General features: G+C 71.5%; 62 protein-coding genes and 1 riboswitch (1 of these 63 cut by a window edge). Of the genes, 23 read left to right on the top strand and 39 right to left on the bottom strand.

The genetic code is table 11. From position 1 onward, the window contains the following. On the top strand, positions 1-256 hold a 256-nt coding region (locus tag V6V47_RS22320; RefSeq protein WP_334630249.1), incomplete at its 5' end, for a C39 family peptidase. Between the two features lie 320 nt (positions 257-576). On the opposite strand, the gene dusB is transcribed toward V6V47_RS22320, so the two are convergent. The 4 genes from dusB to V6V47_RS22340 all read right to left on the bottom strand — a co-directional run bounded on the left by dusB (position 577) and on the right by V6V47_RS22340 (position 4,153). Beyond that, positions 577-1,749, bottom strand: a complete 1,173-nt coding sequence (gene dusB, locus V6V47_RS22325; RefSeq protein WP_334630250.1) for a tRNA dihydrouridine synthase DusB — start codon at positions 1,747-1,749, stop codon at positions 577-579. Positions 1,750-1,812: 63 nt separating this feature from the next. Beyond that, positions 1,813-3,192: a glycine--tRNA ligase gene (locus V6V47_RS22330; protein WP_334630251.1), complete on the bottom strand. Its 1,380-nt coding sequence runs from the start codon at positions 3,190-3,192 to the stop codon at positions 1,813-1,815. A gap of 115 nt (positions 3,193-3,307) precedes the next feature. Then, positions 3,308-3,787, bottom strand: a complete 480-nt coding sequence (locus V6V47_RS22335; protein WP_334630252.1) for a hypothetical protein — start codon at positions 3,785-3,787, stop codon at positions 3,308-3,310. Between the two features lie 24 nt (positions 3,788-3,811). After that, positions 3,812-4,153: an antibiotic biosynthesis monooxygenase family protein gene (locus tag V6V47_RS22340; RefSeq protein ID WP_334630253.1), complete on the bottom strand. Its 342-nt coding sequence runs from the start codon at positions 4,151-4,153 to the stop codon at positions 3,812-3,814. Positions 4,154-4,180: 27 nt separating this feature from the next. Between V6V47_RS22340 and V6V47_RS22345 the strand changes: the two genes are divergently transcribed. The 8 genes from V6V47_RS22345 (at position 4,181) to V6V47_RS22380 (ending at position 8,651) form a co-directional block, all read left to right on the top strand. Continuing rightward, positions 4,181-4,438: a hypothetical protein gene (locus V6V47_RS22345; protein ID WP_334630254.1), complete on the top strand. Its 258-nt coding sequence runs from the start codon at positions 4,181-4,183 to the stop codon at positions 4,436-4,438. A gap of 54 nt (positions 4,439-4,492) precedes the next feature. Continuing rightward, on the top strand, positions 4,493-5,431 hold the full coding sequence (locus tag V6V47_RS22350; protein ID WP_334630255.1) for a metal ABC transporter substrate-binding protein: 939 nt from the start codon (positions 4,493-4,495) through the stop codon (positions 5,429-5,431). Next, positions 5,428-6,189, top strand: a complete 762-nt coding sequence (locus V6V47_RS22355; RefSeq protein ID WP_334630256.1) for a metal ABC transporter ATP-binding protein — start codon at positions 5,428-5,430, stop codon at positions 6,187-6,189. Before V6V47_RS22350 ends, V6V47_RS22355 begins: the two co-directional genes overlap by 4 nt. Positions 6,190-6,191: 2 nt before the next feature. Continuing rightward, positions 6,192-7,058 (top strand): metal ABC transporter permease, encoded by an 867-nt coding sequence (locus V6V47_RS22360; protein ID WP_334630257.1) that lies wholly within the window; start codon positions 6,192-6,194, stop codon positions 7,056-7,058. A gap of 32 nt (positions 7,059-7,090) precedes the next feature. Continuing rightward, on the top strand, positions 7,091-7,390 hold the full coding sequence (locus tag V6V47_RS22365; RefSeq protein WP_334630258.1) for an ArsR/SmtB family transcription factor: 300 nt from the start codon (positions 7,091-7,093) through the stop codon (positions 7,388-7,390). Beyond that, complete coding sequence (locus tag V6V47_RS22370; RefSeq protein ID WP_334630259.1) at positions 7,387-7,785, top strand: Fur family transcriptional regulator; 399 nt, start codon at positions 7,387-7,389, stop codon at positions 7,783-7,785. The genes V6V47_RS22365 and V6V47_RS22370 overlap by 4 nt, the downstream gene beginning before the upstream one ends. Positions 7,786-7,865: 80 nt before the next feature. Beyond that, the gene (locus V6V47_RS22375) at positions 7,866-8,474 is read left to right on the top strand and encodes a hypothetical protein (RefSeq protein WP_334630260.1); all 609 of its coding nucleotides are present in this window, start codon (positions 7,866-7,868) and stop codon (positions 8,472-8,474) included. 9 nt (positions 8,475-8,483) lie between these two features. Continuing rightward, the gene (locus V6V47_RS22380) at positions 8,484-8,651 is read left to right on the top strand and encodes a hypothetical protein (RefSeq protein ID WP_199723545.1); all 168 of its coding nucleotides are present in this window, start codon (positions 8,484-8,486) and stop codon (positions 8,649-8,651) included. Positions 8,652-8,772: 121 nt separating this feature from the next. On the opposite strand, the gene V6V47_RS22385 is transcribed toward V6V47_RS22380, so the two are convergent. The 5 genes from V6V47_RS22385 to V6V47_RS22405 all read right to left on the bottom strand — a co-directional run bounded on the left by V6V47_RS22385 (position 8,773) and on the right by V6V47_RS22405 (position 14,160). Then, complete coding sequence (locus V6V47_RS22385) at positions 8,773-10,875, bottom strand: acyl-CoA dehydrogenase family protein (protein ID WP_334630261.1); 2,103 nt, start codon at positions 10,873-10,875, stop codon at positions 8,773-8,775. Positions 10,876-11,101: 226 nt separating this feature from the next. Then, positions 11,102-11,602, bottom strand: coding sequence for a DUF6328 family protein (locus tag V6V47_RS22390; RefSeq protein ID WP_334630262.1), 501 nt, complete (start codon positions 11,600-11,602; stop codon positions 11,102-11,104). Between the two features lie 147 nt (positions 11,603-11,749). Then, the gene (locus tag V6V47_RS22395) at positions 11,750-12,499 is read right to left on the bottom strand and encodes an SIS domain-containing protein (protein ID WP_334630263.1); all 750 of its coding nucleotides are present in this window, start codon (positions 12,497-12,499) and stop codon (positions 11,750-11,752) included. Continuing rightward, positions 12,496-13,299 carry an aminoglycoside N(3)-acetyltransferase gene (locus V6V47_RS22400; protein WP_334630264.1) on the bottom strand — a complete coding sequence of 268 codons (804 nt, stop codon included), beginning with the start codon at positions 13,297-13,299 and terminating at the stop codon, positions 12,496-12,498. Before V6V47_RS22400 ends, V6V47_RS22395 begins: the two co-directional genes overlap by 4 nt. Positions 13,300-13,329: 30 nt before the next feature. Beyond that, positions 13,330-14,160: an alpha/beta fold hydrolase gene (locus tag V6V47_RS22405; RefSeq protein WP_334630265.1), complete on the bottom strand. Its 831-nt coding sequence runs from the start codon at positions 14,158-14,160 to the stop codon at positions 13,330-13,332. Between the two features lie 108 nt (positions 14,161-14,268). Further along, positions 14,269-14,373: riboswitch (TPP riboswitch) on the top strand. Positions 14,374-14,447: 74 nt separating this feature from the next. Here V6V47_RS22405 and V6V47_RS22410 point away from each other — a divergent pair. The 3 genes from V6V47_RS22410 to V6V47_RS22420 all read left to right on the top strand — a co-directional run bounded on the left by V6V47_RS22410 (position 14,448) and on the right by V6V47_RS22420 (position 17,480). After that, positions 14,448-15,035: an ECF transporter S component gene (locus tag V6V47_RS22410; protein ID WP_334630266.1), complete on the top strand. Its 588-nt coding sequence runs from the start codon at positions 14,448-14,450 to the stop codon at positions 15,033-15,035. Positions 15,036-15,222: 187 nt separating this feature from the next. Further along, a complete protein-coding gene (locus V6V47_RS22415; RefSeq protein WP_334630267.1) occupies positions 15,223-16,680 on the top strand; it encodes an ABC transporter ATP-binding protein in 1,458 nt (485 codons plus the stop codon). Beyond that, positions 16,680-17,480 (top strand): energy-coupling factor transporter transmembrane component T family protein, encoded by an 801-nt coding sequence (locus V6V47_RS22420; RefSeq protein WP_334630268.1) that lies wholly within the window; start codon positions 16,680-16,682, stop codon positions 17,478-17,480. The genes V6V47_RS22415 and V6V47_RS22420 overlap by 1 nt, the downstream gene beginning before the upstream one ends. Positions 17,481-17,884: 404 nt before the next feature. Here V6V47_RS22420 and V6V47_RS22425 read toward each other — a convergent pair whose 3' ends face one another. Continuing rightward, entirely contained in the window at positions 17,885-18,325 is a 441-nt protein-coding gene (locus tag V6V47_RS22425) for a hypothetical protein (RefSeq protein ID WP_334630269.1), read from the bottom strand. Between the two features lie 295 nt (positions 18,326-18,620). Here V6V47_RS22425 and V6V47_RS22430 point away from each other — a divergent pair, with 295 nt between their 5' ends. Together V6V47_RS22430 and gndA are read left to right on the top strand one after the other, a co-directional pair. Further along, positions 18,621-18,917, top strand: coding sequence for an MTH1187 family thiamine-binding protein (locus tag V6V47_RS22430; RefSeq protein WP_334630270.1), 297 nt, complete (start codon positions 18,621-18,623; stop codon positions 18,915-18,917). 103 nt (positions 18,918-19,020) lie between these two features. Then, positions 19,021-20,463: an NADP-dependent phosphogluconate dehydrogenase gene (gene gndA / locus V6V47_RS22435; RefSeq protein ID WP_334630272.1), complete on the top strand. Its 1,443-nt coding sequence runs from the start codon at positions 19,021-19,023 to the stop codon at positions 20,461-20,463. Between the two features lie 217 nt (positions 20,464-20,680). Here gndA and V6V47_RS22440 read toward each other — a convergent pair whose 3' ends face one another. The 5 genes from V6V47_RS22440 to recO form a co-directional block, all read right to left on the bottom strand. Continuing rightward, complete coding sequence (locus V6V47_RS22440; protein WP_334630273.1) at positions 20,681-21,442, bottom strand: pirin family protein; 762 nt, start codon at positions 21,440-21,442, stop codon at positions 20,681-20,683. Further along, positions 21,439-21,663 (bottom strand): thioredoxin reductase, encoded by a 225-nt coding sequence (locus tag V6V47_RS22445; RefSeq protein WP_334630274.1) that lies wholly within the window; start codon positions 21,661-21,663, stop codon positions 21,439-21,441. Before V6V47_RS22445 ends, V6V47_RS22440 begins: the two co-directional genes overlap by 4 nt. A gap of 280 nt (positions 21,664-21,943) precedes the next feature. Next, entirely contained in the window at positions 21,944-22,129 is a 186-nt protein-coding gene (locus tag V6V47_RS22450) for a hypothetical protein (protein ID WP_334630275.1), read from the bottom strand. A gap of 67 nt (positions 22,130-22,196) precedes the next feature. Beyond that, on the bottom strand, positions 22,197-23,009 hold the full coding sequence (locus tag V6V47_RS22455; RefSeq protein ID WP_334630276.1) for an isoprenyl transferase: 813 nt from the start codon (positions 23,007-23,009) through the stop codon (positions 22,197-22,199). Continuing rightward, the gene (gene recO / locus V6V47_RS22460) at positions 23,006-23,914 is read right to left on the bottom strand and encodes a DNA repair protein RecO (protein ID WP_334630277.1); all 909 of its coding nucleotides are present in this window, start codon (positions 23,912-23,914) and stop codon (positions 23,006-23,008) included. Before recO ends, V6V47_RS22455 begins: the two co-directional genes overlap by 4 nt. Positions 23,915-24,016: 102 nt before the next feature. Between recO and V6V47_RS22465 the strand changes: the two genes are divergently transcribed. Next, positions 24,017-24,823, top strand: a complete 807-nt coding sequence (locus V6V47_RS22465; protein ID WP_334630278.1) for a DUF4097 family beta strand repeat-containing protein — start codon at positions 24,017-24,019, stop codon at positions 24,821-24,823. On the opposite strand, the gene V6V47_RS22470 is transcribed toward V6V47_RS22465, so the two are convergent. From V6V47_RS22470 to V6V47_RS22505, 8 genes are all read right to left on the bottom strand, one after another. Next, positions 24,810-25,937: an acyltransferase family protein gene (locus V6V47_RS22470; protein ID WP_334630279.1), complete on the bottom strand. Its 1,128-nt coding sequence runs from the start codon at positions 25,935-25,937 to the stop codon at positions 24,810-24,812. The two genes, V6V47_RS22465 and V6V47_RS22470, sit on opposite strands and share 14 nt — an antisense overlap. A gap of 139 nt (positions 25,938-26,076) precedes the next feature. After that, positions 26,077-26,985, bottom strand: a complete 909-nt coding sequence (era, locus tag V6V47_RS22475) for a GTPase Era (RefSeq protein ID WP_334630280.1) — start codon at positions 26,983-26,985, stop codon at positions 26,077-26,079. Next, entirely contained in the window at positions 26,982-27,368 is a 387-nt protein-coding gene (locus V6V47_RS22480; protein WP_334630281.1) for a cytidine deaminase, read from the bottom strand. Before V6V47_RS22480 ends, era begins: the two co-directional genes overlap by 4 nt. Then, on the bottom strand, positions 27,361-28,773 hold the full coding sequence (locus V6V47_RS22485) for a hemolysin family protein (protein WP_442934285.1): 1,413 nt from the start codon (positions 28,771-28,773) through the stop codon (positions 27,361-27,363). Before V6V47_RS22485 ends, V6V47_RS22480 begins: the two co-directional genes overlap by 8 nt. Then, positions 28,749-29,222: an rRNA maturation RNase YbeY gene (gene ybeY, locus V6V47_RS22490; RefSeq protein ID WP_334630284.1), complete on the bottom strand. Its 474-nt coding sequence runs from the start codon at positions 29,220-29,222 to the stop codon at positions 28,749-28,751. Before ybeY ends, V6V47_RS22485 begins: the two co-directional genes overlap by 25 nt. A gap of 15 nt (positions 29,223-29,237) precedes the next feature. Continuing rightward, positions 29,238-30,296: a PhoH family protein gene (locus V6V47_RS22495; protein ID WP_334630285.1), complete on the bottom strand. Its 1,059-nt coding sequence runs from the start codon at positions 30,294-30,296 to the stop codon at positions 29,238-29,240. Between the two features lie 132 nt (positions 30,297-30,428). Next, positions 30,429-31,826 (bottom strand): serine hydrolase domain-containing protein, encoded by a 1,398-nt coding sequence (locus V6V47_RS22500; protein ID WP_334630286.1) that lies wholly within the window; start codon positions 31,824-31,826, stop codon positions 30,429-30,431. After that, complete coding sequence (locus V6V47_RS22505) at positions 31,823-32,182, bottom strand: histidine triad nucleotide-binding protein (RefSeq protein WP_334630287.1); 360 nt, start codon at positions 32,180-32,182, stop codon at positions 31,823-31,825. The genes V6V47_RS22500 and V6V47_RS22505 overlap by 4 nt, the downstream gene beginning before the upstream one ends. A 95-nt stretch (positions 32,183-32,277) precedes the next feature. Between V6V47_RS22505 and V6V47_RS22510 the strand changes: the two genes are divergently transcribed. Then, positions 32,278-33,039: an SDR family NAD(P)-dependent oxidoreductase gene (locus V6V47_RS22510; RefSeq protein WP_334630288.1), complete on the top strand. Its 762-nt coding sequence runs from the start codon at positions 32,278-32,280 to the stop codon at positions 33,037-33,039. Positions 33,040-33,490: 451 nt separating this feature from the next. Here V6V47_RS22510 and V6V47_RS22515 read toward each other — a convergent pair whose 3' ends face one another. From V6V47_RS22515 to hrcA, 3 genes are all read right to left on the bottom strand, one after another. After that, positions 33,491-34,225, bottom strand: coding sequence for a 16S rRNA (uracil(1498)-N(3))-methyltransferase (locus V6V47_RS22515; protein ID WP_334630289.1), 735 nt, complete (start codon positions 34,223-34,225; stop codon positions 33,491-33,493). A 1-nt stretch (position 34,226) separates the two neighbouring features. Continuing rightward, positions 34,227-35,375 (bottom strand): molecular chaperone DnaJ, encoded by a 1,149-nt coding sequence (gene dnaJ, locus V6V47_RS22520; RefSeq protein ID WP_334630346.1) that lies wholly within the window; start codon positions 35,373-35,375, stop codon positions 34,227-34,229. Between the two features lie 75 nt (positions 35,376-35,450). Beyond that, complete coding sequence (gene hrcA, locus V6V47_RS22525) at positions 35,451-36,473, bottom strand: heat-inducible transcriptional repressor HrcA (protein WP_334630291.1); 1,023 nt, start codon at positions 36,471-36,473, stop codon at positions 35,451-35,453. Positions 36,474-36,671: 198 nt separating this feature from the next. Between hrcA and V6V47_RS22530 the strand changes: the two genes are divergently transcribed. Then, entirely contained in the window at positions 36,672-37,292 is a 621-nt protein-coding gene (locus V6V47_RS22530; RefSeq protein WP_334630292.1) for a DUF4870 domain-containing protein, read from the top strand. 72 nt (positions 37,293-37,364) lie between these two features. Here the strand turns inward: V6V47_RS22530 and hemW are convergent, their stop codons facing one another. Continuing rightward, positions 37,365-38,588 carry a radical SAM family heme chaperone HemW gene (hemW, locus tag V6V47_RS22535; protein WP_334630347.1) on the bottom strand — a complete coding sequence of 408 codons (1,224 nt, stop codon included), beginning with the start codon at positions 38,586-38,588 and terminating at the stop codon, positions 37,365-37,367. A 19-nt stretch (positions 38,589-38,607) separates the two neighbouring features. Here hemW and V6V47_RS22540 point away from each other — a divergent pair, with 19 nt between their 5' ends. Beyond that, a complete protein-coding gene (locus V6V47_RS22540; RefSeq protein ID WP_334630293.1) occupies positions 38,608-39,417 on the top strand; it encodes an enoyl-CoA hydratase-related protein in 810 nt (269 codons plus the stop codon). A gap of 75 nt (positions 39,418-39,492) precedes the next feature. Here V6V47_RS22540 and V6V47_RS22545 read toward each other — a convergent pair whose 3' ends face one another. Then, on the bottom strand, positions 39,493-40,257 hold the full coding sequence (locus V6V47_RS22545; RefSeq protein WP_334630294.1) for an SDR family NAD(P)-dependent oxidoreductase: 765 nt from the start codon (positions 40,255-40,257) through the stop codon (positions 39,493-39,495). 405 nt (positions 40,258-40,662) lie between these two features. On the opposite strand from V6V47_RS22545, the gene V6V47_RS22550 reads away from it, so the two are divergent. From V6V47_RS22550 to V6V47_RS22560, 3 genes are all read left to right on the top strand, one after another. Continuing rightward, positions 40,663-41,517, top strand: coding sequence for a hypothetical protein (locus tag V6V47_RS22550; protein WP_334630295.1), 855 nt, complete (start codon positions 40,663-40,665; stop codon positions 41,515-41,517). A gap of 221 nt (positions 41,518-41,738) precedes the next feature. Continuing rightward, positions 41,739-42,641, top strand: coding sequence for a phytanoyl-CoA dioxygenase family protein (locus tag V6V47_RS22555; protein ID WP_334630296.1), 903 nt, complete (start codon positions 41,739-41,741; stop codon positions 42,639-42,641). 174 nt (positions 42,642-42,815) lie between these two features. Further along, positions 42,816-43,172: a hypothetical protein gene (locus V6V47_RS22560; RefSeq protein ID WP_334630297.1), complete on the top strand. Its 357-nt coding sequence runs from the start codon at positions 42,816-42,818 to the stop codon at positions 43,170-43,172. A gap of 84 nt (positions 43,173-43,256) precedes the next feature. Here V6V47_RS22560 and V6V47_RS22565 read toward each other — a convergent pair whose 3' ends face one another. From V6V47_RS22565 to V6V47_RS22600, 8 genes are all read right to left on the bottom strand, one after another. Then, positions 43,257-43,898, bottom strand: coding sequence for an MOSC domain-containing protein (locus V6V47_RS22565; protein ID WP_334630298.1), 642 nt, complete (start codon positions 43,896-43,898; stop codon positions 43,257-43,259). A 67-nt stretch (positions 43,899-43,965) separates the two neighbouring features. Beyond that, complete coding sequence (locus V6V47_RS22570; RefSeq protein WP_334630299.1) at positions 43,966-44,796, bottom strand: carbohydrate ABC transporter permease; 831 nt, start codon at positions 44,794-44,796, stop codon at positions 43,966-43,968. Further along, entirely contained in the window at positions 44,796-45,779 is a 984-nt protein-coding gene (locus V6V47_RS22575; protein WP_334630300.1) for a carbohydrate ABC transporter permease, read from the bottom strand. The genes V6V47_RS22570 and V6V47_RS22575 overlap by 1 nt, the downstream gene beginning before the upstream one ends. Further along, on the bottom strand, positions 45,776-47,065 hold the full coding sequence (locus V6V47_RS22580) for a sugar ABC transporter substrate-binding protein (RefSeq protein ID WP_334630301.1): 1,290 nt from the start codon (positions 47,063-47,065) through the stop codon (positions 45,776-45,778). The genes V6V47_RS22575 and V6V47_RS22580 overlap by 4 nt, the downstream gene beginning before the upstream one ends. 212 nt (positions 47,066-47,277) lie before the next feature. Continuing rightward, complete coding sequence (locus V6V47_RS22585; RefSeq protein WP_334630302.1) at positions 47,278-47,562, bottom strand: GlsB/YeaQ/YmgE family stress response membrane protein; 285 nt, start codon at positions 47,560-47,562, stop codon at positions 47,278-47,280. Positions 47,563-48,501: 939 nt separating this feature from the next. After that, the gene (locus tag V6V47_RS22590) at positions 48,502-48,786 is read right to left on the bottom strand and encodes a GlsB/YeaQ/YmgE family stress response membrane protein (protein WP_334630303.1); all 285 of its coding nucleotides are present in this window, start codon (positions 48,784-48,786) and stop codon (positions 48,502-48,504) included. A 362-nt stretch (positions 48,787-49,148) separates the two neighbouring features. After that, a complete protein-coding gene (lepA, locus tag V6V47_RS22595; protein ID WP_334630304.1) occupies positions 49,149-51,026 on the bottom strand; it encodes a translation elongation factor 4 in 1,878 nt (625 codons plus the stop codon). 115 nt (positions 51,027-51,141) lie between these two features. Further along, positions 51,142-51,678 carry a DUF4240 domain-containing protein gene (locus V6V47_RS22600; RefSeq protein ID WP_334630305.1) on the bottom strand — a complete coding sequence of 179 codons (537 nt, stop codon included), beginning with the start codon at positions 51,676-51,678 and terminating at the stop codon, positions 51,142-51,144. On the opposite strand from V6V47_RS22600, the gene V6V47_RS22605 reads away from it, so the two are divergent. Further along, positions 51,677-52,726, top strand: coding sequence for a phosphotransferase (locus tag V6V47_RS22605; RefSeq protein WP_442934284.1), 1,050 nt, complete (start codon positions 51,677-51,679; stop codon positions 52,724-52,726). The two genes, V6V47_RS22600 and V6V47_RS22605, sit on opposite strands and share 2 nt — an antisense overlap. Positions 52,727-52,882: 156 nt before the next feature. Next, positions 52,883-53,149, top strand: a complete 267-nt coding sequence (rpsT, locus tag V6V47_RS22610) for a 30S ribosomal protein S20 (protein WP_334630307.1) — start codon at positions 52,883-52,885, stop codon at positions 53,147-53,149. Between the two features lie 127 nt (positions 53,150-53,276). On the opposite strand, the gene V6V47_RS22615 is transcribed toward rpsT, so the two are convergent. The 3 genes from V6V47_RS22615 to V6V47_RS22625 all read right to left on the bottom strand — a co-directional run. Further along, positions 53,277-53,705, bottom strand: a complete 429-nt coding sequence (locus tag V6V47_RS22615; protein ID WP_334630308.1) for a hypothetical protein — start codon at positions 53,703-53,705, stop codon at positions 53,277-53,279. Continuing rightward, the gene (gene holA, locus V6V47_RS22620) at positions 53,702-54,682 is read right to left on the bottom strand and encodes a DNA polymerase III subunit delta (RefSeq protein ID WP_334630348.1); all 981 of its coding nucleotides are present in this window, start codon (positions 54,680-54,682) and stop codon (positions 53,702-53,704) included. The genes V6V47_RS22615 and holA overlap by 4 nt, the downstream gene beginning before the upstream one ends. A 260-nt stretch (positions 54,683-54,942) precedes the next feature. Further along, on the bottom strand, positions 54,943-55,318 hold the 3' portion of the coding sequence (locus tag V6V47_RS22625; protein WP_334630309.1) for a ComEC/Rec2 family competence protein. 2,033 nt of this gene lie beyond the right edge of the window; only the last 376 of its 2,409 coding nucleotides appear in the window; the start codon falls outside the window, past its right edge; its stop codon occupies positions 54,943-54,945.

The following is a 55,318-nucleotide window of genomic DNA, read 5'->3' on the forward strand; positions in this document are numbered from 1 at the left end:
CACCCTGCGCGCCGACATCGTCAAGACCGTCGACGACGGCCGCGCCGTAGTCGCCAACATCGCCGGCACCACCACCGATGTTGACGGCACCACCCACTCCTTCGAAGGCGGGCACTACATCAGCGTCGTCGGCTACCGCGACGGCGGACAGACAGTGAAGATCGCCGACTCCGCCGACCCGACCATGGCCTCCTACGAAGTCAGCGTCGAGCACCTCGCCGACTGGATCGCCACCCGCGGCTACGCCACCAGCTGACCCACACACCAACCACGAAGGGCCGGACCCCCCACCGGGGCCCGGCCCTTCGTGATGCCCAGATCAGTGTCCGCACCGGACCTGCCCCCTGTGAGGCGGCCAATCCAACTCGATCACGCCTCGTGCGGGCGCCAGATCGGCTGTTGCGCGCTGATCGACTCGACATCACTGACATCGCGGTATCCCCGCCCCCCGGACACCCCCACATCACCGATGTCGTGTTGATCTCGCGCCACCTGGAGTGCGGTCAACCCACCGTCGGCACGGGGTCCGTCGGACGGTGCGGCGGACACAAGCACCGCACCGCCGGTGGCGGCGGGTCAGCCGCCGGAGTCGTCCAGCTCGGCGCCCTCGGGGACAGCGTCGTCGTCGCGGCTGGCCAGCCAGCCGTCCGGGAGGAAGACCTTGCCTGGGGAGTTCGTCCGGCCGCGCGGCTGGCCGAGGGTGGCCACCGGAAACGGCTCGGCGGGGTCGAGCTTGCCGAGCAGGTCGTCGAGCTGGGCCAGGCTTTCGATCATCGCCAGCGAGCGGCGCAGCTCGCCGCCGACCGGGAAGCCCTTGAGATACCAGGCGACGTGCTTGCGGAAGTCGGTGCAGCCGTCGCGCTCACCCCGGGCCGGGTTGCGCGCGCCCGCGACGAACTGGTCGACCAGCAGCTCGGCGTGCCGGCGCATGGTCACCGCCACCTCGCCCAGGTTGGGCAGCCGCCGCTCCGTCCGACCGTTGAAGGCGGCCTCCAGGTCGGCGAAGAGCCACGGCCGGCCCAGGCAGCCGCGACCGATGACGACGCCGTCCACCCCGGTGTGCGCCACCATCCGCAGCGCGTCGTCGGCCTCCCAGATGTCGCCGTTGCCGAGCACCGGCACGTCGAGGGCCTGCTTGAGGGTGGCGATGGCATCCCAGTCGGCGGTGCCCGAGTAGCGCTGCGAAGCCGTACGCCCATGCAGAGCCACCGCGGCGACGCCCGCGTCCTGGGCGGCGAGCCCGGCCTCGACGTACGTCAGGTGGTCGTCGTCAATGCCCTTGCGCATCTTGATCGTGACCGGCACGCCGGCCGGCGCCGCGGCGTCCACCGCGGCCTTCACCAGCCGGGCGAAGAGCCGGCGTCGCCACGGCAGCGCGGCGCCGCCGCCACGGCGGGTGACCTTGGGTACGGGGCAACCGAAGTTGAGGTCGATGTGGTCGGCGAGGTTGCGCTCCACCACGATCCGCACGGCGGCGGCGGTGATCTCCGGGTCGGTGCCGTAGAGCTGGAGGCTGCGGGGGTTCTCGTCCGCGCCGAAGGCGATCATGCGGAGCGTCTTCGGGTTCCGCTCGACCAGCGCCCGCGTTGTGATCATCTCGCAGACGTAGATGCCGCCGCCCTGCTCACGGCAGAGCTGGCGGAACCCGACGTTGGTGATCCCGGCCATCGGCGCGAGCACCACCGGCGGCCACACCTCGTAACGCCCGAGGGTCAACGGGCGGAGCGCAGGCAGGGTCGAGGCAGTCACCGCCCAAGTGTACGGGGCCCCGACCGGCGCTTTCCGCGTCGGCCGAGGCCCCGTACCCGGTGCTCAGCAGCCGGGAAGGCGCTCGATCAGGTAGCGCTCGACCTGGTCCAGGGAGACCCGCTCCTGGGCCATGGTGTCCCGGTTCCGCACGGTCACGGCGTTGTCGTCCAGCGTGTCGAAATCCACCGTCACGCAGAACGGGGTGCCGATCTCATCCTGTCGGCGGTAGCGGCGACCGATCGCCTGCGAGTCGTCGAACTCGACCACCCAGCGCTTGCGCAGCAGCGTGGCCAGGTCCTTCGCCTTCGGCGAGAGCGCCTCGTTGCGGGACAGCGGCAGCACCGCCACCTTCACCGGGGCCAGCCGCGGGTCGAACCGCATGACGGTCCGCTTGTCCACGCCACCCTTGGTGTTCGGCGCCTCGTCCTCGTCGTACGCCTCGAGCAGGAAGGCGAGCACCGCGCGGGTCAGACCCGCCGCCGGCTCGATGACGTACGGCATCCACCGCTCGCCCTTGGTCTGGTCGAAGTACGACAGGTCGACGCCCGAGTGCTTGCTGTGCGTGGACAGGTCGAAGTCGGTGCGGTTGGCCACACCCTCCAACTCGGCGAACTCGGTGCCACCGAACTGGAAGCGGTACTCGATGTCCACCGTCCGCTTCGAGTAGTGCGAGAGCTTCTCCTGCGGGTGCTCGTAGAGTCGCAGGTTGTCCACCGACAGGCCGAGGTCGAGATACCAGTTCCAGCGCTCCTGGAGCCAGTACTCGTGCCACTGCTCGTCCGTGCCCGGCTCGACGAAGAACTCCATCTCCATCTGCTCGAACTCGCGGGTCCGGAAGATGAAGTTACCCGGAGTGATCTCGTTGCGGAACGACTTGCCGGTCTGCGCGATGCCGAACGGCGGCTTCTTGCGGGCGACCGTCTCGACGTTCTTGTAGTTGACGAAGATGCCCTGCGCGGTCTCCGGCCGCAGGTAGTGCATGCCCTCTTCGCTCTCCACCGGGCCCAGGTAGGTCTTCATCAGGCCGTTGAACATCTTCGGCTCGGTGAAGGTGCCCTTGTTGCCGCAGTTGGGGCAGTTCAGCTCGGCGAGCGAGGTCAGCGGCTTGCCGTGCTTGGCCTCGTACGCCTCTTCGAGGTGGTCCGCCCGGAACCGCTTGTGGCAGGACTGGCACTCGGTGAGCGGGTCGACGAACTCGGCGATGTGGCCGGACGCCTCCCACACCTTGCGGGCCAGGATCACCGCGGAGTCGAGGCCGACGACGTCGTCGCGCTGCTGGACCATCGTCTTCCACCACTGCCGGCGGACGTTCTCCTTGAGCTCCACGCCGAGCGGACCGTAGTCCCACGCCGATCGGGTGCCTCCGTAGATCTCGCTGGAGGGGAAGACGAAGCCTCGGCGTTTGGCGAGGCTGACGACGGCGTCGATACGGTCGGCTGGCATGTTTCCTCCTACGCCGGCTGGCGGTCGGCGGGGGCGAGATGTGGATGGATCGGTCAGTTTCAGGACAACGGTACGACCACCGTCGCCTTGAGCCCAGCAGAATACCGGGGGCGGGTCAGCTGACCCCGCAGACCTCCATGCCGCCGGTCTGACCGTCCGGACCGAGGCTGACCTGCTGCTGCTCCCGGTCGCCACCGTCGAGCGTCACGTCGACCGGCACGGTCAGGTTGATCGTGTCGACCTCACCCACCCGGAACGCGGCGACCTGCGGCTCGGCGGCCGCCCGCCGCTCGAACTCGGGGCGGGACTCGCGCCGCTGCGCGTCGTCGCAGAGCTGGTCGTACGCCCGGCCGTACTTCCGCTCCACCAGCGCCTGGTAGTAGTCGGCGGTGACCGTGCGGCCCTGCTCCCGGACGGCCTGTGTGTTGCTGACGACCAGGCCGACCGCGGCCGCGCCGCCACCACCGCAGCAGAGCAGCACGGCGAGCGCGCCAACGCCGAGGCCGAGCCAGAGCCGGGTCCGGCGGCCCTCGGTGGGCGGCGCGGCGAACGGCGGAGCCACCCCGGGACCGGGTGGCGGGGCGGGTGCGGTCATAGGAGCAGGGTAGTGCCCGACGGGTCAGCGGTAAGGACCCGCAGCCCGATCACTCTCGGAGATCACCACGGCACCACCGGGCGCCGCGCTGGCCAGCGCCTCGTACGCGGACGGCTCGTCGACCGACTCGGCGAGCAACGGCACCGAGCTCACCTTGACCTCGAAGGCGCCCAACGCCCGCCGGTAGGTGCCGACCGACTCCCACTCGGTGAGCAGGGACCAGTGCCGGGGGTCGTCCAGCGCCCGGAGCAGTTGGCCGCGCAGATAGCCGGGGCAGGCAGCCAACGCCGTGAGCGCGGCGTGCGCCCGTTCGGTGAAGCCGTCGGCGACATCGACGTCGACCACGAACCGGTTGGTCACCAGCACCGGGTTCCTCCTCGTAGAGTCTGTGGGATGCAGCGTACGCAGCGCCCTTTACTGGCCCGGTTGGCCGGGGCTAACCCGACGTCGGTGTTCCTGCTCACCCTGGTGGTGGTGCTGGTGGCGTTCTTCACGCCGGGGGTGATCGGCGGCCTGCTGACGCTCGCGCTCGCCGGGGTGCTGATCGCCCTGTTGGCCACCACCTGGGCGGTTCAGGCGCCGCAGACCCGGCTGATCCGGCTGTTGATGCTGACCCTGCTGGTGACGGTCGGCCTGACGAAGCTGCTCTGACATGCACTTATGCGTTTTTGACAATCATTGTCGTTGCCACGGACAGTTGACGGCATGACCAACCGCACCACGGCACGTGTCCTGGCCGCCGCGACCGCCCTGCTCGCCCTGGGTGCCACGGCCGGCTGCTCCACCGCCGGCGCCGATCCACAACGGGTCGACGTGGTGGCCGCGTTCTATCCGCTCCAGTTCCTCGCCGAGCGGGTCGGCGGCGACGCGGTCCGGGTGACCAACCTCGCCAAGCCCGGCGCCGAGCCGCACGACCTCGAGCTCAGCCCGAGCCAGGTCGGCCAGGTCGGCGACGCCGAGCTGATCGTCTACCTCAAGGGCTTCCAGCCGGCGGTGGACGACGCCATCGAGCAGAGCGGTGGCGACCGGGCGTTCGACGTCACCACCGTGCAGCCGCTGCTGGACGCGACCGGCGGCGGGCACAACCACGAGGCCAAGGAGGAGCCCGGCGAGAAGGAGCACGGCGGCAAGGACCCGCACGTCTGGCTCGACCCGACCCGGCTCGCCGCCATCGGCGACCAACTCGCCCAGCGGCTCGGCAAGGCCGACCCGGGCCACGCCGCCGACTACACCGCCCGCGCCGCGGCGCTGCGCACCGACCTGACGACCCTCGACAGCGAGTTCAGCCAGGGCCTGCAGACCTGCCAGCGGCGGGAGATCGTGACCAGCCACACGGCGTTCGGCTACCTGGCCGACCGGTACCGACTCGACCAGGTCGGCGTCACCGGGCTGAGCCCGGACGTCGAGCCCTCGCCGCAGCGCCTCGCGCGGGTGATCGAGGAGGCGAAGGCGCACCGGACCACCACGATCTTCTTCGAGACGCTGGTCAGCCCGAAGGTCGCCGAGACCATCGCCGGCGAGGTCGGCGCCAAGACCGCGGTGCTGGACCCGATCGAAGGGCTCGCCGCCGGCACCGACGCGGACTACCTTTCGGTGATGCGTACCAACCTGCAGACCCTGCGGACGGCGTTGAGCTGCTCGTGAGCGCACCTGTGATCACCGTCGAGCACGGGGCGGTCGGCTACGACGGCCGGCCCGTGCTCCGGGACGTCTCGCTCACCGTGACCGCCGGGGAGGTGGTCGCGGTGCTCGGCGCCAATGGCTCCGGCAAGTCCACCCTGATCCGCGCCGTGCTCGGGCTGGTGCCGCTCAGCGCCGGCTCGATCACCCTCTTCGACCGGCCGTTGCGCCGGTTCCGGCAGTGGGCGCGCATCGGGTACGTCCCGCAGCGCCTGGGCGCGGGCGGCGGTGTGCCGGCGACCGTACGCGAGGTGGTGGCCTCCGGCCGGCTGGCTCGCCGGGGGATCCTCCGTCCGCCGGGTACGGCCGACCGGGCCGCTGTCGACGCCGCGCTGCGGGCGGTCGGGCTCGCCGATCGGGCCGCCGACCCGGTGTCCACCCTCTCCGGCGGCCAGCAGCAGCGCACCCTGATCGCCCGCGCGCTGGCCGGCCGGCCGGAACTGCTGATCCTCGACGAGCCCACCGCCGGGGTGGACGCGGCCAGCCAGGAGGCGTTCGCCGACGCGCTGCGCGACTTCGTCGCCGACGGCGGAACGGTGCTGCTGGTGGCCCACGAGCTGGGCCCCCTGCGACCGGTGATCAGCCGGGCTGTCGTCGTACACCAGGGTGGTATCTGTCACGACGGCACGGTTCCGGACCCGGCCGGCCATCACGCGGAGCCCGACCACGACCACGTGCACCCGCACGGTCCCGACGAGCCCGCCGGGCTGTGGAGCAACTGACCATGGAACTCTTCCAGTATCCCTACATGCAGCGTGCCCTGATCGGCGCGCTGGTGATCGGCCTGGCCGCGCCGGCGCTCGGCATCTACCTGGTGCAGCGCCGGCTGACGCTGATCGGCGACGGCGTCGGGCACGTGGCACTGACCGGTGTCGGGGCGGGCCTGCTGCTCAACCGTTCGCCGGTGCTGGTGGCCGTGTTCGTCGCCACCATCGGCGCGGTCGCCATCGAGCTGGTCCGCTCCCGTGGGCGTACCTCCGGAGATCTGGCCCTTGCCCTGCTCTTCTACGGCGGCATCGCCGGCGGCGTGCTGCTGGTCGGCCTCTCCGACGCCACCAGCGCCAACCTCAACGCCTACCTGTTCGGGTCGTTGACCACCATCTCGTCCGCCGACCTGACCACCATCGCGGTGCTCGGCGCGGCGATCCTGGTCACCATGGTCGCGCTGCGGCCGGCGCTCTTCGCGGTCAGCCACGACGAGGAGTACGCGCGGGTCTCCGGCCTGCCCGTCCGCACGCTCAACCTGCTGATCGCGGTCACCACCGCGGTCACCGTGACCATCGCGATGCGGGCCGTCGGAGTGCTGCTGATCAGCGCGCTGATGGTCGTGCCGGTGGCCACCGCCCAGCAGGTCACCCGAGGCTTCCGCAGCACGATGACCGCCGCGATGGCGCTCGGACTCTTCGCCGCCGGCACCGGCGTCTGGGTGGCGGCGACGGCCGACACCGCCCCCGGCGCCTCGGTGGTGCTGGTGGCGATCGCCTCGTTCCTGCTGGTGGCCGTGGCCGGTGGGGTCTGGCGGGCACTGCGTCGCCGGGCCGCCCCGGCCGCCGCGCCGGCCCCGGAACCGCACGAGGTCGTGCTGCACTGATGCCTGTCGGCGGTATTGGTTACCGTTACAGGATGACCAGCGCAACGGGCTACGAGGGCTTCGAGGGTGCCAGCGAGTTGCTCCGCGCCCTGTCGGCGCCCATCCGGCTGGCCATCGTCAGCGAGCTCGCCGCCGGTGAGCGGTGCGTGCACGAGTTGGTCGAGCAGCTCGGCGCCGCGCAGCCACTGGTCTCCCAGCACCTGCGGGTGCTGCGGGGCGCGGGCGTGGTGCGCGGTTCCCGCCGAGGTCGGGAAATCGCGTACAGCCTGGTCGACGAGCACGTCGCGCACATCGTGGCGGATGCGGTCAGCCACGCCGGGGAGGGATCATGAGCGAGACTGGCGCCGCCGTGCGCAACACCCGGCAGCGCTCGGCGGTGAGCGCCCTGCTGGCCGAGATGGAGGGCTTCCACAGCGCTCAGGACCTGCACGCGATGCTCCGGCAACGCGGCGATCGGGTCGGCCTGACCACGGTCTACCGCACCCTGCAGGGGCTCGCCGACGCGGGCGAGATCGACGTGATGCGCCCGCCGGGCGGTGAGCACCTCTACCGCCGGTGCAGCGAGGGCCACCACCACCACCTGGTCTGCCGGGCGTGCGGGCGCACCGTCGAGGTGGCCGGCCCGGCGGTGGAGAACTGGGCCGGCCGGGTCGCCGCCCAGCACGGGTACGCCGACGTCAGCCACACCCTGGAAATCTTCGGCACCTGCCCGACCTGCGTCCACTGACCGGTGCTCGAGGATTGAGCCGTCCCGCCGGCTGATCCGACGGGTGCCGGGCCGGGGCTGTTCGTGGCACGCTGTCCGGCGTGAAAATTTACGCCGATCGGTTTCCGACCGCCGCCCGCCAGATGTTCACCGATCTCCTCGTCGTCGCCTGGGTGTACGTCGCGATCCGCGGCGCGCTCTGGCTGCACGACCTGGTGCAGAAGCTCGCCGTACCCGGCCAGAAGCTGGAGGGTGCGGGCACCGGGCTCGCCGACAACCTGGCCGACGCCGGCGGCAAGGTCGGCCGGGTGCCGCTGGTCGGCGACGAGCTGACCGCCCCCTTCAAGCGGGCCGCCGACGCCGCCCGGTCGCTCGCCGACGCCGGCCGCGACCAGCAGCACTTCGTCGACCAACTCGCCCTCGCGCTCGCCATCGCGGTGCTGATCTTCCCGCTCGGCCTCGTGCTGTTCGGCTGGCTGCCGTTGCGGGTGCGCTGGATGCGCCGGGCCGGCTCGGCCGCGAAGCTGGCTGCCGGACCCGCCGGTCGGGACCTGCTCGCCCTGCGCGCACTGGCCACCCAGCCGCTGGGCCGGCTGACCCAGATCGGGCCGGACGTCGCCGAGGCCTGGCGACGCGGGGACGACGACACCGTCGACGCCCTGGCCGCGTTGGAGCTGCGCCAACTCGGCCTGCGCGGCAGGGGCCGCTAAAGTCTTCGGGTGTTCTATTTCCTGGTCGTCATCGCCGTCCTGCTGCTTGGCTACGCCGCTGTCCTGGTCTCCTTCGTTCGGCGGGGCAAGAAGATCCCGCCCGCGGCGTACCTCGGCCTGGCGGTGCTCAACGGTCTGATCCTGGCGGCGGTGCTGGCCTGGGCGGTCGCCCGCTGACCACGCACCACCGGCTCGGCACGGCACGGCGTCAGCCGCCACTTGGCGGCTGGCCGGCCGCCGCACGCCCGGCCAGCCGCCGCTGGCCCGCCCGGCGCGGTCAGACGCCGGGCGGCAGCGGTCAGGGCTTCGGCGGGATGCGGCGCCGCACGTCCTCGGCGGTGGATGGGCCCGGCGACCAGCGGGCCACCCAGGGCAGCTCGTCGGACGGAGTGATCACACCCTCCTCCAGGCCCGCGTAGCGGCCGGCGAGGATCCGCTTCGCGGCTGCGGTGTCGACCGAGTCGGTGTTGTCCCAGAGGGCGTTGAACAGCGCGTCCACCCGGACCCGCGCCTGCCGGCAGAACAGGTCGGCCAGCTCGACGTTCTCGGGACGGCTGTCGCGTTCGGCGGTGGCCCGGACGCAGACCGCGGACATCGCGAACAACTCCGCGCCAATGTCCACGATGCGGCCGAGGAACGCCTGCTTGCGCTCCATCTTTCCCTGCCAGCGGGACATCGCGTAGAACGTCGAGCGGGCCAGCTTGCGCGACGAGCGCTCGACCTGCCGCAGGTGCCCGGCCAAGGGCCCGAACTCGGTGTACGCCGATGGGCTCTGACCCCGACCGACGGCCAGGGTGGGCAGCCACTTCGCGTAGAAGGCTCCGGCGCGGGCGCCGGCCTTGGCCTTGCGGCCCAGCCCGGCCTCCGGGTCGATGATGTCGCCGGCCACCGACAGGTGGGCGTCGACCGCCTCCCGGGCGATCAGCAGGTGCATGATCTCGGTGGAGCCCTCGAAGATCCGGTTGATCCGCAGGTCGCGTAGCACCTGCTCGACGTTGGCGGGGCGTTCACCGCGGGCGGCCAGCGAGTCGGCCGTCTCGTAGCCGCGGCCGCCGCGGATCTGGACCAACTCGTCGGCGATCTTCCAGGCCATCTCGCTGGCGTAGAGCTTGACCAGCGCGGCCTCGATCCGGATGTCGTTACGGTCGTCGTCGGCGAGCAGGCAGCACAGGTCGAGCATGGTCTCCATGCCGTACGTGGTGGCGGCGATGAAGGAGAGCTTCTGGGCGACGGCCTCGTGCTCGCCCACCGGCCGGCCCCACTGGACCCGGTCGACGGCCCACTCCCGGGCCACGTTCAACGCCCACTTGCCGGCACCCACGCACATCGCCGGCAGCGAGAGCCGGCCGGTGTTCAGGGTGGTCAGGGCGATCTTCAGACCCTTACCCTCACCGCCGATGACGTTCTCGGCCGGCACGAACACGTCGTGGAACCGGGTGAGGCTGTTCTCCAGGCCGCGCAGGCCGACGAACTCGTTGCGCCGTTCCACGGTGATGCCCGCGCTGTCGCCGTCCACCACGAACGCGGTGATGCCGCCGCGCCGCCCCTCGCTGGCCGGCACCCGGGCCATCACCACCAGCAGCGTGGCCACGGTGCCGTTGGTGGCCCAGAGCTTCACGCCGTTGAGGCGGTAGCCGGTGCCGTCCTCGGTCGGCTCGGCGATGGTGGCCAGCCGGGCGGGGTCGGAGCCGACGTCCGGTTCGGTGAGCAGGAACGCGGAGACCTCACCGGCGGCGAGCCGGGGCAGGAAGCGCTGCTTCTGCTCGGCGGTGCCGAACATCTTCAGGGGCTGCGGCACACCGATCGACTGGTGCGCCGAGAGCAGCGCGCCGATCGCCGGACTCACCGAGCCGGCCAACATCAGCGCCCGGCAGTAGTGCAGGTTGCTCAGCCCGAGGCCGCCGTACGAACGGTCGATCTTCATGCCGAACGCGCCGAGGTCGGCCAGCCCGTGGAACACCGAGTCCGGAATGGACGCGTCCCGCTCGATGGCGGCGCCGTCCACCTCGGAGGCCAGGAAGGAGCGGAAGCGGCCGAGGAAGTCATCGGCGCGGGCCACGTCGTCCGGGTCGGACCGCGGCCACGGATCGATCAGGTCGAGCCGAAACCGGCCGAGGAACAACTCCTTGCCGAAGCTGGGTCGGTCCCAGGCGGATTCGCGGGCGGCCTCGGCGACCTGCCGGGCCTCCTTCTCCGTGACCTGACCGGCCTCGGATGGGAGCGGCCCTGCCGCGCCGGCGGTCTCGACCGCGCCAGCAGGCTCTGCCGCACCGGGCGGGTCTGCCACGCCGGCCGTGTCCACCGGGCCGGGCGACTCCACCGGGCCGGGCCGGTCTTCGGTGCGGGTGACCGGCTGGTCCGGGCCGTCCGGTGCTGGTCGGTTGTTCTGCGTCGTGGTCACGGCTGCCCCCTCGAATTCGGTGCGGCTGCGTCAACGTGCGCGACTATCGTCACGCTACCCCCGGTTGTTACCCAGAGGTAGCAGTCCGTAAAGATCCATCTGAGGCTCTCCCGGCAGCACGATCGCACTCGATCCTGGATGTGGTGGCCCCCGCGTAACGCCGAGGGGACTCGATCCAGGATCGAGCGCGATCATTTCGCGATCGAGCGCGCCGATCACGGCGCGGTCAGCGGGTCATCGTCTCCGGGTCGTCATCGTCGTCGTCGATGTCGTCGTCGCCCCAGTTACGCCGGGCGAACGGCAGGATCATCCAGAAGGTGAGGAACCACAGGCCGGTCACCGCACTGAGTACGAAGGCGATCGGTCGACTCAGCACGAAATCGGTGATCAGCAGTACCGCGGAGACCATCGCGATCAGCATGAAGCCGAGCCCACCCGTGGCCATCCGGTGAGCGAACCGGACCAGCTCCGGCTTGCGGCCCTGCCGGAACAGCGCGCGGTGGAACGCCACCGGCGAAATGATCATCGCCGTGGCGGCAGCCGCGGCGAGCAACGCGACCACGTAGACGTCCTTCTGGAACGGCGTGGCCTTGGGGAACCCGTTGCTGAACGGCAAAGTCAGCAGGAAGGCGAAGAGGATCTGCACGCCGGTCTGAGCGACCCGCAGCTCCTGTAAGAGGTCGGCGAAATTGCGCTGCCAACGCTGCTTCTCGGTCTCCTTGGACACGCCCTACCTCCGGTGCGACGCTACTGCCGGCGGTCCCGTCCGCCGGCAGCAACGCCAATGCCCCACTCGGCTGAGCGCGAAACGGATTCGCGACACCTCCCGGCCGTCGCCAGGCCACCTCCCGGCCACCCGCTCGACCCCTCCGCGTCAGGCGCCCCGCCGAATCCGACCCGCGTACCGGGCTTCCAGATCCTTGTTGTGCGCGTCGCCGTCCGGGATGTTCGCCGACAGGTAGACCGGCGGCCGCTCCCCCGCCGCCAGCAACCGGGCCACGACCTCCACCGTCACCTGTTGGGCCAGCAACGCCGCGGTGATCGAGGAGACCGCGCCGACCGCGCCACCGTCGGGCAGCGGCAGCGTCGCGTCGCCGTACGGCGCCCCGTTGTCGAGCACCACGTCGGCGAGGTCGGCCAACTTGCGCCCGGACGGGTGGCGAGAGGTCATCCGACCGGAGTGCTGTGCGGAGGTGATCGCCACCAGCCCGTGACCGTGCTGCTTGACCACCGTGGCGAACTCCACCATCGCGCCGTTGACGCCCGAGTTCGACGCCAGGACGAAGACGTCGGCGGGCCGCACCGGGGCCAGCTCGTAGAGCCGGTGCGCCACCGCCGGGTCGCGCTCCAGCAGCGGGCCGAGTCGCTCGGCCGGCTCGCCACCGAGCAGCACCAGGTCGCGCAGCGCGATCCGGTTGGTCGGCACCAGGCCACCCGCCCGGCCGGCGATCTCCATGGCGAGGGCCTCCGAGTGCCCGGTGCCGAAGGCGTGCACCACCCCGTCGGCGCGGACCGCGTCGGCGATCAGGTCGGCGGCCCGCCCCACCGCCTCGCGTTGACTGGCGGCCACCCGACCGATCGTCTCGGTCACCACGGCCAGATAATCCTCGGCACTCACCGTCATGCGTCCTCCGTCGTTCGATTACGGGCCAGCCAGTGCACCGCGAAGTCGACCGCCGCCCGCTGGCGCATCAACCTGCCGGTCCCGGCGCCGACCGGTCCGGTACGGACCGCCCCGGTGGCCTCCAGGTCCCTGCCCAACGCGCCGAAGTCGGACTCGTCGAGCCGTACGTCCTGCCACCACACCCATTCGCGGCCGCCATCGCCGGTGCGCACCGCCGCACCCACCCGCTCCCGGGGCGGGGCCGGACAGCGGTACTCGGCCAGGTGCAGCGACGTGTTCACATCGTGCTCGACACCGAGGAGCAGCACGTCGGCATCCAGGTCGTAGAGCCGGGCCAGCGGCGACCGCTCGCCCAGCATGTCGACCCGATCGTGCCCGGCCACCACCCGTTCGGCGGTCGGCCCGAGCGCGGCGAACGACACGTGCGGATGCGTGCTGCGCAGTGCCCCGGGCCAGGTGCGGACCATCTCGGCGACCGCACCCATGAACCGGCTCGGGGTGACGGCCGGGTCGAAACCCGGCATCTCGGCGCGGATCAGCGGCCACCAGTCCACCGGAACCGGCGGGTTGCTCCACTGGGCCGGATCGGAGTTGTCCGGCGTGTGCGTGGGCACCACGATCGTGCCGTCCGGGCCGAGCGCGTCGCGCAGGGCGAGCACCACCGCCTGCGGTCCGCCGCAGACGAAGCCCAGCGGGCTCAGCCCGGCGTGCACCAGCAGCGTGCCGCCGGGGCGTACGCCGAGCACGCGCAACTGCGCGGCGAGCGAGCGCCGGGTGTTCAGGCCGGTAGGCGCCGTCACGGTGATCCTCCCTCGCTGACCGTCGTGGCTTCAGGCCGGCGCGTTGACCCGAGCCAGGATCGCCTCGGCCAGCGGACCCGGTGCGGTGTCGGGGATCCAGTGGCTCACCCCGGGCAGCAGCGCGAAGCGGTACTCCCCGGTGACGTTCGCGGCGCACGCCTCCGCGGCGGCACGGCCGATGGCGATGTCGTGGTCGCTCCACACGTACGTCGTCGGCACCGTGACCGGGCCGACGTCGGCCAGGTCGGCGCGGGACATCGCCCGGTACCAGTTCAGTGCGGCGGTGAGCGCCCCCGGCTCGCGCATCGGGTCGGCGTAGCGATCCACCCGGGACGCGTCGCCGACCCCGCCGAGCAGCTTGCGGAGCGCGGTCGCGTTCAACGCCAGCAGCACCTTCTCCGCCTTGCCCGGCTGACGGAACAGCGCAATGTACGACGAGCGGGCCTTCTGCTGACGGTCGGTGGCGAGCGCGTGCGCCATGGCCGCCGGGTGGGGCACGGACACCGCGGTCAGCGTACGGACCCGCTCGGGATGCCGGGCGGCGAGCGCCCAGGCCACGATCGCACCCCAGTCGTGGCCGACCAGGTGGGCGGAGTCCAGCCCGAGCGCGTCGAGCAGCGCCACCGCGTCGTCGACCAGTTCGGGGATCCGGTAGTCGGCCACCGCCACCGGCCGGGCGTCCGCCGAGTAACCCCGCTGGTCCGGCGCGTACGTGCGCAGCCCGGCGGCGTGCAGTGCGGGGACGACCGCGTCCCACTCACCGGAGTGCTGGGGGAAGCCGTGGAGCAGCAGGATGGGTACGCCGTCCTGCGGACCGCCGGTGCGTACCTCGAATGTCAGACCTCGCGCCTCGACCCGCATGATCGTGAGCCTACCCAGCCGGCGGCGAGCGGGCCGGACGCCGAGGTTCGGCAGACGGCCCTGCTGGGCCGATACCCCTGGTCAGTGTTAGCGTCAGCGAGACAACTTCACATCCGACAGGGGAGCGCACAGCGCTGAGAGTGCGGGCACGCCCGCAGACCCTCGAACCTGATCTGGGTAATGCCAGCGCAGGGAGTTCGGTCGACCTCCAGCCGCGCCGCCGTCCGGTGCCACCGGACGCGCGGCGTGCGTCTTCTCCTGGTTCGTTCACTGAACTGGGAGCAAACATGGACAACGCCACCAACCGTTGGCGCACCATCGACATCGTGGTCGCGTCGGTGATCGCGGTCGCCTTCGGCGTCATCTTCTGGGCCTGGGGCCTGGTCTGGAGCGCCACCGAGGGCGCCTTCGCCTTCTTCCCGCCAGCGCAGACCCTGCTCTACGGAATCTGGCTGATGCCGGCCGTGCTCGGCGGCCTGGTGATCCGCAAGCCCGGCGCCGCGCTCTACTGCGAGACGGTGGCCGCGGTCCTGTCCGCGCTGCTGGGCAGCCAGTGGGCCGGCACGGTGATCCCGCAGGGCATCGTGCAGGGCATCGGCGCCGAGCTGGCCTTCGCCGCCTTCCGGTACCGGTCGTTCCGGCTACCGACCGCGGTGCTGGCGGGCGCGCTGACCGGCCTGAGCGCCGCGCTGTTCGACTTCTTCGTCTGGAACGCGGACTACGAGCTGACCGACTACCGCATCCCGTACGCGCTGCTCACCATCGTCAGCGCCACGGTGCTGGCCGGCGTCGGCGGCTGGCTGCTGACCCGCGCCCTGGCCAACACCGGAGTCCTCGACCGCTTCCCGGTCGGCCGTGAGCGCGCCGCCATCTGACCGCCCCGCCGAGCCTCCGCGTTGATCATGAGGTTGACGGTGGGATGGATCTCCCAAACACCCGTCAACCTCATGATCAACCGGGCAGGGTGAGGCCGGGCGCCGGGCCGGGTGCGGCCGGGTGGGGGGTGCGGCCGGGCGCGGGGTGCGGCCGGGTGGGGTGCGGGCTTGGGTGGGGGGAGGTGTTGTGGGCGGGGTTCTGTTGCGGGGGTTCGGGTGGCGGCACGCTGGGCGGCTTGCCTGGGCTGTGCGCGGGGTCGACCTGCGGATCGAGGCTGGCGAGCGCGTTCTGCTGCTCGGGCCTTCGGGGGCCGGCAAGAGCACCCTGCTCAACGCACTGGCGGGGCTCCTGCCCGAGGATTCCGGCGAGCAGGAGGGCACCGTCGAGATCGACGGGCTCGACCCGCGCAAGGGGCGGGAACGGGTCGGCATCGTCTTCCAGGACCCGGAGACCCAGCTGGTGATGGCCCGCTGCGGCGACGACGTCGCGTTCGGCCTGGAGAACCGGGGAGTGCCGGCCGGCGACATCTGGCCGCGGGTGGACGAGGCGCTTCGCCGGGTCGGCTTCCCGTACTCCCGGGACCGCCCCACCGCCGCGCTCTCCGGCGGCGAGCAGCAGCGCCTCGCTCTGGCCGGTGCGCTGGCCCTGCGTCCCGGCCTGCTGCTGCTCGACGAGCCGACCGCCAACCTCGACCCGGCCGGGGCCGAGCTGGTCCGGCAGGCGGTGGCCGGCGCGTTGGACGCCGACACCACGCTGGTCCTGGTCGAGCACCGGGTCGCCGAGGCGCTTCCGCTGGTCGACCGGGTCGTCGTCCTGGAGCCCGGCGGCGGGGTCCGCGCGGACGGCTCACCCGAGGCGGTCTTCGCCCAGCACGGTGCCGCCCTCGCCGCCGAGGGCGTCTGGGTGCCGGGCCACCCCATCGAGCCCCGGCCGGCCACCGCAATGGCCGGCGACGTGTTGCTCACCGCCGACCGGCTCGGCCTGCCGCCCCGCCTGAGCTCCACCGATCTGGCGGTCCGCGCCGGAGAGGCGCTCGCCGTACGCGGGCCGAACGGTGCCGGAAAATCCACCCTGGCGCTGCTGCTCGGCGGGCTGCTCCGGCCCGGCACCGGTCGGGTGACCGCGTCCCCCGAACTGGCTGGACCGGACCACCGCACTCCCCCGCACCGATGGCGGGCACCCGCGCTGGCCCGCCGGATCGGGTCGGTCTTTCAGGACCCGGAGCACCAGTTCGTCACCAGCACCGTCTTCGACGAGCTGGCACTCGGCCCGCGCCGCACCGGCCAACCCGAGGCGGCCGTGAACGAGACCGTGTCCGAGCTGCTGGACCGGTTGCGACTGGCCCGGCTCGCCGCTGCCAACCCGTACACCCTCTCGGGTGGCGAGGCGCGGCGGCTGAGCGTGGCGACCGCCCTGGCCACCGCGCCCCGCCTGCTGATCTGCGACGAACCCACCTTCGGCCAGGACCGACGGACCTGGCGCGAGCTGGTCGACCTCTTCGCCGACCTGCGCGACGCCGGGCACGGCGTCGTCGCGGTCACTCACGACGCGGACTTCGTCGCCGCCCTGGCCGACCGCACCGTCACCCTGGAGCGACCCGTGACCGGCCCTGTCGCGGTCCAGCCCGGCCAGGACGACTCCTGATGATCAGCATCGAGCCGGTCGCCGATCCCGGTGCGCCGCTGGCCCGCCGCAACCCGGTGGCGAAGGTCGCCGCCGCACTGGTCTTCTCGTTCACGCTGCTGACCACCCTGGACCCGGTGGCCCCGGCGATCGCCATCGCGCTCGAACTGGCGGTGCTGCCGCTGTTCGGCATCCGCTACCGGGTGCTGGCCCGGCGGGCCTGGCCGCTGCTGGTCAGCGCGGCCGGCATCCTGGTCACCCTGGTGCTCTTCGCCGCCGACCGTTCCGGCCGGGTCCTGCTGCACGCCGGCCCGGTGCTGGTGACCACCGGGGTGCTGCTCACCGCGCTCGGCCTGGTGCTGCGGGTACTCGCGGTGGCACTGCCCGGCGTGATCGTCTTTGCCACCACCGATCCCACCGACCTGGCCGACGCGCTGATCCAGAACGCGAAGGCGCCAGCCCGATTCGCCATCGGGGCGCTGGCGGCCTTCCGGCTGGTGCCGCTGCTCGGCCAGGAATGGCAGATGATCAGCATGGCCCGGCGGGCCCGCGGCGTCGACGCCGGACGCAATCCGGTGGCGAAGCTGCGGCTGTTCACGTCCACCGCGTTCGCGCTGCTGGTCGGGGCGATCCGTCGGGGCACCCGGCTGGCCGTGGCGATGGACGCGCGCGGCTTCGACGCCGGCACCCCACGCACCGTGGCCCGTCAACAGCCCTTCACCCGCGCCGACGCCCTGCTCATCGCCGCCGCTACGGCCCTGGCCGCCGCCGCCCTGACAACCAGCATCCTCCTGGGCGCCTTCCGCCCACTGATCAGCTAACCCGTCCGCCGCCTCCCGTCGGGCCGCCGCACGATCCGCACGGCGGCAGCGCGCCGCGCCAGCATCCGCACGGCTGCCGCACGCGCCAGGATCCGCCGGGCGGCCCTCGCGCGGCTGATCTCCGCACGGCCGCCACGCGCCGCGCCTGCGCGCGGCCAAGATTCGCGCAACATCAGGGATGTGGTGGCCTCGCGGGGCGCGGGAGGCCACCACATCCCTGATGTTGCTGCCACCGGCCCGCCGCCGCACCCGCCCTCCCCGGCGGGCTTGCAGGTGCGGTCGCCGATCTGCACGAAATGCCGGTGATGCGCGGGCAGCAAGTCCTCGAACGACGTACGAGCGTGAGGGGGGCGGCCGCGAGCCGAGAGCGGGTCGGCGACGAGGTGGGGGCGCAACGGGGTGGCCTAGCTGCGGCGGAAGGCGTAGCGGCGGGGCTGACCGGCGCGCTGGCTTCGACCACCGGCAGAGCGGTTGCCGCCGCCCTGCGGTGGTCCGGCTGTCGGCGCCTTTGGCCGTCCGGATCCCGGCACGTCATCCACCGCCGACGCCTCCACCGCCGCCGGCACGACCGGCGGGGCCGGCTCGACGTGCCCGTCCGCGAGGACCGGCTCGACCTGCACGACCGGCAGGGCCGGCTCGGTCTGCCCCAGGGGCAGGGTCGGAGCCAGTGGAAGAGTCGGCCCCAGCGGCAGGGTCGGGGCCAGTAGCGCCGGCTCTAGCAGTGTGGCCGGGAGGTCGGGGCCGGCCGCCGCGAATGACAGCGGTCCGTCGCCGACCGCCGGGTCCGGACCGAGCTTCGTCGGTGCCGGGGTACGGGACTTCTTCGTTTTACGCCTGGCAGGCATTCGGGCCTCCTTCGGTGCCGACCGCCGCGGCTGGACCCGCGCTCCGGCGGTCGGTCGGCTCGGCTGACGACCGCCGCACGCGCGACGGTCGAACGGGGAAGGGACTGCTCACCGGAGTCGGACAGAGCCAGCACCGCCGTCAGTGGCGGGTGGGGATGCGGGACGCCCGGGAGCGCACGGACCGCGACGCGGGGCGGCGGGCCGGCTCGGGAGGTGGGGCGTCAGTTACGCATACCGGCACGCTATCCGGTGGGCGGGCACCGGCGCACCCGGTTTTACTGAAACGATCGGCGGCATGCTGATCGCTTTCTCGATTACCCCGCTCGGTGTCGGCGAGTCCGTTGGTGACCTGGTCGCCGAGGCGGTGCGGGTGGTCCGCGAGTCCGGCCTTCCCAACCGGACGGACGCCATGTTCACCACGGTCGAGGGTGAGTGGGACGAGGTGATGGCGGTGGTGAAGCGCGCGGTCGACGTGGTCGCCGCGCAGGCACCGCGGGTGAGTGTGGTGCTCAAGGGCGACATCCGACCGGGTGTCACCGACGCACTCACCGCGAAGGTGGCGCACGTGGAGGATCGGCTGGCCCAGGGCTGAGCGCCACCGGTCGGTGACCGGCTGTCGAGGACGTCACCCGCACCGTCGTGCACCGCGATACGGTCGCAGCACGGGAGTATGACGGCGAGAGGTGGCGGCACGGATGGCTGAGCAGGCGACGGCGCAGATCGGCGTGACCGGGCTGGCGGTGATGGGCCGCAACCTGGCCCGCAACCTCGCCCGCAACGGCTTCACCGTGGCGGTGCACAACCGAACCCCTGCGCGCACCCGCAGCCTGGTCGCCGAGCACGGCGACGAGGGCACCTTCGTCCCCGGCGAGTCGATGGCAGATTTCGTGGCATCCCTGGAGCGTCCCCGGGCGGTGATCGTGATGGTCAAGGCGGGGGCGCCCACCGACGCGGTGATCGACGAACTGGTGCCGCTGCTGGAGGAGGGCGACATCATCGTCGACTGCGGCAATGCCCACTTCGCCGACACGCGTCGTCGGGAGGAGGCGCTGCGCGCGCAGGGGCTGCATTTCAGCGGCACCGGCGTCTCCGGCGGCGAGGAGGGCGCGCTACTCGGGCCGAGCATCATGCCGGGCGGTTCCCCCGAGTCGTACGCCAAGCTCGGGCCGATGTTCGAAAAGATCGCCGCGCAGGTCGACGGGGTGCCGTGCTGCGTGCACATCGGGCCGGACGGCGCCGGGCACTTCGTCAAGATGGTGCACAACGGCATCGAGTACGCCGACATGCAGCTCATCGCCGAGGCGTACGACCTGCTCCGAGCGGGCCTGGGCGCGGAGCCGGCGGAGATCGCGGAGATCTTCCGCAACTGGAACGCCGGTGAGTTGGAGTCGTTCCTCATCGAGATCACCGCCGACGTGCTGGCGCACCGCGATGCCGCCACCGGCCGACCGTTCGTCGACGTGGTGGCCGACCGGGCCGAGCAGAAGGGCACCGGGCGGTGGACGGTGCAGAGCGCACTCGACCTGGGCATTCCGATCACCGGGATCGCCGAGGCGACCTTCGCCCGTTCGCTGTCCGGGCACGTCGACCAGCGAGAGGCGGCCCGCCGGGCGTTCCCGGACGCCGGCGAGAAGTGGCAGGTGGCCGACCGGGAGGCGTTCGTGGAGGACGTCCGCCGGGCGCTGCTCGCTTCCAAGATCGTCGCGTACGCGCAGGGCTTCGACCACATCCGCGCCGGCAGCCAGGAGTACGACTGGAACATCGACCTCGGTGGCACGGCGACCATCTGGCGGGGCGGCTGCATCATCCGGGCCCGCTTCCTGAACCGGATCCGCGAGGCGTACGACGAGCAACCCGAGCTGCCGACGTTGCTGGTGGCGCCGTACTTCGCCGAGGCGGTCGGTGCCGGCGTGCCGAGCTGGCGGCGGGTGGTGGCCGACGCGGCCCGGGCCGGGGTGCCGACACCGGCGTTCTCGTCGTCCCTGGCGTACTTCGACGCGCTGCGCGCCGAGCGCCTGCCCGCCGCGCTGATCCAGGGTCTGCGGGACAACTTCGGCGCGCACACCTACCAGCGCGTCGACCGCGAGGGCTCGTTCCACACGACGTGGGCGGGCGACCGCGCCGAGTCCCCCGCCTAACAAAACCAAAGGGCCGCCACCACCCCGCGCCACCACCCCTCGCCGACCCCACCCCACGCCACCACCCCTCGCCACCACCCCGCGCCACCACCCCTCGCCGTCGATCTAGGGCATATCGCTGTGAGTTGCTCTTCGTGCGCAGCGATACGCCCTAGATCGACGAGCACCACAACGCGGGAAGCGGGCGGAGGGCCGTGCGCTACCGCGGCGGCGACGGTCACGCGATGGTGGCGTGCATCTCCCAGACGAGGATCTCGGCCGGCTCGGCCGCGGTGACCCGGCGGCCACCGGTCATGGTGAGCCGGGCCGCGTCGCCGGTGCCGAGCGGGCCGCTGTCCTCCAGGGTGACCGTGCCGTTGGGCACGTACAGGTGCACGAAGGGCGCATCCGGGAGGGTGACCTCGTCGCCGGGGCCGAGCCGGGCGGCGTGCAGGGTGGCGTACTGGTTGCGGATCCGGATGGCGGAAGCGCCGTCGTAACGGTCCATTCCGGAGGCGATCGGCACCAGGCCGCCGCGCAGCATCTCGTCGTCGATCTCCAACTGCTCGTAGCCGGGGTCGACGCCCTGCTCGTCGGGGAGCACCCACATCTGCACGAAGTGCACCGGGTCGGAGTGCGGCTCCTGGTTGTTGAGCCGCCAGGCGTCGTTCTTCTCCGAGTGCAGGATGCCGGTGCCGGCGCTCATCCGCTGGGCCAGCCCCGGGTAGATCACCCCCGAGTGGCCGGTGGAGTCCTGATGCACCAGGGAACCGCGCAGCACCCAGGTGACGATCTCCATGTCCTGGTGCGGGTGGGTCTCGAAGCCGGCTCCCGGGCGGACCACGTCATCGTTGTTGACCAGCAGCAGGCCGTGGTGGGTGTTGGCTGGGTCGTAGTGCCGGGAGAACGAGAAGGAGTGCTTGGAATCCAACCAGGAGATCCGGGTGGCGAAGCGGTCCTCTGCCCGACGCAGGTCGACCGACGGGGCCGGGGCGGTCACCAGGCACGCTGCCCAGGATCGGTGGACGGCGCCCAGGTCAGAGCCGGTTCGCCGGTGGCCAACTCGGCGATCTCGCCGCTGCGAAGTTGCGGCGTGTGGCCGAATTCGGCGCAGTGCTGCTCGGCGATCTCGGCGCAGATGTCGGCCACCTGCTCGCACATCGGGTCACCCAGGTCAGCCGCGTTCAACGCCATGATCATCTTGTACCGGAGATCCCTCATTTCCCCACCACCCCCACACAGCGCGTGACCCCACCACTTCCGGACCCTACCCGCCGCCATGCCAAACAACCCCAAAACGACCACACGCCGGCAGCAACGTCGATCATGGACTTGTGGTGGCCGTTGTGACCCGCTCCACGGCTTCTGTCCACCACCACAACCCCATGATCGACCGGGCGGGGACGGGCCTGGGGTGGGGTGGCGGCCGGGTCGGGCGTGGGCGGGGTACGAAGCGGCGCCGCCCCCGGGGGTCGTGGGGGCGGCGCCGAGGTGGGACGCGTTACCAGAATCGGCGGCGCTTGGCTTTCTGCGGGCGGATCAGGTCGGCGCCCTTGGTCAGCAGGCGGGTCGCCCCTGAGGGGCCACGCCGGGCTTCCAGGGTGTGGCTGAGGCGGCGAGCGCCGGCTGCGGCCAACGGCACCGCGACCGCCATCACCGCCCACTGGGCAATGCGCTTCTGGATCATGTGGGTTCACCTCCGTCAGTGGCTCCTGACGTATTGATACCCAGCGTGACGCTCCGGTATGCCCCGCTCAGAGCACCGGGGCGACCGGGTTGGGCAGCGCGCCACCGAACCGCCGGTCCCGCTGGGCGTACAGCTCGCAGGCGTACCAGAGGTGGCGGCGGTCGAAGTCCGGCCAGAGCGTGTCCAGGAAGACCAGCTCGGCGTACGCGGTCTGCCAGAGCAGGAAGTTGGAGATCCGCTCCTCGCCGGAGGGGCGCAGGAAGAGGTCCACCTCCGGGATCTCGGGGTGGTAGAGGTACTTCGCCACGGTCTTCTCGTTGACCTTCGCCGGATCCAGCCGGCCGGCTGCCACGTCCCGGGCGATCGCGGCGGCGGCGTCGCCGATCTCGGCCTGCCCGCCGTAGTTCACGCAGAACTGCAGGGTCAACGTCGAGTTGCCCCGGGACATCTCCTCGGCGGTCTGCAACTCGGAAATGACGCTCTTCCACAACCGCCCGGGCCGGCCCGACCAGACCACCCGGACGCCGAGGTCGACCAGCTGGTCACGACGGCGGCGGATGACGTCCCGGTTGAACCCCATCAGGAACCGGACCTCGTCCGGCGAACGCCGCCAGTTCTCCGTCGAGAACGCGTACGCCGACAGGTAGGGGATGCCCATCTCGATGGCACCCTCGATGGTGTCGAAGAGGCTGTGCTCCCCCGCCTCGTGACCCTTGGTGCGGGCCAGCCCGCGGTCCTTGGCCCACCGGCCGTTGCCGTCCATCACGACGGCGACGTGCTTCGGCACCGCGTCCGTGGGCAGCGCCGGTGGCCGGGCGCCCGACGGGTGGGGTGTCGGCGGTGTCGGCTCACGCCGGCCGGCCTTCTTCGATCGGATCACTCGGTTCTCTCCCTGCTCGTGCCGTCCGCCCCGGCCTCGGCGTCGCCGCGTGGCCGGACCATCCCGGCCCCAGCATCGCCGCGTGGCCGGACCATCCCGGGCTCGGCGCCGCCCGGCGACGGGACCGTGCCGGCCGACGGGACACCCCGGTCGACCAGCGGCAGCGAGCGTAGCGCGCGCTCCAGGTGCCACTGCAGGTGAGCCGCGACCAGCCCACTGCACTCCCGGCGTACGCCGGTCTCGGTGGCGTCGGCGACCACCCAGTCGCCGGTGGCCAGCGCGGACATCAGATCGATGGTGGCCGGCGCGGGATGCGCCGCGCCGGGCGGCCGGCAATCCGGGCAGACCGTGCCGCCGGCCGGCACCGAGAACGCCCGGTGCCGCCCGGGGGTGCCGCAGACCGCGCAGGCGATCAGCGCCGGCGCCCAGCCCGCGAGGGTCATCCCCCGCAGCAGGTACGCGTCGAGCACCAGCGTGGTGGCGTGCTCGCCTCGGGACAGTGCCTTCAGCGCGCCCACGGTGAGCTGGAACAGCCGCAGGGACGGCTCCCGCTCGACCGGGGTCAGCCGCTCGGCGGTCTCGGCGATCGCGCTGGCCGCCGTGTACCGGGGGTAGTCACCGAGGAAGCGCTTGCCGTACAGCTCGATGCCCTCGACCTGGCTGACGGTGTGCAGCGAACTGCCCTGGTTGCCCTTCGGGTCACCCGCGAGTTGAAGGTCGACGTGGCCGAACGGCTCCAGCCGGGCACCGAACTTGCTGGTGGTGCGGCGGATTCCCCGGGCCACCGCGCGCAGTCGGCCGTGCCGGCGGGTGAGCAGGGTGATGATCCGGTCGGACTCGCCGAGCTTCTGCACGCGCAGCACCACCGCGTCGTCGCGGTAGAGCTGTCGGCGGTACCCGGCCATCAGGCCATTCTCCCTCGGGGTGCGAATTCAGGGTCGGGTCGGGGTGGACCCGAGGACGAACCCCGATGCGCCCGATGCGTGACCGGACGTAGCGTGCTGGCCATGGCACTGCACCGAACCCTCGGCCACACCCGTCGCCGCGCCGCCGCCCCCTTCGCTCTGGGTGCGGCCGCCGCCCTCATCCTGGTCACCGGGTGCGACAACCTGGCCTTCCGGCGGCTGGACTACGACGACACCGAGGCAGCGAAGATCACCACGATCCGGGTGCTGCCCGGCGCCGGCGACATCGTGGTGCGGGGCACCGGCGCGGCGTCCGAGGTGCGGATCAAGCGCGTGGTGCGCTACCAGGGCGGCGAGCCCGAGGCCCGGTACGAGATCAAGGGCAGCGAGCTGGTGCTGGACACCGACTGCGGCTCGCGGTGCACCATCTCGTACGAGGTGACAGCGCCGGAGGGCGTGACCGTGCAGGGCGAGAGCGGCTCCGGCGACGTCGAGCTGACCCGGGTCGGCGCGGTGGACCTGCGGCTGGGCTCGGGCGACATGCGGCTCGCCGGCGCCTCCGGCGCGGTGGGCGTGGAGACCGGCTCCGGTGACATCGAGGTGAGCGAGGCCGCCGCGGCGGTACGGCTGCGCGCCGGGTCCGGGGACATCGCCGCGCGTCGACTGGGCGGCACGGTCGACGCGGAGGCCGGCTCCGGCAACGTCATCGTCGAGTTGGACAAGCCCGCCTCGGCGCGAGCGCACGCGAACAGCGGAGACGTCACGCTCACGGTGCCGACGGGCAGCTACCGAGTGCGCTCCAACACCGGCTCCGGAGATGCCCGGGTCACCGTCGCCGACGACCCCGCCGCGGCCAACGTGCTCGACGGTTCGGCCGGCAGCGGCGACGTCACGATCAGCCAGCGCTGACCTCGACGGCCTGCCGCTGCGCCGGCACCACCACCGGTACAACGGGCTCGTTCGCGGGCCGGCTCACCGCCTCCCCGCCGAGCCGGCTCACCGGCTCGGCGGCGGCGCGGGGCGGCGGCGGGACGCCGGGTACCAGTTCCGGGCGGCGTCGGGCGGCGAGGTCCTCGACCCAACCGACGGCCAAGGCGACCAGCCCGACCAGTACGAAGACCAGCAGCACCCGGATGGCCAGCCCCAGCGGATCCTGGTGGGACCAGCCGACCAGATCAACCAGCGGGGTGAGCGCCACCACGAACGGCATGTGCCAGAGGTACACGGTGAGCGCACGCCGGTTGACCACGGTCACCGCCCGGTCGGCCACCCGGCTGCGCGCCAGCCAGGCCATCCCCGTCGGTGCCCGGCCCAGCACGATCAGGATGAACGCCGCGGACCAGAGGGCGTTGCCGAGATGGTTGTCGTTCAGGTCGTAACCGCGTGGACCGGGGTGCGTGACGATCCACGCCCCGCCGGCCGCCGCGAGCACCAGCGCCAACGGGTACAGCACCCGGCCCGCGAGCCGGCGCAGCATCCCGGCGTGGTGGGCGAAGCCGAGCAGCCACGCGCCGAAGTAGAGCCCGAACTCACGCAGCACCGGCGGTGCCGGGTAGATCCCCGTCTCGATGGCCACCAGCAGGAGGTACGGGGCGAGCAGGGTGAGCAGCGGGGCGCGCCGGAACAGCCAGAACACGATCGGTGAGGCGAGTACGAACCACAGGTAGTCGCGCAGGTACCAGATGACGCTCAGCGCGAGGCCGCCCCAGTAGTTGGCGGGCGGGTCGGCGATCGGGAACAGCCACAGCAGCAGCCGGGGCGTCACCGGCAGCCCGGTGAGCAGCATGGCCGGCACGAAGACCGCCGCCACCACCCACAGGGACGGCAGTACTCGGCGCAGCCGCCGGACGACCGCCGACGGCCCGGTGCGGGTCAGCGAGGCGGCCATCAACGAGCCGGCGAGCGCGAACATCACCGACATGGCCGGGAAGACCAGGGTGAGCGTCGCCCACCCGGTGACGTGGTAGACGACCACTCGGACGATAGCCAGGAAACGGAGCAGATCGAGGTATCTGTTGCGCATCAGCCTGCATCTGGATCGGGGAGGCGGGCATTCTTCCCCTACCCCGCCCCGTCACGCCGCCAAACGACCACGACCCCGACCGAAACGTGAACTTTCCACGAGGTCGGGGTCGAGGCTGCGGCCGCGCGGGCCGCGCGGGTCAGAAGCCGAGCTTGCGCAACTGCTTCGGGTCGCGCTGCCAGTCCTTCGCCACCCGCACATGCAGGTCCAGGTAGACCCGGGTGCCGAGCAACTCCTCGATCTGCTTGCGGGCGGTGGTGCCGACCTCCTTGAGCCGACTCGCCTTGTGGCCGAGCACGATCGCCTTCTGGCTGGGCCGTTCCACGTACAGGTCGGCGTAGATCTTCATGACCTGGCCCTCAGGGATCATCTCCTCCACCACCACGGCGATGGAGTGTGGCAGCTCGTCCCGGACCCCCTCCAGAGCCGCCTCCCGGATCAGCTCCGCGACCAGCACCTGCTCCGGGTCGTCGGTCAGCATGTCGTCCGGGTAGAGCTGCGGCGACGGTGGCAGGTACTTGGTCATCACGTCGACCAGCGTGTCCACCTGGTGCCCGGAGACCGCGCTCACCGGAACGATCTCGGCGAACTCGCCCATCTCGCTGACCGCGAGCAACTGCTCGGCCAGGCGGCGCTTGTCCACCAGGTCGGTCTTGGTGACCACCGCGAGCACGGTCGCCTTCAGCTCGGCCAGCTCGCCGGTGATGAAGCGGTCGCCGCGCCCGACCGGCTCGTCCGCCGGGATGCACAGGCCGATCACGTCGACCTCGGTCCAGGTGGATCGCACCAGGTCGTTGAGGCGCTCGCCGAGCAGCGTACGAGGTCGGTGCAGGCCCGGCGTGTCGACCAGGACGAGCTGCGACTCCGGACGGTGCAGCACGGCCCGGATGACGTGCCGGGTGGTCTGCGGCTTGTTCGACGTGATCGCGATCTTGGTGCCGACGATGGCGTTGGTCAGCGTGGACTTGCCGGCGTTGGGCCGGCCGACGAAGCAGCCGAACCCGGCCCGGTACGGCTGCGGCTCGGGATCCCGTACGCCCCGGGTCACTGGGTCACCGTGCCGAGCAGGGTGCCGTCCGGGGCGGCCACGTGGATCGGAGCCTCCGCGGCGAGGTCACGGACCGCGGCGTGCCCGGCGCCGTCCAGCGTCGACGCCTCGGTCACCACCACCGCCGCCTCCAACCGGCTCGCCCCGGCCGCGACGGCCGACGCGACCGCCAACTGCAACGCCGTGAGAATCAGCGAGGGCAGCGCGACGCTGGCCGCCGCGTACGTCCGGCCGTCCTGGTCCCGGACCGCGGCGCCCTCGACGGCGCCGACCCGCGCACGGGCTCCCCGCGCCAGGACGACCAGCTTGCCGTCCTCGGCGCTCAGCGGGGCCGACGCGGTGGGGCTGGGCCGGGCGGCGGGCACGGCGGGTGTCTCAGGCATCGGCGGGTTGCCTCTCCTCGTCTCGATTGTGATCTTGATCGTCGCGGTGGCCGGTGTGCCCCGCGCTGTCCTGCTCGTCGCCCGACTGCACCCGGCTGACCAGGACGGTGTCTATCCGGTTCCGCCGGCCGGTGGTGCCCTCGGCGATCAACCGAAGACCGGCCACCTCGGCCTCGGCTCCGGGAATCGGCACCCGCCCCAGCGACTGGGCGAGCAGGCCACCGACCGTCTCCACCTCGTCGGTGGGCAGGTCGGTGTCGAACAGCTCGCCCAGATTTTCCACCGGAAGGCGGGCGGTGACCCGCACCGAGGAATCCGGAAGGCGTTCGACCGGCGGGCGTTCGACATCGTACTCGTCGGTGATCTCCCCGACGATCTCCTCCAGGATGTCCTCGATGGTGACCAGGCCGCCGGTGCCGCCGTACTCGTCGACCACGATGACCAGGTGGTTGCGCGCCGCCTGCATCTCCGACAGCAGGTCGTCGACCGGCTTGGATTCGGGAACGAAGGTGGCTGGGCGCATCAACTCGGCCACCGGCAACTGCTCGGCGGCCGGGTCACCGCCCCGGGAACGTCGGATCAGGTCCTTGAGGTAGAGCACGCCCAGCACGTCGTCGACGCTCTCGCCGATCACCGGGATGCGGGAGAAACCAGATCGCAGGAAGAGGGCCAGCGCCTGCTCGAGCGTCTTACCCTCCTCGATCCACACCATCTCGGTACGCGGAACCATCACCTCACGGGCGATGGTGTCGCCGAGCGCGAAGACCGAGTGGATCATCTGTCGCTCACCGTGCTCGACCACGCCGCGCTGCTCGGCGAGGTCGACCAGCTCCCGCAGCTCCACCTGGGTGGCGAACGGCCCCTCCCGGAAGCCGCGCCCCGGCGTGACCGCGTTGCCGATCAGGATGAGCAGCGACGCGAGCGGGTTGAGCGCCCGGCCCAGCCAGCGGACCAGCGGCGCGACGGCCCGCCCCACGGCGTACGCGTGCTGCCGGCCGATGGTGCGCGGAGCCACCCCGACCACCACGAAACTGACCACCGTCATCGCACCGGCGGTGACCAGTGCGGCCCGCCAGCCGGCGCCGAAGCTGTCCACCGCGACCAGCGCCACCAGTGTGGTCGCGGTCAACTCGGCGAGCAGCCGCAGCAGCAGGAGCAGGTTGAGATGTCGGACCACGTCGCCGGCCACGACCTGGAGGGTCCGGGCGCCGCGTACGCCGTCCCGGGCCAGCTCGGCGGCCCGCGCCGGGGAGACCGCGGCGAGCGCAGCCTCGGTCATCGCGATCACACCGGCGAGCACCACCAGGGCCCCCGCGAAGAAGATCAGTTGCAGGTCGGGCAGGCCGGCCGTGGGGCCGGCCGCCAGTAGCGGGATGGGCATCACTGGTTGCGGGTCGACCGCCAGCTCGACAGCAGTCGGGCCTGGAGCCCGAACATCTCCCGCTCCTCCTCCGGCTCGGCATGGTCGTAGCCGAGCAGGTGCAGCACCCCGTGCACGGTGAGCAGGTGCAGCTCGTCGGCGGGGGCGTGCCCGGCGGTCGCCGCCTGCTTGGCGGCCACCTCGGGGCAGAGCACGATGTCACCGAGCAGGGCCGGCTCGCCGCCGGCCGGGGCGGTCTCGCCCGGGCCGTGGTCGACGCTGCCCTCGTCCATGGGGAAGGCGAGCACGTCGGTCGGCCCGTCGCCGCCCATCCAGCGGTGGTTCAGCTCGGTCATGTAGTCGATGTCGACCAGCAGCACAGACAGCTCGGCGAGGGGGTTGACCCCCATCTCGTCGAGTGCGTGCCGGGCGACGGCGAGCACGGCGTCGGTGTCAACCTCGACACCGGACTCGTTGGCGATCTCGATGGACAACTGCTTTCCTCTGCTTTAGCGGCGCCGGCCGGCCCGGCCGCCCTGGGCGGGTCGCCCGGGAACGGCATGGACGCCCTGCGCCTGCTGGTTCTCCCGCTCGGCGTCCCAGCGGGCGTACGCGTCGACGATCTGCCCGACCAGCTGGTGGCGAACCACGTCGGAGCTGGACAACTGGGAGAAGTGCACGTCGTCGACGTTTTCCAGGATCTCCCGGACGACGCGGAGACCGCTGGTCGTCCCGCCGGGAAGGTCCACCTGGGTGACGTCACCGGTCACGACGATCTTGGAATTGAAGCCGAGCCGGGTCAGGAACATCTTCATCTGCTCGGGCGTGGTGTTCTGCGCCTCGTCCAGGATGATGAACGCGTCATTCAACGTCCTGCCCCGCATGTATGCCAGCGGGGCGACCTCGATGGTGCCCGCGGCCATCAGCTTCGGGATCGACTCCGGGTCGAGCATGTCGTGCAGCGCGTCGTAGAGCGGGCGCAGGTACGGGTCGATCTTCTCGTTGAGCGTGCCGGGCAGGAAGCCCAGCCGCTCGCCCGCCTCCACCGCCGGCCGGGTCAGGATGATCCGGTTGACCTGCTTGGCCTGCAACGCCTGGACGGCCTTGGCCATCGCCAGGTAGGTCTTGCCGGTGCCAGCCGGCCCGATGCCGAAGACGATGGTGTTCGAGTCGATGGCATCGACGTAGCGCTTCTGCCCGAGGGTCTTGGGGCGGATGGTGCGCCCGCGCCGGGAGAGGATGTTGAGCGTCAGAACGTCGGCGGGTCGTTCGGCGCTGCCCTGCTCGAGCATGCCGACGGTACGCCGGACGGCGTCACTGGTCAGGGTCTCGCCTTTCTCGATGAGTTCGAGCAGCTCACTGAAGACCCGCTCGGCGAGGGCATTGTCGGCGGGCACGCCGGTGATGGTGATCTCGTTGCCACGGACGTGCACGTCACTGGTGACCGAGCGTTCGACGAGTCGCAGGATCTCGTCGCCCGCGCCGAGCAGATTGACCATGATCTTCGGGTCGGGCACGGTGATCCTGGTCTGCACCCGGGGCGGGCCGGGAGGTGGGGTGCCGGTCATAGGTTGGGCCGAAGGGCCCTGCGCCACCTGCTCTCGATCTCGGCGCCGGCCCAGCTGGCACGGCGTGCGGACGTTACACCCATCGTATCCGTTCAACCCGGCCCGCACCGCGCCCATTTCCGCTGGCCGCGATCATCCCCCGGCCCGGAAGTCGTACCGGTCGAAGGTCTCCTGGTGGCGGCTGAACCGGTACGTCGCCCAGTGCATCCGGACCACCGTGCCGACCTCGTCCCGGGTCAGTCTGAGCAGCTCACCGGCCTCCCGGCCGGAGACCGTACGGAACACGTCCGGGCGGTCCGGCAGCGGGGCGAAGACCGCCGGCGGGCCCCCCGGCGGGTCACCGGCCCCACGGGCCCGCAGGCTGCCGTCGTGCCAGGTGAAGACGTACTCGAAACCCTCACCCCACCAGCGCCCGAGCAGGCCGCGCAGGGCGGCCGGAGCGGGCGACCCGGGCCGCCACGGCTCGATCTCGGCGGGGTCGTGCTCGACGGCCGCGGTGAGCAGCCGGTGCGGCAGATCGAACAGCTCCGCGGCGGTGCCGGAGGAGCCGAGCACCGCGGCGCCCATCGCGCCCGCCGTGCCGTCCCCACCCCGTCGGCCGTACGCGGCGGCCAGGAATCCGGGCATCGCACCGATGTGCCCCACGTGCACCACGCGTTCGCCCTGCGGGATCAGAATCAGGCCGAGCCCGAAGCCGGCACCCCAGAGCGTCTCGTCGGTGGTGGTCAGCGGCCACCGCATCTCGTCGAGGGTGGCCGGGGCGAGCACCGCGCCGGGCGGGTCGAGCGCCGCCGGGTCGGCGAGGAACGCCGCCCAGCGGGCCATGTCGGTCGCCGTGCTCCAGAGCTGGGCGGCCGGGCCGACCGCGCCGAAGTCGGTCGGCGGCTCCGGGTGCGCTTCGTCGGAGTACGCGTCGACCAGGAACCCGGTGGCCGCTTCCGACCCGGGAGCCACACTGGTCTCGGTCAGCCCCAGTGGCGTCAGCACCCGCTCGGCGAGCACCTCTGCCCAACTGCCGCCGCGGAGCCGGCCCACCAGTTGCCCGAGCACGGCCACGCCCAGGTTGGAGTAGTGGAAGCGGCGGGCCGGCGGCAGCACCCGCTCGGCCCGGTCGAGCTCGGCCACCAGTTGGTCGGAGTCCGGTGCGCGGAGACTGTCCCAGACATCGCCGAACGGCTCGCGTTGCAGGCCGGCGGTGTGCGACAGCAGCCGGCGGACGGTCAGCTCACCGTGCGCCGGCAGGTCGAGGTGTCGGCCCACCGGATCGTCCAGATCGAGCAGACCGTCGTCTCGGCATTGAAGTATGAGCACGGCGGTGAAGGTCTTGGTGATCGAGCCGATCCGGAAACGGGTCTGCGGCGACAGCGCACGGTCGCCGCCGGTCTCGCCGACGGTGCAGCTCCACAGGGGCCGGTCGGCCCGGTGCAGCGCCGCCGACACCGCCGGCACGCGGGCGTCGGCCTGCACCCGGCGGACCAACCGGCCCAGCCGTTCGTCGATGCCGGGGCCGGCGTCGGTGCCACCGCTCATGCCAGGTCCCGCGTGAGCATCGGGCCGAGTGGCGCGCCACCGAGCAGGTGTGCGTGCACGTGGAACACCTCCTGCCCGCCGTACGCCCCGGTGTTGAACATCAGCCGGAAGCCGTCGCCGAGCAGCCCCTCGTCCTCGGCCACGGCGGCGGCCGTGGCCAGCACCTCGCCGGCCAGCGCGGGATCGCCCTGCGCGAGGGTGGCCACGTCGGCGTAGTGCTCCTTCGGAATGACCAGGACATGCACCGGCGCCTTCGGGCCGATGTCCCGAAACGCGAGGGTGGTGGCGGTCTCCCGGACCACGGTGGCCGGGATCTCCCCGGCGACGATGCGGCAGAACAGGCAGTCGGATCCCATCGGGGCAGTGTAAGGACTACCGGGCCGGGAGCGCTCCGACGCAGCATGCGCCACCGGCTGTTCGCAGGGCGACCGGCTCAGGCAGGATGGCCGCCATGACGGATCGGGCGGTACTGGTGACCGGGGCCTCGCGCGGCATCGGTCGGGCGACGGCGATGGCGTTCGCGGCCGGCGGCGATCGGGTGGCGATCCACCATCGCGACTCGGCCGAGGCGGCCGAGGAGGTCCGCGCACAACTGCCCGGCGACGGGCATGTGGTGGTCCGCGCCGACCTCACCGACCCGGACGCGGTCCGCGCCATGGTCGACCGTGCCGCCGAGCTGTTGGGCGGCCTGGACGTGCTCGTCAACAACGCCGGCACGTACGGCGATCGGGACGACCCGCACCCGATCTTCGGCGCCTCCTACGAGCAGTGGCAGAAGCGTTGGCGGCAGGTGCTGGAAACCAACCTCACCGGCGCCGGCAACGTCACCTGGTGCGCCGCCCAGCACATGCGGGAGCGGGGCGGCCGAATCGTCAACGTCTCGTCCCGGGGCGCCTTCCGCGGCGAGCCGGAGCAGCCGGCGTACGGCGCCAGCAAGGCGGGGCTGAACGCTCTGGGCCAGTCCCTCGCCGTGGCCCTCGCGCCGTACGGCATCGCGGTGGCCACCGTCGCGCCGGGCTTCGTGGCGACCGACATGACCACCGAGCACCTGCGCGGTGAGCGGGGTGCGGCGATCCGGGCGCAGAGCCCGTTCGACCGGGTCGCCCGGCCGGAGGAGATCGCCGCCGCGGTGCACTGGCTGGCCTCGCCGCAGGCGGAGTGGGCCTCGGGCACGATCATCGACCTCAACGGCGCCTCCTACCTACGCAGCTGACCCCCCCTCACCCCACCCCTCCCCCGACGCTCGCGCGTCGCTCGCGCAACGCTCGCGCGTCGATCTAGGGCATGTCGTCGCTAGCTGATCTCCAGCAACGACGATGTGCCCTAGATCGACGCGTGAGGGGGCCGGCGCGCAAGGGGGCCGACGCGCAAGGGGGCCGACGCGTGAGGGGGCCGACGCGTGAGGGGGCCGACGCGTGAGGGGGCCGGCGCGTGAGGGGGCCGGCGCGTGAGGGGGCCGACGCGCGAGGGTGGCGGCGCGCGAGGGGGCCGACGCGCAAGGGGGGCCGACGCCCGAGGGGCCGGCGCGCAAGGGGGCCGGCGCGCGAGGGGGGCGACGCGCAAGGGGGCCGACGCGTGAGGGGGCCGACGCGTGAGGGGGCCGACGCGTGAGGGGGCCGACGCGCAAGGGGGCCGGCGCGCAATAGGGGCGAGGGGTGGGCGGGTTACCAGCGGTCGAGGCGGGTGGAGAGCACGGCGAGCGCCGCCACCCCGGCGGTGGAGGTGCGCAGCACCGCCGATCCGAGCCGGACCGGCCGGCCGCCGGCCTCACGGAACGCCGTCAGCTCGGCTGGGGCGATGCCGCCCTCCGGGCCGATCACCAGGACGATCTCGCCGGTGGCCGGCAGCTCGGTGGTGGTCAGCCGCTCGTCGGCCTCCTCGTGCAGCACGAAGGCGGCGGCGGCCCCGGCGATCCGTCGAGCCACCGTCGCGGTGGACTCGTCCGGCGCACCGGCCACGACCGGCAGCCAGGGCCGGCGGGCCTGCTTGGCCGCCTCCCGGGCGGTGGCCACCCACTTGTCCCGGGCGCGTACGCCCCGGTCGCCCCGCCACTGCGTCACCGAGCGGGACGCCGCCCAGGGCACGATCTCGTCCACCCCGACCTCGGTCATCGCCTGGACGGCCAGCTCACCCCGATCGCCCTTCGCGATGCCCTGCACGGCCACCAGCCGGGGCACGGGCGCGTCCGCGTACCCCCGGGAGGTGACGGTGAGCTCGAGGCTGCCCCGGCCGACGGCGGTGACCACGGCGGCGGCCGTGCCACCTCGACCGTCGGCGAGCAGCAGCTCCTCGCCGACCCGGAGGCGCTGCACGGTGGCGGCGTGGTGCCCCTCGGGGCCGTCCAGGGTCAGCGCGTCGCCGGTGGGCAGCGCCTCGACCAGGAACAGCGGCGCGGACACCTCAGGCGTGCCCGTTGAACGCGTCGCGCATCCGGGAGAAGAAGCCGCCCTGCTTGGATAACTCGGCGACCTCCTCGCCCCGGGTCTTGGCGAAGTCGCGCAGCATCTTCTCCTGGTCGGGGTCGAGCTTGGTGGGCGTCCGCACGTCGAGGTGCACGTAGAGGTCACCCCGGCCGGTGCCGCGCAGGTGCGGAACGCCCCGAGCGCGCAGCCGCAGGGTGCTGGCCGGCTGGGTGCCGGCCTTGACGTCGACGGTCTCCTCGCTGTCCAGTGTCTTGATGGTCAGCCGGGTGCCCAGCGCCGCCGCCGTCATCGGAACGGTGACCCGGCAGTGCAGGTCGTCGCCCTTGCGGGAGTACACGTCGTGCGGCCGCTCGTGGATCTCCACGTAGAGGTCACCGGCGGTGCCGCCGCCCGGGCCCACCTCGCCCTGCTGGGCCAGCCGGATCCGCATGCCGTCCTCGACCCCGGCCGGGATCTTGACGGTCAGCGAACGGCGGGTGCGCACCCGGCCGTCGCCGGCGCAGGTGGGGCAGGGGTGCGGGATGGTGGTGCCGTGGCCCTGGCACACGGTGCACGGCCGGGCGGAGACCACCTGGCCGAGGAAGGTGCGCTGCACCGACTGCACCTCGCCCCGACCACCGCACGCCTCGCAGGTGGCCAGGTGGGTGCCGGCGGCCGTGCCGGCACCGGAACAGGTGGTGCAGAGCACGGCGGTGTCGACGGTGATCGGCGCCTCGACGCCGAAGGCCGTCTCGTGCAGGTCGAGCTCGAGTCGCAGGATCGCGTCGGCACCCGGACGGGTGCGGGGACGCGGGCCGCGGGCGCCACCCGCCGCACCACCGAAGAACGCGTCCATGATGTCCTGGAAGCCGACGAACGGGCCGGCCCCACCCGGACCACCCGGGCCGCCGGCACCGCCACCGCCACCCGGGGCGAGCGGGTCACCGCCCAGGTCGACGATCTGCCGCTTCCGGTCGTCCGAGAGGACCTCGTACGCGGCGTTGATGTCCTTGAACTTCTCCTGTGCCTCCGGGTCCGGATTGACGTCCGGGTGGAACTGGCGCGCCAACTTGCGGTAGGCGCGCTTGATCTCATCGTCGGAGGCTTCCCGGCTCACACCGAGAATGCCGTAGTAGTCCCTGGCCACTGCGTTCCGTGTCCTCATGTTCGTCTCGCGTTGCGCCGGTCGGCGGCCGCAGCCGGCCGCATCGGCCCTGACCGATCAGTTCTGGGCCAGCAACTCGCCCACGTAGCGTGCCACGGCGCGCACCGTGGCGATGTTGCCGGGGTAATCCATCCGGGTGGGGCCCAGCACCCCCAGGCCGCCCACGATGGTGGCGCCCGGGCCGTACCCGGTGCTGACCACCGAGGCGGCGCGCAGGTTGTCGAACTCGTTTTCGTCGCCGATCAGCACCCGGGTCGTGCTCGGCTCGGTCTCGCCGATGAGCTTGAGCAGCACGACCTCCTCCTCCAGCGCCTCGAGGATCGGCCGCAGCGAGCCCTGGAAGTCGAGCAGGCCGCCCCGGGTGAGGTTGGCGGTGCCGGCGAGCGCGATCCGCTCCTCGTGCCGCTCGACCAGCGTCTCGAGGAGCACGGTGGCGAGCGTGGTCATCATCGGGCGCAGCGTGACGGGCGCCTCCTCGACCAGCACCTGCACCAGCGGCGGCGTCTCGGACAGCCGGGCGCCGGCGAGCTTCTCGTTGATCAGCCGGCGCAGGTCGGTGACGTCGTCGGCGGGCACCGGCCCGGGCAGCTCCACGAGCCGCTGCTCCACCCGCCCGGTGTCAGCGATCATGACGAGCATCAGCCGGGTGGTGGAGATCGGCACCAGCTCCAGATGCCGGACCGAGGAGCGGGCCAGGCTCGGGTACTGCACGACGGCCACCTGCCGGGTCAACTGGGCGAGCAGCCGTACGGTGCGGTGCACCACGTCGTCGAGGTCGACGGCGCCGACCAGGAAGCGCTCGATGGCTCGGCGCTCGGCCGGGCTGAGCGGCTTGACCCGGGACAGCCGGTCGACGAAGAGCCGGTAGCCGCGGTCGGTGGGCACCCGGCCGGCACTGGTGTGCGGCTGCCGGATGTAGCCCTCCTCCTCGAGCACGGCCATGTCGTTGCGGACCGTGGCCGGGGAGACCCCGAGCTGGTGCCGTTCGACCAGCGCCTTGCTGCCGACCGGCTCCTGGGTGGAGACGTAGTCCTCGACGATCGCGCGGAGCACGGCGAGCTTCCGGTCGTCGAGACCCATCCTCCGCACCTCCTGTCGCACGTCGGCCGCCGGCACTGTGGGCCGGCGGACCGTCCTGGCACTCGACTGTAACGAGTGCCAGTCTACGTCGGCAGACCCGCTGACGCGATGATCAAGGACACCGGTGTCCGTTCAGCCGGGCCGACCCGGCGGTGTCGCTCTGGTGCGGCGTTGCTACGGGCCCTTACCGTGACAACCATGACTGAACCACCTCGCCCTCCCGGTGCGGGAGACCCCGGCGCGTATCCGCCGGAGCCGACCTCCCCGCCAGCTCCCCCAGCTCCGGCCCCTTCGGCCGAGCCACCCACCGCACCACTGTCCGGGGCACCCGGCCCGGGCGGCTATCCCCCGGCCGGTGGCTATCCGCCGCCCACCGGTGACCAACCGCCGTCGGGCGGCTACCCTCCGCCAGGCGGCTACCCGGCTGGCGGATATCCGACCGGTGGCGCCTACGGCGGTCCCGGTGGCGGCTTCGCCAACAACGAGGACAAGACCTGGGCGCTCGTCGCGCACTTCGGTGGCGCCGCCGGGATGATCATTAGCGGCGGCGTGCTCGGCTGGATCGGCCCGCTGGTGGCACTGCTGGCCCGGGGCAACCAGTCCCCGACGGTCCGGGCGCACGCCGTGGCGGCGCTCAACTTCCAGCTCCTCTGGTCGATCATCGGCCTGGTCGGCTGGATCCTCGCCTGCATCGTGATCGGCTTCATCCCGGTCGCGGCGGCGATCATCCTCGGTGCCGTCTTCGGCATCATCGCTGGCATCAAGGCCAACGAGGGCTCGCTCTACCGCTACCCGCTCTCGGTCAACATGATCAAGTGACCCGGGTCGGCCACTCCCCTGGCCGACCCGGTGCACTGCCGTCCGATCCGCCGGTGGCGGCACCGGGCCCGGTCAGGGGAGCAGGTCGCGCACCACGGCGTCGGCGAGCAGCCGACCGCGCAGGGTGAGCACCGCTCGGCCGGCCGCGTATTCCGGAGCGGCCAGCAGGCCGTCGGCCAACGCCCGCTCGGCACCGGCCCGGCCGGTGGCGTCGAGCACGGCCAGCGGCAGCCCGGTGGCGAGCCGCAGCCGGAGCATCACATCCTCCATGTGCGTCTCGTCGGCCGTGAGCACCTCCCGGGCCAGGCCCGGAGACGCACCGGCGGCGAGCCGCTGGGCGTACGCCGAGGGGTGTTTGACGTTCCACCAGCGCACCCCGCCGACGTGGCTGTGCGCCCCGGGGCCGAGCCCCCACCAGTCCGCGCCGGTCCAGTAGAGCAGGTTGTGCCGGCACCGGGCGTCGTCGGTGCGCGCCCAGTTGGAGACCTCGTACCAGGAGAGGCCGGCCGCGTCGAGGGCGGCCTCCGCGGCCAGGTAGCGGTCCGCGGCGACGTCGTCACTGGGGTACGGGAGTTCGCCGCGACGCATCCGAGCGGCGAGCCGGGTGCCGTCCTCGACGATCAGGGCGTACGCGCTGACGTGGTCCACCCCGGCGGCCACCACCTGCTCCAGCGAGGCGGCGAAGTCCTCCGCCCGCTCCCCCGGAGTGCCGTAGATCAGGTCCAGGTTGACGTGCTCGAAGCCGGCGTCGCGCGCCTCCAGTGCGGCAGCGGTGGCCCGGCCGGCGCTGTGCTTGCGGTCGAGGATCGCCAGCACCCCCGGGGCGGCGGACTGCATGCCGAGCGAGATCCGGGTGTAGCCGGCGGCCCGCAGCAGCTTCAACGATTCCGGGGTGACCGATTCCGGGTTGGCCTCGGTGGTCACCTCGGCGTCGGCGGCAAGCCCCCAGGTGCGGTCGATGCCGTCGAGGATGCGGGCCAGGTCGTCGGCGGGGAGCAGGGTGGGTGTGCCACCGCCCACGAAGACCGTGTCGACCCGGGGCGGTGGGCTGTCGCCGAGCACCCGGGCGGCGAGCGCCAGCTCGGCCAGAACGGTGTCCACGTACCCCTCGCGGCTCGCGCCGCCGCCCAGTTCGGCGGCCGTGTAGGTGTTGAAGTCGCAGTAGCCGCACCGGCTGGCGCAGAACGGGACGTGCACGTACACGCCGAAGCCGCGCGCGCCGACCTGGGCGGTTGCGGTGGCGGGCAGCGATCCGTCGACGGGGACGGTCTCACCATCTGGAAGGACGCCGGGCATGGCCACTAGTGTGCCCGGCATGACCTCTCCCGACGTCCTCGTGCGGGTCGCCACGGCCCGTGGGGTGACCACCCTCACCCTGGACAGCCCACACAACCGCAACGCGCTCTCCACCGGCCTGATGACCCAGTTGCTGGCCGGGGTGGCCGACGCGGTCGCCGACGACGCGGTCCGGGTGATCGTGCTCGACCACACGGGGCCGGTCTTCTGCTCCGGGGCCGACCTGAAGGAGACCGCAGCGGCGTACGCCAGCGGGACGGTGCCGGCCGGCATGCTCGGGGACGTGCTCGCCGCGCTCTGGGAGTGCCCGAAGCCGGTGCTGGCCCGGGTCGCGGGGCCGGCAAGGGCCGGCGGGCTGGGCCTGATCGCCGCCGCCGACCTGGCGGTCTGCGCCGAGGAGGCGACGTTCGCCTTCACCGAGGTGCGGATCGGGGTGATCCCCGCGGTGATCTCGGCGACCGTTCTGCCCCGGCTGCACCCCCGCGCCGCCGCCGAGCTGTACCTGACCGGGGACACCTTCGACGGCCGCCGGGCCGCCGAGATCGGCCTGGTCACCGCCGCCGTGCCGGCGGACGGGCTGGACGCGGCCGTGCGCGGCTACTGCGACTCTCTCGTACGCGGCGCGCCCGGCGCGCTGGCCGGGGCGAAGGAGCTGCTGCGCCGGCCGAGCACCGGCGAGCTGCGCGGCGAGCTGGCTCGGTTGTCCGCGCTGTCGACCGGCTACTTCCTCTCCGACGAGGGGATCGAGGGGGTCACCGCGTTCCGCGCGAAACGATTGGCTCGATGGGTGGCCGCTCTCGACGGAGGTACCGGAGACCAGTCGGCCTGACACCGAGGGTTCAGCTCAGACCGGCCGACGCCGGGACGTCGCCCGTGGGCGGCGGCGTCCCGGCTTCCGGTCCGGTCACCAGGCGGTCGCGCCGCCGTCGACCGGGTAGTTCGCCCCGGTGATGTACGACGCGCGGTCCGATGCGAGGAACACCACCAGTTCGGCGACCTCCTCCGGCTGGGCGAAGCGCTTGAGGAGCGTCTTGCCGGTGATCGCGGCCCGGGCCTCCTGGTTGTCGCCCAGGTCGCGCTCACTGGCCGGGCTGATGATCGGCCCAGGGCTGACCGCCACCGCCCGGATGCCGTGCGGTGCGCCCTCGAGCGCGAGCTGTCGCGTCAGGCCGATGACGCCGGCGTTCGCCGCGGTGTGGCCGACCATCGGGGGGACGTGACCCGCGATCATTCCGGCCATGGAGGCGGCGTTGATGATGACGCCTCCGCCGCGCTGGACCAGGTGCGGCCAGGCGAACTTGGACACGAAGTACGGGATGTCGAGTTCGCCGGTGATGGTGTACCGCCAGTCCTCCACGGAGAAATCGGGCATCGGGCCGAAGCGGAGTGCGGCTGCGTTGTTGTAGACCACGTCCAGCCCGCCGTAGGCGGCCGCAGCGTCCTCGACGAGCTTTCGCACCTGCTCCGTGTCGGTGAGGTCGACCGGCGCGATGCCGGTCATCTCACCGCCCGCGCTGCGGACGAGTTCGACCGTCTCGTTGTTGCCGGCAACCTGAATGTCGGCCCCGACGACCTTCGCGCCTTCGCGCGCGAAGATCTGCGCCGCGACGCGCCCCAGACCGCCGCCGGTGCCGGTGATGAGCACAACCTTGCCGTCGAGCGTTCCCATGGAACTCCTCCTTGCTCCGTGACCCGGTCCGGTCGCCGATGTGTACGACCAGACGGACCAGCGATTGACATGTCAACCGTAGTAAGTCCTTGACCGGTCAACCACTTCCCGAAGCGGTCGAGGCGGTGACACGCACAACAGGTCGAGCAGGCCCGACGCGGCGCGCTCGCCCGGGGCGAGCGGGATCCGCATCAGATGACCCGATTCTCGACGAGCAAGGGTGGGCCGCGAGGCAATACGGGGAGGTGAGACCGCATCCGGAGCGGGAATGCCGTGGATCGGTACGGGTCGGCGCAGCGACCTCGAATCCGTTCGCGCCGGAACACCACGCCCCGAACCGCTCGGACGACCCGGAGGGCGCGGCTGGGGACGTACGCTTGGCGGACTGTCGAGGTGGGGGTGTGAGTGCGAACTCGGGCAACCGTGGCGGGTGGAGTGGTACTCATCCTCGTCGCCGTGATCGCGATCTGGCTCGTCGTACGGCAGGTCGGCGACCGCCTGCAGTTGCCACTGTCGGCACGCAAGTGCACGGTCCAGGCCGACGGTCGGGTCGCCCTCGACGCCGACCAGATGGCCAACGCGGCGACCATCGCGGCGATCGGCGCCCAACGCGGGATGCCCGAGCGGGCGGTCGTGGTGGCGCTGGCCACCGCCTACCAGGAGTCCGGGCTGCGCAACCTCGCCGACGGCGACCGCGACTCGCTCGGCCTGTTCCAGCAGCGCCCGAGCCAGGGCTGGGGCACCGCCGCCCAGATCCGCGATCCGCGCTACGCGGCGAAGCGGTTCTACACGGCGCTCAAGAAGGTGCGCGGCTGGGAGAAGATGCGGATCACCGACGCCGCCCAGCGGGTGCAGCGGTCGGCCTACCCCGAGGCGTACCAGAAGTGGGCCGACGACTCCGAGGTGCTCAGCCGGGCGCTGCTGGGCGACGCCACCAGCGCGGTCGCCTGCACGGTGGGGCGTACCCCGGTGATGCGCGGGGCGGCGGCGGCCGCGCAGCTGACCCGCAACCTGGTGCTGGACTGGGGCTTGAAGGGCACCGAGCCGGCGGATCAGACCGGGCTGGCGGTGGTCGCGGGCGACCAGCGCGACGGCTGGCGGTACGCGCACTGGCTGGTGTCGCACGCGCAGGACCACGGCGTGAAACTGGTGCGCTTCGGCGACCTGGAGTGGACCGCCCGCGACGGCACCTGGGAGCGGGTGGCCGGCGATCCGGGCCCGACCGGCCAAGTGGTGGCCGAGGTGTTCGCCGAGGGGTGACCGGCCCGGATCTCCTTACCGGCAGTCACCGCACAATCGGGCAATGCGCGCCATAAGTCATCATTCACCCCAGAGTTTTCACTCTGTGCGTTAGTCCCGCTGCACATGGTCCGGCCGGGCACCGCCCTCGCCGCACGCCCTCCCCAGCTCCGAGGTAAGCGCGTTACGATCGGCGGCCTGTGCCAGAAACAGATTCACCTCATGGGGAGGGGTACGACGCGGTGTTCGATTACGGCGACCGGACCGGCTACGAACCGATCAGCGACACTGACCGCAAGGAGTTCCACGAGCAGGGCTTCCTCCTGCTGCGCAACGTCCTGACGGAGGACCACCGGGCGGCGCTGGAGGCGGCGGTCGACCGCGTCTACGCGGAGGAGAAGGCCAAGGGCAACACCACGAAGGACGGGACCCTGCACCTGCTGGGCTTCCCGGAGCGGGACGAGCTCTTCGGTGACCTGCTCACCCACCCGATCGCCTTCCCGTACATGTGGGGGCTGGCCGGCTGGAACATCTACTCGCACCACAACCACCTGGACGTCACCCCGCCGGCGCTCGAGCCGGAGAAGCCGTACTGGGGATGGCACCAGGACGGGTACCGGCAGAACTCCGACCCGGAGACGATGGACCCGAACCTCCCCCGGCCGATGTTCTCGCTCAAGGTCGCGTACGTACTCTCCGACCTCTCCGAGACCGGCCGTGGCGCCACCAAGGTCATCCCGGGCAGCCACCTGTGGAACTCGCTGCCCCGGCCCAAGGACCTGAGCGTGCAAAACCCCGACCCGGAGGGCACGGTGGAGATCACCGCCAACCCGGGCGACGCGTTCATCTTCGACCGTCGGCAGTGGCACTCCCGGTCGACGAACCTGTCGAACATCACCCGCAAGATGCTCTTCGTCGGCTACACCTACCGGTGGATCCGCCCGCTGGACGAGCTGCACCCCGACAAGGACGGCGAGTGGTACCGCAACCGCACGCCGGTGCAGCGCCAGCTGCTCGGCGAGGGCACCCACACCGCCAACTACTGGGGCATCAACTGGGACGGGTACGTCGACGACGAGATCCCGCTGCGCAAGGAGCTCAAGGAGCGCGGTCTGCTGGACCGCAGCGTTCCCTGGCTCCGCTGAGCCGCTGACGGGGTCGGACTGCGCTGCAGTTCGGCCCCGCCGCTTTTCTGCTCCCGTGTTCGGGCCTGTTCCGAACACCTCTGGTCCTTCCGGCGAACACTCGACGGCGCTCTACTGGGTCCACCGAGCGATCACGACCGCAGGTCGCTCACCCACGCAGAGCAAGGACGAACCATGAAGCTACTCAGGACACTGGCCATCTCGGGTGCGGCGACCCTGGCTCTCGTTTTCGGTGCGACAGCGCCAGCGAGCGCGGACACCTACTCGTACAACGACTACGGGACCGCGGACTACCGCAGCAACGGCGACTACGTCATCGTGACGCACTGGGACGAATATCCGGGCGGTTGGTCGTCGTACGCGGAGTGGTACACGAGCTATGGCCGGACCGGGACCTGCGGCGAGACCGACTACATCCTGACGTGCAACGAGGACGTGGCGGAGAACCGGTACATCACCATCCGGATCTGCACCCGGGTGGGCAGCCTGGGCAACACGGTCTGCGGCGACTGGGCAACCAGCCGCACCTGACCGGTTTGCCGGCCTGCCCGGTGCGGCCCGGAGCCCTCGGTCACCTCCACCGGCCGAGGGCTCCGGCACGCGTCGGAACTCTGGTCAGGGGCGGCTGGCGAGACGGCGGCGGGCCTTCTCCCGGATCCGCTCCGGCAGCTCCTCCACGTCGAGCAGCCGGGGCAGCAGCTCCGGCTCCAGGGTGGTGGCCCGGAAGACCTCGCCGATGGTCACCCCGTGCGCGGGCCGCTCCACCACCTCGATCGGGTCGCCGGCACCGATCTCACCAGCGCTCAGGACCTGCAGGTACGCCCCGGGCGTCGCCCGCACCGTGAAGCGCTTGATCAGGTCGGGGACGCCCCAGAAGCCGGCGAACGTGGCGCACGGCGTGCGCGGCTTGGTCACCTGGAGCAGAGCCGTGCCGATCGCCCACTGCTCACCGATCACCGCGCCGGTCACGTCGACCGCGTACGTGGTCAGGTTCTCGCCGAAGCCGCCCGGGCGGACGGTCCGGCCGATCGCCGCCGACCACCAGGCGGCGTCCTCCTCGGCGTACGCGTAGACGGCCTGGTCCGGCCCGCCGTGGTGCGCCCGTTCGCCGATGAAGTCGCCGGCCAGGCCGCTGGCGAGCACCGGCACCGGCCCGTCGACCGGCCGCTTGTCGATGCCGCTGCGGCCGCTCGCGTCGCCGGCCCACTCCGCCTCGGTCACCACGCCGAGGTTCACCGCTGCCACCCTGCCCGTCATGACGGCCAGCCTACGGCTGGTCGGCTCGCGACGACGTGGCTGGTCAGCCCCCGAACGATGTGGCTGGTCAGCCCTTCACGGCGCCGGCGACCAGACCCGAGACCATCCGGCGCTGCACCAGCAGGAAGAAGATGATGACCGGCAGGGTGAACAGGGTGGACGCGGCCATCACCGGCCCCCAGTTGGTGTCGTCCCGGCCGAAGAAGAAGGTCATCGCCACCGGCAGGGTGTAGCTGCTCTGGTCGTTGATGAACGTCAGCGCGAAGATCAGCTCGTTCCAGGCCGTGATGAACGAGAAGATGCTCGTCGCCACCAGCCCGGGGGCGACCAGCGGGAAGAGGATCCGGCGGAAGGTCTGAGCCCGGCTGGCCCCGTCGATGGCCGCCGCCTCCTCCAACTCCTTGGGCACGGCGGCCACGAACCCGCGCAGCATCCAGACCGCGAACGGCAGGGAGAAGCCCAGGTACGTGAGGATGAGGCTGGGCAGGGTGTTGTAGAGCCCGAGCCGCTGGATCATCAGGAACAGCGGGATGACCAACGCCTCCAGCGGGATCATCTGCACCACCAGCAGCATGATCAGGAAGCTGGTCCGCAGCTTGAACCGGAACCGGGCCACCGCGGTCGCGGCGAGCAGCGCGACCAGGCCGCTGAGCACCACCGTCGAGATCGCGACCACCGCGCTGTTGAGGAAGAAGTCGGCGAAGCTCACGCCCGGGATCAGGTTGCCGGTCAGGATCTCCCGATAGTGCGCCAGCGTCGGGTGCGCGGGCACCGGCTGCGGAGTGGAGGAGAAGATCTCCTTGCTCGGCTTCAGCGAAGTCGAGATCATCCAGTAGACCGGGAACGCCGCGAAGAGAGCGACCAGCACCCCGGCGCCGTTGAGGGCGAACTTCTTCATCACTCGTCCTCCTGCCTGAGCACCATCCGTACGTAGAAGCCGGTGACCACGAGCAGGATCAGCGTGAGGATCACCGCGATGGCCGCGCCGAGGCCGTACTTCGGCGGTGGCGAGAACGCCTCCGCGTACGAGTAGATCGAGAGCATGAACGTCGGCCGGTCCTGGGTGCCACCGGCCAGGACGAACTGCTGGGTGAAGACCTTGAAGTCCCAGATGGTGGAGAGCACGATCAGGATCCCGAAGACCGGGCGCAGCAGCGGGAAGGTGATCTTCCAGAACACCCGCCACGGGCCGGCGCCGTCCACCCGGGCGGCCTCGTGCAGCTCGCTGGGCACACTCTTGAGGCCGGCGAGCACGCTCACCGCGATGAACGGGAACGAGTGCCAGACCACCACCAGGGTCAGGATGGCGAAGAACAGCAGTGGTGAGTTGAACCAGCCGTAGCCGGTCCAGTCACTGCGCCCGAACAGGCCATTCGAGAGGCCGTCCGGCAGCGCGTTGAACAGCCAGGTGACCAGGCCGCTGGTGTCGTCGAAGATCCATTTCCAGACGATGGTGCCGGTCAGCGCCGGAGTGGCCCAGGCGAGCATCACGCAGCTCGCCACGAAGGTGGCCATCTTGCGGCCGAGCCGGTTGAGCAGCAGCCCGACCAGGGTGCCCAGGATCATCGTGAGCAGCACGTTGGCGGCCGCGAACAGAACCGTGTTGCGCAGGACGGTCAGGAAGAACGGATCGGAGAGGATGTCGGCGTAGTTGCCGAGCCCCACCCACGGCCATTCCCGGTCCCCGCGCAGCTGCCGGACGTTGTTCAGCTTGTAGAAGGACATCACCACCACCTGGCCGAGCGGCCAGAGCAGCAGCACTCCGATGATCACCATCGCGGGCAGGAGCAGCAGATAGGGCAGGCGGTCGACCCGGCGACGCCGCCGCGCGGGGTTCTCCCGCGCAGCGGCCGTCTCCGAGGCTCTTGTCAGTAAGCTCACTTGCTGTTCAAGATGCCTTCCATCTCACCGGCCGCGTCGGCGGTAGCCTTCTCGACCGTCTTCTGACCCTTCATGACCGAGCTGTTCATCGCCTGGGTCACCGTCTTGGTGCGGCTGACCTCCACCCACTTCGGGGTGAGCGGCGTGAGCTTGGTGTTCTGCATGGTGGTCGCGAACGCCGCCATCACCTTGTCGTTGGCGTACGTGCCGCCGGCGACCAGGTCCTGGTAGACCGGGAAGAAGCCGAGACTGCTGGCGAAGCTCTGCGCGTTCTTCTTGTTCAGCAGCACGGTCAGGTAGTCCCAGGCCAGGCTCTGGCGCTCGCTGTCCTGCCAGATCGCCACGTCCGAACCGCCGGCGAAACCGGGTGCCGCCTTGCCGTCCGGGCCGGGGATCGGGAACGTACCCCAGACCTTCGCGATCTCGGGGTTGTCCTTCTTCATGGCCCCCTGCTGCCAGCTACCGGCGAAGGCCATCGCCGCCTTGCCGGTGGCGAACTGGGTGCGGGCGTCGACCTCGTTCCAGCCGGCCGCGGCCGGCGGGGCCACCTTGTGGACGGTCACCAGGTCGGTCCAGTACTTGACCGCCCGCTGCGCCTCCGGGGTGGTGTAGCCGGACTTCCAGGTGCCGCCCTGGTTGCTGGCGATCTCGGCGCCGGCGCCCCAGAGGAAGGAGTAGAACGGCAGCTCGGAGTTGCCCGGCAGCGCGATGCCGTAGGTGCCCTTCTTCTTCGCCTGCACCGTCTTGGCCACGCTGACCAACTCGTCCCAGGTCTTCGGCGGCTGCACGCCCGCCTCGGCGAACCAGTCGGTGCGGTAGTAGATGGCCCGCACGCCGGCGTACCAGGGCACGCCGTACTGCTTGCCGTCGAGCTGTGCGTTCTTGACCAGGTCGGGCAGCAGGTCCTTGCCGTCGGCCCAGCCGCCCATCCGTCCACTCACGTCGGCGAGCGCCTCCTGGGCGGCCCAACCCTGGGTCTCGGTGTTACCCAGCTCGGTGATGTCCGGCCCCTCGCCGCCGGCGAGCGCGGCCTGGAACTTCTTGGGCGCCTCGAGCCAGGGGATGTACTGCACCACCACGTCGGTATCCGGGTGCTTCTGCCGGAACTCGGTCTCGACCCCGTCCAGGAAGGCGTTCTGCGCGTCGCCGCCCTCGCCCATCATCCAGACCGTGAGCTTGCTGTCGTCGACCTTGTCGCCACCATCGGAGCCCCCGCAACCGGTCAGCACCATCGCGGCCGAGGCCACCACGGCAGTGACCGGGGCTAGCCGCTTCCACCTGTTCACGCCACTTCTCCCCTCGCGCCGCCTGGAACTAACCTTCCACGCCGCACCCTAGTACGAAGAATTCCTTTACGACAGTGGAGAGTGTGGCGACGGTACCGCAGGAGAACCTTGCCTGGAGCTGTGGCATTGCTCCGAAGTCGGGCACTCCACCACGAAAGAGCGCCCGACCATCCGGTCGGGCGCTCTTTCGAGATTGCGGTGATGCGAGGTTGTTACCGGGTGACGCTGCGGCGGCCACCCACACCGGCCACCAGCGCGACCGCGATCGCGGCCACCACGACCTGCACCAGCAGCTCGCCCCAGTCGACCCCGTTGGTCTCCGTCGCGATACCGATCGCCCGCGCCAGCACCGTACCCAGCAGCGCCGCGCCGACACCGATCAGCAGGTGCAGCCAGATCGGCATGTTCTGCCGGCCCGGGACGACGAGGCGGCCCAGGGCCCCGACGATGAGACCAACAACGATCGCAGTGATGATGCCCCACACGGTGAGCTCCACGATGACCCTCCTCTAACAAAGTTCTGACACACGATGTGTGCTTTCTGTCGTGACCGCTAAGTTCCCGGCGCACCGAAATTCCAAACCGACTTTGTCCACCAGACGATCACGACCGACCCCACAGGGACACGTTCCCCCGAGCCCACGCGCTCGCCCCCGCGCTCGCCCTCTCGCTTCCCCCGCGCGCTCGACCTCCCGCTCCCGCGCGCTCGCCCTCCCGCCAAGATCCGCGCAACAACAGTGAAAGTGCTGCCTCCCGACGCGACGAGGCAGCACTTTCGGCGAAACTGCGTAGATCTTGACGCCGCCCGGTCGGCGTGCCGTGGGTTCATCGGCCGCCCGGCGCTCGGCCCTGCGGCTTCGCGGCCATCCCGGCGACCCGTCGGCGCTCCTGGCCGCTCGGGCACCCGGACCTGCGCGCGGCGCGGCCGACCATCCGGGGTGTATCCGGGCAACACGGGCGGGCCGGAACCGCTGATCGACTCAGCTTCCTTGTATCCGCGGTGTTCGGGCGTCTGCGATACCCCGACTACCAGGACACCGAGTCGATCACGCCGGAGGTCGGGTTCTCTGGCTGGCACCGGCACCAGCTCGCCGATATCGGGGTGTCCCGGCCGCGAGATACCCCCAGGTCACCGACCTGGAGTTGATCCGCCCTTGCGCGGCGCCGGGACGAGCTCAGCTGACCGCGCGGGCACTCCTCCCGAGCGGATCGCAGACCGACAGGCCCGAACGGGTCGCAGGAACGCTTGCGGCAGCGACCGAGCGGCAATCGCAGCAGGAACGCTTGCGGCAGTGACCGAGCGGCAATCGCAGCAGGGACGCTCGCGGCAGTGACCGAGCGGCAATCGCAGGGTGCAGGCGCAACGCCGACGGGCGCCCGACCTGTTGGTCGGGCGCCCGTCGGCAGTTGCTGTGTTACGAGGTGCTGCGGGGGTGTTATCGGGTGACGCTGCGGCGGCCACCAACACCGGCCACCACCGCGACCGCGATCGCGGCCACCACGACCTGCACCAGCAGCTCGCCCCAGTCGATCCCGTTGGTCTCGGTCGCGATACCGACCGCCCGCGCCAGCACCGTGCCCAGCAGGGCCGCGCCGACACCGATCAGCATGTGCAGCCACATCGGCATGTTCTGGCGGCCCGGGACGATCAGGCGGCCCAGGGCGCCGACGATGAGACCAACAACAAGCGCAGTGATGATGCCCCACACGGTGAGCTCCATGGCCGCCTCCTCCAACGAAGTTCTGACACACAATGTGTGTTTCCTGTCGTGGCCGCTAAGTTCCCGACCCACCAAAAATCCAAACCGACTCACCGCTCAGCGATTGGCGTACGTCGATCATGGTGCGGTGCGTCGATTGGCACTGGGCCACGTCCACACAGGTAGGAGGCGGTGCGAGCGGCCCATCCCCACACGTCGAGGCTCAGAAAAACTTTCCACCACCCGCCGGTAACGCCACCGCAGACCCGCACCGACGCACCGGAGGAGGTAGGACGAGGCGAGCCGGGCAGACGGCAACGGCCGGCGCCCCCCGGGGCGCCGGCCGTGCTCGTCAGGTCAACGCCAGCGCACCGGCGCCGCTGTCACTTCTTGGTGGCGGGCTTGCCGTCGCCGGAGTCGGAGGAGAGGGCGGCGATGAAGGCCTCCTGCGGGACCTCGACCCGACCGACCATCTTCATCCGCTTCTTGCCTTCCTTCTGCTTCTCCAGCAGCTTGCGCTTGCGGCTGATGTCACCGCCGTAGCACTTGGCGAGCACGTCCTTGCGGATCGCCCGGATCGTCTCCCGGGCGATGACCCGGCTGCCGATGGCCGCCTGGATCGGCACCTCGAACTGCTGGCGCGGGATCAGGGTACGGAGCTTGGCGGCGATGGTGACGCCGTAGTTGTACGCCTTGTCCTTGTGCACGATGGCGCTGAACGCGTCCACCGCCTCGCCGTGCAGCAGGATGTCGACCTTCACCAGGTCGGACGCCTGCTCGTCGGTGGGCTCGTAGTCGAGCGAGGCGTAGCCCTTGGTCCGGCTCTTCAACTGGTCGAAGAAATCGTAGATGATCTCGGCGAGGGGCAGCGTGTAGCGCAACTCGACCCGGTCCGCGGAGAGGTAGTCCATGCCCAGCAGGCTGCCGCGCCGGCCCTGGCACAGCTCCATCACCGCGCCCACGTAGTCGTTGGGCGTGAGGACGGTGGCCCGGACCACCGGCTCGTACACCTCGGCGATCTTGCCGCTCGGGTACTCGCTCGGATTGGTCACGACGATCTCCTCGCCGTCGTCCGTGATCGCCCGGTAGACCACGTTCGGCGCGGTGGAGATCAGGTCGAGGTTGTACTCGCGCTCCAGCCGCTCCCGGATGATCTCCAGGTGGAGCAGGCCGAGGAAGCCGCAGCGGAAGCCGAAGCCGAGCGCACCGGAGGTCTCCGGCTCGTAGTCCAGCGCGGCGTCGTTGAGCTTGAGTTTGTCCAGAGCCTCGCGCAGGTTGGGGTAGTCGGACCCGTCGATCGGGTAGAGGCCGGAGTAGACCATCGGCCTCGGGTCCTTGTAGCCACCCAGCGCCTCGGTCGCCGGCCGGCTGTTGATGGTGACCGTGTCGCCGACCCGGGACTGCCGGACGTCCTTCACGCCGGTGATCAGGTAACCGACCTCGCCGACGCCGAGCGCCTCGGCCTTGACCATCTCCGGCGAGATGACGCCGATCTCCAGCAGCTCGTGCACTGCCCCGGTGGACATCATCTTGATCCGGTCACGGGCGCTGATCCGGCCGTCGATGACCCGGACGTAGGTCACGACGCCGCGATAGACGTCGTACACCGAATCGAAGATCATCGCGCGGGCGGGCGCTGCGGCGTCGCCGACCGGCGGGATGAACTGCCGGACGATCTCGTCGAGCAGGTGCGGCACGCCCTCGCCGGTCTTGCCGGAGACCCGGATGCAGTCGGCGGGGTCGCCACCGATCAGGTGGGCCAGCTCCTCGGCGTACTTCTCCGGCTGGGCCGCCGGCAGGTCGATCTTGTTGAGCACCGGGATGATGCGCAGGTCGTTCTCGAGCGCCAGGTAGAGATTGGCCAGGGTCTGCGCCTCGATGCCCTGCGCGGCGTCGACCAGCAGCACGGCGCCCTCGCAGGCGGCCAGCGATCGGGACACCTCGTAGGTGAAGTCGACGTGCCCCGGGGTGTCGATCATGTTGAGCACCGCGTGCTCGCCGGCCCGGTCACCCTCGCGGATGGTCCACGGCATCCGGACGGCCTGGCTCTTGATGGTGATGCCGCGCTCGCGCTCGATGTCCATCCGGTCCAGGTACTGCGCGCGCATCTGCCGGGGGTCGACCACGCCGGTGAGCTGCAGCATCCGGTCGGCCAGGGTCGACTTTCCGTGGTCGATGTGCGCGATGATGCCGAAGTTTCGGATGCGACCGGGGTCGGTGGCACCAGGAGCATTCGCGCCGGGATCGAGCTTCGGTGGCACAGCGGTCCGTTCTGGTCGGCTGACGTGAGCGGGCCGGCGCGACGCCGGCCCCCTCTATGTTCCCACGCCGCCGGGGTACGCCCGCTGCGCGGGCGAGGGATCGGCCGCGAACCCGTCACTCGAGCGGCGGCTCCACGAAGAGAGTGGCCAGCCGGGGCAGCCGGCGGCGGGCCTCCTCCTCGTCGTCGAAGTCCCAGAAGTCGTTGAGGTCCGGCACGCGCACCGGCTCGCGGTCCGCCGGCAGTTCCGCTGCGGTCGCCTTGCGGTAGGCGTCCCACGGCACCGCCAGCATCTGCTCGGCGGAGAACTCCTCGCCGCTCAGCGAGGCGGCCCGCACCTGGGGCAGCTCGGCCAGCGAGTCCGGGTCGGTGACCGTGCGGGCGAAGACCGCCCGTCCCTGCGTCATCAGCCAACCCCGGAAGTGCTCGAAGCCGTCCGCCGAGGCACCGCCGTTGATCAGGTACGCCGCTCCCCAGAGGTCGGCCTTGTGCGAGGCGGCCAGCACCCGCGCCTGGTGCCGGGCGTACCCGACGATGTCCTCCGGGTCGCGCTCGGCGAGCAGCGCGACGGCCCGTGCGGCGACCGGGCCCGGCTCTCCCCCACCGCCAGCGCGGGCCTGGTCGATCAGCTGCCAGAAGTCCTCGGTCCTCATGGCTTGGCAGTCTGGCAGTGTCGACGCGCGTCGCGCACGTACCCCGGGGCAGCATGGTGGGGTGTCTCCCCCGTCGCTGCCCCCGGTGCCGTACCACGAGAGCGCCCTGCGCCCGTCGTGGTCGGCGCTGCCGGCGGCCGTGCGGGACGCGGTCGCCGCCCGGCTCGGCGCGCCGGTGGTCACCGCCCGCGTCGCCGGCGCGGGCTTCACCCGGGGCTTCGCCGCCGTGCTCGCCACGGCCGAGGGCGGTCGGGCCTTCGTGAAGGCGGCGCCGTCCGCCGAGCAACCGCATCTTGCCGATTGGTACGCCCGAGAGGCCGCGATCCTCGACCGGCTGCCGGCGGACCTGCCGGCGCCCCGCCCCCGGTGGACGCTGCACGAGGCCGGCTGGTTCGTGCTCTGCACCGACGCCGTCGACGGGCACACTCCTCGGCTGCCCTGGGTGCCGGCCGAGCTGGACGCCGCCCTCGCCGGGTACGCCGAGGTTGCCGCCGCGCTGGCCGACCCGCCGGCTGAGCTGACCGCGCTCGGTCTGCCGCACCTGGCCGACCTGGCCCGCTCGGACATCCTGTGGTGGGAGGAGGTCGCTGCCGGTCGAGAGCCGCCGCCGGCACTGCCCGCGCCCGCGGGGGGTCGGCTGCCCGAACTGGTGGCGCTGGAGTCCCGTCTCCCCCTCTACGCCGCCGGGGCGACCGGCCTGATCCACGGCGACCTGCGGGTGGACAACGTGCTCATCGGGGCGGACGGACGGGCCTGGTTCTGTGACTGGACCTGGCTCTGTCACGGGCCGGCCTGGTTCGACCTGGCCGGCCTGCTGCTCACCGCGTACGCCAGCGGGTTGGACGCCGACCGGCTCTTCGCGGCGCACCCGGCGACGGCGGACGCACCCCCGGACGCGCTGGACGCCACCCTGGCCGCGCTGGCCGGCTACTACCTCACCGGCGCCGCGGCGGCACCGGTGACAGCCTCGCCGCACCTGCCCGCGCACCAGCGGTGGAGCGGCGAGCAGGCGCTCGACTGGCTCGCCCGCCGCCAGGGTTGGGCGTAACCTGGTCCCCGATGGGCCGGGTCCGTCCGCGCGAAGGCCGAGCCGTTTTGGCTCGTCCCGGGCGACCTGGTAACCTGGCTCTTCGCGCAGTGATGATGCATGTTCGTCATCCGCGCATAAGCTGACCAACCCGAGCTATCAAGACGAGGCTGTCGCGTGGCGAACATCAAGTCCCAGATCAAGCGCAACCGGCAGAACGAGAAGGCCCGGCTGCGCAACAAGTCGGTCAAGTCGTCGCTGAAGACCGCCGTCCGGAAGTTCCACGAGGCTGCTGAGGCCGGTGACGTCGAGAAGGCCACCGCGCTGATGCAGGACGCCTCGCGCAAGCTGGACAAGGCAGTCAGCAAGGGCGTGATCCACTCCAACCAGGCCGCGAACCGCAAGTCCGCGATCGCAAAGCGCGTGGTGGCGCTCTCCGCCTGACGACTTACCGTCAGACTGATTCGGAAAGCCCCGGGCCTCGGCCCGGGGCTTCCGTGTGTCCGCCCAACGGTGTGACCGGCTCCCGGCCTCGGGGCTGCCCGAGCAGCGGGCCGACGTGCTGGACCGGTCAGGCTGACCGGTCGGCGTGGTCCTTGGGCGGCACCGGCTCGACGGTGATCACCGCGCCGGTGACGCTGTGCGTGACCCACTCCACCCGAGCCCGGCCGATCACCGGCTCCGGCTCCATCTGCCGGCGGAAGCGGTCCCGTTCCTGCTCCGGCACGAGCGCGGCGGAACGGACCACGATCGCGGCCACCATGTCGTTGAGCTTGACCATCGCCGCCACCACGACGGGCAGCACCAGTACGGCCCACCAGGTGACCAACTCGGCGAGTGCGAGCAGCACGGCCAGGGCGATGGTGCCCTCGAAGAAGAGGAAGCAGAGCACCCCACCGGGGTTGACGAACCGCAGACCGAGGACCCGGGCGTAGAGCGGCCGGTAGCGCTCCTCCTCGACGGGGATGGTGGCCCACGCCGTACGGTTCGGGCCCGTCACCGAGCGCTGCCCTGCCGGGCCGCCACGACCGAGAAGACGGCGCGTTCCAGGGCGTACGCCCGGTCGTCCGAGCCGCCCTTGACGGCGGCGTTGCACTCGGCGGCGACCTGCATGGCGCGGACCAAACCCTCCGGCGTCCAGCCACGCCCCTGCCGCTGCGCCCGCTCGATCTTCCAGGCCGGCATCCCGAGGCTGCTGGCGAGCTGGTACGGGTTGCCCCGCCCCGCCGAGGCCACCCGAGCCACCGTACGGACCCCGTCGGCCAGGGCGTCGGCGATGGGCACCGGGTCGACCCCGACGTGCAGGGCCCAGCGCAGCGCTTCCAGTGCCGCCGGCACGTCGCCGACCATGGTGGCGTCGGCCACCGTGAAGCCGGTCACCTCGACCCGACCCCGGTAGTAGCGGGCGACTGTGTCGGCACCGATCCGACCGTCGGTGTCGGCGACCAACTGGGAGCAGGCGGCGGACAGCTCACGCAGGTCGTTGCCGACGGCCGCGATCAGCGCTTCGGCGGCGTCGTCGGTGCACTTGCCGCCGGCCCGGCGGATCTCGTCGCGGACGAAGCTCACCCGGTCGCGGTGCCCCTTGAGCTTGGCCGCCGGAACCACGGTGGCACCAGCCGCCCGCAGCCCGTCGGCGAACGCCTTACCCTTGGCCGCGCCCAGGTGCAGCACCAGCAGTTGGACTTCCGGGTCGGGGTTCTTCGCGTACGCCAGCAGCGCGGCGACCAGGTCCTTGCGAGCGTCCTGGCCGGAACGCAGGATCAGCAGCCGCCGCCCGCCGAACAGCGAGGGGCTGAGCATCTCGGCGATCTCGCCGACGGTGAGCGCGCTGGCCTGGTACTCGCGGACGTCCACGTCGGGGTCGACACCGCGCGCCCGCGCGACAGCTTCGGACACCGCGCGCGTGGCGAGCAACTCCTCGTCACCGAGGACGAGCAGAATGGGAGCGAGGCTGGCCGAGGTCACGCCGCCCATATTCGCACGGTCCACGGCGAATCGTGCCTGGTCATTCATCACGTGATCGGCGCAGCCCGCACTCAGTGCAAATCCCGACATTCATCTCCATTCATCACCTATTTCGCTATTCACCTGCCACGTCGGGTGCGGATCCGCGCGCTTGCTTGATCCACACGAGGTCAGGGATATCGCGGTGTCGAGCCATCGGTGTCACCCCGACATCGCTGATCTGGAGTCGATCAATGCGGATATGGCCACGAACTGTCGCACCGGTCGACTCAGGATTGCCGGCCCGGTGGCACCCCTCGGCGGACGACGGCCAGGCCAGCGCCAGCCCGGAGCGCCGCGAGGTCGCCATCGGTGTCGGTCCGCAACACCCGGGCGCCACCCCTGCTCAGCCGTGCGAGGAGCCCGGGATTCGGGTGCCCGTAGGTGTTCCCGGTGCCCACCGGCACCAGGGCGATGGTCGGTCTTACCGCGTCGAGGAACCCCGGATCCTGGTACGCCGAACCGTGATGGGCGACCTTCACCACGTCCGCCCGTAACTGCCCCGGCGCTGCCCGCGTCAGCAGCGCGTGCTGCTCCTCGGTCTCCGCGTCGCCGGGCAGCAGGATCCGCACCCCGGCCACGGTGGCGAGCAGCACCAGCGAGTTG

Source organism: Micromonospora sp. CPCC 205539 (assembly GCF_036906815.1).
GTDB lineage: Bacteria > Actinomycetota > Actinomycetes > Mycobacteriales > Micromonosporaceae > Micromonospora.

Coding starts and splice junctions, on each gene's coding strand:
- V6V47_RS22330 (WP_334630251.1), bottom strand. CDS start 3,192: ATGCCAGCCGACCGTATCGACGCCGTCGTCAGCCTCGCCAAACGCCGA.
- hrcA (WP_334630291.1), bottom strand. CDS start 36,473: ATGGGTCTCGACGACCGGAAGCTCGCCGTGCTCCGCGCGATCGTCGAG.
- V6V47_RS22445 (WP_334630274.1), bottom strand. CDS start 21,663: ATGAGGGATCTCCGGTACAAGATGATCATGGCGTTGAACGCGGCTGAC.
- V6V47_RS22370 (WP_334630259.1), top strand. CDS start 7,387: ATGAGCGAGACTGGCGCCGCCGTGCGCAACACCCGGCAGCGCTCGGCG.
- V6V47_RS22420 (WP_334630268.1), top strand. CDS start 16,680: ATGATCAGCATCGAGCCGGTCGCCGATCCCGGTGCGCCGCTGGCCCGC.
- gndA (WP_334630272.1), top strand. CDS start 19,021: ATGGCTGAGCAGGCGACGGCGCAGATCGGCGTGACCGGGCTGGCGGTG.
- V6V47_RS22480 (WP_334630281.1), bottom strand. CDS start 27,368: ATGCCTGAGACACCCGCCGTGCCCGCCGCCCGGCCCAGCCCCACCGCG.
- holA (WP_334630348.1), bottom strand. CDS start 54,682: ATGGGCGGCGTGACCTCGGCCAGCCTCGCTCCCATTCTGCTCGTCCTC.
- V6V47_RS22510 (WP_334630288.1), top strand. CDS start 32,278: ATGACGGATCGGGCGGTACTGGTGACCGGGGCCTCGCGCGGCATCGGT.
- V6V47_RS22395 (WP_334630263.1), bottom strand. CDS start 12,499: ATGACGGTGAGTGCCGAGGATTATCTGGCCGTGGTGACCGAGACGATC.
- V6V47_RS22350 (WP_334630255.1), top strand. CDS start 4,493: ATGACCAACCGCACCACGGCACGTGTCCTGGCCGCCGCGACCGCCCTG.
- V6V47_RS22590 (WP_334630303.1), bottom strand. CDS start 48,786: ATGGAGCTCACCGTGTGGGGCATCATCACTGCGCTTGTTGTTGGTCTC.
- hemW (WP_334630347.1), bottom strand. CDS start 38,588: ATGCCCGGCGTCCTTCCAGATGGTGAGACCGTCCCCGTCGACGGATCG.
- V6V47_RS22450 (WP_334630275.1), bottom strand. CDS start 22,129: ATGATCCAGAAGCGCATTGCCCAGTGGGCGGTGATGGCGGTCGCGGTG.
- V6V47_RS22425 (WP_334630269.1), bottom strand. CDS start 18,325: ATGCCTGCCAGGCGTAAAACGAAGAAGTCCCGTACCCCGGCACCGACG.
- V6V47_RS22470 (WP_334630279.1), bottom strand. CDS start 25,937: ATGCGCAACAGATACCTCGATCTGCTCCGTTTCCTGGCTATCGTCCGA.
- V6V47_RS22605 (WP_442934284.1), top strand. CDS start 51,677: ATGGCTTGGCAGTCTGGCAGTGTCGACGCGCGTCGCGCACGTACCCCG.
- V6V47_RS22410 (WP_334630266.1), top strand. CDS start 14,448: ATGGACAACGCCACCAACCGTTGGCGCACCATCGACATCGTGGTCGCG.
- V6V47_RS22600 (WP_334630305.1), bottom strand. CDS start 51,678: ATGAGGACCGAGGACTTCTGGCAGCTGATCGACCAGGCCCGCGCTGGC.
- V6V47_RS22495 (WP_334630285.1), bottom strand. CDS start 30,296: ATGACCGGCACCCCACCTCCCGGCCCGCCCCGGGTGCAGACCAGGATC.
- V6V47_RS22345 (WP_334630254.1), top strand. CDS start 4,181: ATGCAGCGTACGCAGCGCCCTTTACTGGCCCGGTTGGCCGGGGCTAAC.
- V6V47_RS22545 (WP_334630294.1), bottom strand. CDS start 40,257: ATGGGAACGCTCGACGGCAAGGTTGTGCTCATCACCGGCACCGGCGGC.
- V6V47_RS22360 (WP_334630257.1), top strand. CDS start 6,192: ATGGAACTCTTCCAGTATCCCTACATGCAGCGTGCCCTGATCGGCGCG.
- V6V47_RS22530 (WP_334630292.1), top strand. CDS start 36,672: ATGACTGAACCACCTCGCCCTCCCGGTGCGGGAGACCCCGGCGCGTAT.
- V6V47_RS22565 (WP_334630298.1), bottom strand. CDS start 43,898: ATGACGGGCAGGGTGGCAGCGGTGAACCTCGGCGTGGTGACCGAGGCG.
- V6V47_RS22365 (WP_334630258.1), top strand. CDS start 7,091: ATGACCAGCGCAACGGGCTACGAGGGCTTCGAGGGTGCCAGCGAGTTG.
- V6V47_RS22430 (WP_334630270.1), top strand. CDS start 18,621: ATGCTGATCGCTTTCTCGATTACCCCGCTCGGTGTCGGCGAGTCCGTT.
- recO (WP_334630277.1), bottom strand. CDS start 23,914: ATGGCCGGGTACCGCCGACAGCTCTACCGCGACGACGCGGTGGTGCTG.
- V6V47_RS22560 (WP_334630297.1), top strand. CDS start 42,816: ATGAAGCTACTCAGGACACTGGCCATCTCGGGTGCGGCGACCCTGGCT.
- V6V47_RS22505 (WP_334630287.1), bottom strand. CDS start 32,182: ATGGGATCCGACTGCCTGTTCTGCCGCATCGTCGCCGGGGAGATCCCG.
- V6V47_RS22540 (WP_334630293.1), top strand. CDS start 38,608: ATGACCTCTCCCGACGTCCTCGTGCGGGTCGCCACGGCCCGTGGGGTG.
- V6V47_RS22500 (WP_334630286.1), bottom strand. CDS start 31,826: ATGAGCGGTGGCACCGACGCCGGCCCCGGCATCGACGAACGGCTGGGC.
- V6V47_RS22335 (WP_334630252.1), bottom strand. CDS start 3,787: ATGACCGCACCCGCCCCGCCACCCGGTCCCGGGGTGGCTCCGCCGTTC.
- V6V47_RS22570 (WP_334630299.1), bottom strand. CDS start 44,796: ATGAAGAAGTTCGCCCTCAACGGCGCCGGGGTGCTGGTCGCTCTCTTC.
- V6V47_RS22405 (WP_334630265.1), bottom strand. CDS start 14,160: ATGCGGGTCGAGGCGCGAGGTCTGACATTCGAGGTACGCACCGGCGGT.
- V6V47_RS22465 (WP_334630278.1), top strand. CDS start 24,017: ATGGCACTGCACCGAACCCTCGGCCACACCCGTCGCCGCGCCGCCGCC.